The following is a 55,431-nucleotide window of genomic DNA, read 5'->3' as shown; positions in this document are numbered from 1 at the left end:
CCATCGGCATGAAGACGATGCTTTTCGCGATATTGCCCCACCAGATGCGGTCGGTCATGACAGCGATGACGAGACCGAAGAAGGTGCAGGCCGCAGGCACGACGGCGAGCCACAGGATGTTGTTGAAGATCGACTGACGGAATTCGCGATCGGTGAGGGCCCACTGATAGTTCGCAAAGCCTACGAACTGTTCGCCGGAACGATCGTAGAACGAAAGGATCAGCGTCGCGACTACGGGATAAACGAGGTAGACGACAAGAAGGAAAAGGGCTGGCCCGATGAACAGCCACGGCCGGATCATCGCCCGGCGATTCAGGTTGCGCGCTGCGGAATGGATATCGCCATCCTTCACCGGCAGCGACCAATCGAGGATCTTGTTCGAAAAATAGAAGTAGCCCGAGCAGGCGAAAACCGCCACGACCACGACCCCCAAAGCGGAAACTATCTGCGACAGCATTCGTCCCTCCTCCCCTGCTACCCGGTCTATCCCGACGGGTTCGCGTGCACTGATCATCGTCACTTCGCCCATCGCTCTTGACGCGACAGGCGACAGTGGCCGGACACTCCCGGTATCCGGCCACGCATTTGAACCATGCCGTCGTTGCCGACGGCATGAATGTCAGGCGATGTTACTTGATGGCATCCCAGGCGCCCTGGATTTCGTTGGCGGTCTCCTCTGCAGACTTACCACCAACGAAATCGACCATGCCTGTCCAGAATGCACCCGCGCCGATCTTGCCCGGCATCAGGTCGGAACCGTCGAAGCGGAAAGTGGTCGCGGTCGTCAGGATCTCGCCTTCCCTCTTCATCTGGTCATTGGCATAGGCCGCCGTGTTGACGCCCTTGTACGGCGTCAGGAAGCTCGACTGTGCCATCCAGACTTCGTGGGCGATCGGGGTCTTCAGGAACTCGACAAAGGCACGGGCTGCCTTGGAGTCCTTGGTGACGGTCACGAGCGTACCAGCGCCGAGAACCGGCTTGCCGAGGTCGGCGTGCGCTGCGTAGGTCGGCATGTAGAAGAAGTCGGCATCCTGACCGAGCTTCGTGCCTTCAGGGAAGAAAGACGGAATGAACGAAGCCTGATGGTGCAGGTAGCACTTCGGCGGCACGCCGAAGAGACCCTTCGGGCTGTCGCGGAAGTCGGTCGCAGCAACTGCTGCAACGCCACCGCTTACATACTTCTCGTTCTTGGCAAACGAACCGAATTCGTCGATCGCCGCGACGACGGCCGGATCCGTGAACTTGACTTCATTGGTGGTCCACTTGTCGTAAACATCAGGCTTCTGCTGGCGCAGCATGATGTCTTCGATCCAGTCCGTTGCCGGCCAGCCGGTTGCACCACCGGAACCGAGGCCGATGCACCACGGCACGCCGCCGTCCTTGACGATCTGGTCCGTCAGGGCGTGCAGCTCTTCCATGGTCGTCGGGACCTTGTAGCCTGCTTCCTTGAAATTCTCAGGCACATACCAAACAAGCGACTTCACGTCAGCCTTGTACGGGAAGGCGTAGAAGGCTTCCTTGCCGTCCTTGCCCTTGTAGGTGCCATAGCCGACCCAGCTGTCGCCGGCGCCGTAGTTTTCCTTGACCCATTTGGAGTTCTCCTCTCCAAGCGGCGTCAGGAAGCCCTTGCTGGCGAGATCGGCAAGAAGACCCGGCTGCGGCAGAATAGCAATATTCGGCGGAGAACCGGCCTGCGTGTCGATGACGATCTGCTGTTCATAGTTTTCCGAAGAGGAATACTTGGCGTCTACGCCGGTCGCTTCGGTGAAATAGGCGAGAATGCTGCGGAAGAAGGCTTCATCTTCGCCGCGCCACGGTCCGAAGATGGTCATCTGCTCGCCCTTCAGATCGGCGTGAGCAGCCTTGAAATCGTCGTAGCTCTTCCAGTTGAATTTCGAATCTTGCCCTGGGGCAAACTTCAGATCGGCAGCCGATGCGGCACCAGCAGCAAGAAGCGCTGCCGCGGCAGCGCCCATCAAAAACGTCTTTCTCATGTGATCAACCTCCCATCACAATCCCAACCGCACTTTTGAAACCGTTTAGATGTCGTTCCAAAGCGCTTTGACAGATGCACTCATTTCACTTTCGGCAGAAAAGAGTCAAGCAATTTTGCAAAAAGTGCACCAAATGTGCCCCTTATGCACGGGAGCACCCCCGCCATACCTTGGGAATATGGAGCGATTTTTCTTGAGTCAAGCCGAACAACTGTTACATAATTGAAAGCGCTTTGGATGCCATTGGGAGCTGGCGACCAAGGCAAGCGGAGGAAGCATAACACGTGAATTTGAAACAGCTATCGGAATTGCTTGGTCTGTCGCAGACAACGGTAAGCCGTGCATTGAACGGTTATCCCGAAGTCAATGAGGCGACACGCGAGCGCGTGCTCCAAGCCGTGAAGGAGACCGGCTATCGCCCCAACAAGGCGGCACAGCGGCTTGCGACCGGCAAGGCCGGCTCCATTGGCCTCGTTATGCCGACGGCTCCCGATCATTATTCCGACGTGCATTTCGGCGAGTTCCTGACGGGGCTCGGCGAGGAAGCCGTGCGCCACGATTTTCATTTCGTAATCATGCCTGCCGATCCGAACGACGAGGTCGGGGCACTGCGCCGGCTTGCGATCAGCGGCAATGTCGATGCGCTGTTCGTGGCCTATATGCGCGGTCACGATCCGCGGCTGCCAATGTTGAAGTCGCTCTCCATGCCATTCCTTGTGCATGGTCGCTCCATTGGTTCCGAGCCCGACTATCCCTACCTCGATATCGACAACGAAGCCGCTTTCTATGATGCCGCGAGGTTGCTGCTTCAGCTCGGCCATACGCGCTTTGCCCTGCTCAACGGGCCGGGGCATCTCGACTTTGCAATCCGCCGCAAGAACGGACTTGTCGCCGCGCTCTCCGAGCGAGGGCTGTCGCTTCCGGAAGACTGTGTGAGCCATACGTCGATGACGGACGAACTTGGTCAGACTGCCATGGAACGCTTTCTGCAGATGCCGGAGCGCCCGACGGCGATCCTCTGCTCCAGTACGGTGCTGGCGCTCGGGGCCATCCGTGCCGTCAATCAAGCCGGGCTGAAGCTCGGCGAGGACATTTCACTGATCGCGCATGACGACGTCCTGCCTCATCTGAAGCCCGAAAACTTTTCGGTGCCGCTGACGACGACGCGATCCTCGCTGCGGGCCGCGGGCGTGCGTATCGCCCAACGGCTTATCGGGACGGTCAAGCAGGAGGGGCCCTTTCCGGAGCAGGAACTCTGGAAAACCGAACTGATCGTCAGAGCCTCGACAGGCCCGGCGCCACGGGATCAGAATTTGGGCGGCGTCTGACCGGCCACTCGATGGGCGGCGATGACGGTATTGGCCATCAGCATCGCGATTGTCATCGGCCCTACCCCACCGGGAACCGGCGTAATAACGGACGCGACCTTCGCAGCCCCATCGAAGGCAACGTCGCCGACGAGGCGCGTCTTGCCTTCGCCCTTTTCGGGAGCCGGAACGCGGTTGATGCCGACATCGATGACAGTGGCGCCAGGCTTCACCCAATCGCTCTTGACCATCTCCGGACGCCCGACGGCAGCAACCAGAATATCCGCATTGCGGCAGACAGCCGGCAGATCCTTAGTGCGCGAGTGAGCGATGGTCACTGTCGCATTAGCATTGAGCAGCAACTGCGCCATCGGCTTTCCGAACAGGTTCGAGCGGCCGATCACCACAGCATTCAGGCCGGAGAGATCTTCACCATGCGTGCGGCGCACGAAGACCATCGCGCCAGCCGGGGTGCAGGACACAAGGCCGGTTTCGAGATCGCCGGTCGCAAGCTTGCCGGCATTGACGACGTGCAGACCGTCGACATCCTTCTCGGGCAGGATCGATTGAATGATCGGTTCGGATTTCAGATGCTTCGGCAACGGCAATTGCACTAGGATGCCGTGGATTGAGGGGTCGTGGTTCAAGGAAGCGACGAGCGCTGCCAACTCCTCCTGCGTCGTCTCGACCGGCAACGTGTGCTGGACGGATTTGAACCCGCATTCCTTCGCCATCTTGCTTTTGGAATTGACGTAGGCGTGGCTGGCCGGATCGTCGCCGACGATGACGACCGCAAGGCCGGTCTTGACGCCGCTCTGCTTGTCCAGCGCGGATGTCGCGGCCTTCACGGTTTCGATTACGGAAGCTGCAACCAGTTTGCCATCAATCACTGTCGTCAAGACTGTCTCCTGCCCTTGCTTTAGCCCATTGTAGCCGGTGGGGCCCAGCGCGATTTGCCTGTCCACGCCCTATCCTGCCTAAAATGGCAAATGCAAGAACAATCGTGTCGCAGCAAAGTCAGGAGGCTACCGACCGGTGCGCAACCTGTCGCGCATGGCGGCGAGCTCGGCACGGATGATATCCACTTCCTGCGGCACCTCGACTGGTGCCGCCGCTGATGGCGTGGCTACCGTCAGCGCCGGAGCGGGAGTGCGCAGCGACGGCTCCTTCTTTACAGGCGCCGCAAGCGCGGAGCGCACCTTGAAGGAGATGGCCGCCAAGCCAAATGCCAGGCCAGCAAGCACGCCGAGCAGTGGCGATAGCCAGCGCGGATCAGTCGGCATGGCGATTGTCTGTATTGGCTTTTGCAGTTGCACACTGCCACCCGGCGCGACGCCTCCTGTGGTGATCGCATCTTCCAGGCGCGAGCGCGTCGCGCTTGCCTTGTCGCGCAGCTCGGTAAGCTTCGCCAGGTCGACACCCGTATCCTTGCTTTGGGCAACAAGCGCATTGCGGCGATCACTCAGCTGCCGTTTGTCTGAAGTAGCTGACTTCGTCTCGTCATTCGCTTCGCGCAGCATCCGGCCGAGGTCCTCGCCAATCGCATCATTCAAGCCGTCAACCTCAGCCTGCTGCGCCTGCAGCCGCGGATGGCGAGGGCCGAGATTGGCAGACAGCTGCGACAGAGACAGGTGTGCAGCGACATATCTGTCACGGCGGTCGACGAGTGTCGGAGACATGAGGTCAGCATCAAGCGTGCCGGCAAGAACATCCGCGACCTTGGCCACCTTCAGCCTGCTCGCCTTCTCTTGCGCGGTAATGATGTGCTGCTCGGCCGTCTTCAGCTCTGCGTCAATGCTGCCAATCTGTTGTTGCAGCTCAGTCGCGACTTTGACGTTGCCTTCACCGCTCTTCTGCGTGAAGGAGGCGAGCTCGAGCTGGGCCGCATCGTCCGCCTTTTTCAGTGACGCGTCTTCGGTGGCCCCGGTTGCGGCTTCCGGACCCGTTACGACCGATGCGAGGTAACCCGCGATGCGTGCGGATTTCTCCGCGCTGCCGGTGGTGACCTTGAAATCGATCGTGCCTGCGTGGGAATCGGTCGTGGTATGGATCTTGGAGATGAGCGATGCTTCGGCACGCGAGACAGGGTCGACCGCTGCGCCATCGGTCGATAGCAGGTCGACGGCCACCGAGAATGCGTCGGAGGAGACGCCGGAAAACTCCGGATCTCGATCCAGTTTCAACGCCGCAACGGTCGCAGCGATCGTGTGAGACGCCGAAAGCGTCTTTTCGGCCGCTTTTGTGGCCATGGCGCGGACTTGACCAGCGCCTTGGACGGTGAGCATCCCTTCCGCGCTATATCGCGCCGGCTCGGTGGGGATCAGGCAACCGGTCGCTGCGCCCAGCGCGCAGATGAGACCAATCGTAGCGAGAGGTCTCAAACGCCTTATTTTCGGCGCTCTTTCGGAGATAGCGGATGGCGCCTCATTCAGATTTGCGGCTGCTTCCCTTGAACGGCCGGCGGGGACCTGCGCAACCGGGAGCGTCTCGACAATGGCGGCCTCGATATCGTTTGCAGCCTCAAGCCTCTTGCCCAGGATTGTTTCGATGCGACTGACCAGCGCTGGCACTTCAGGTCCAGTGGCGCAGCTGGCAGGCTGCTGCTCAAGCGCGCGCTCGATCACGCCGAGCAGCTTGGCTTCCGCCGCCGGCATCACGGCGGCTTCGGATGGTATCGCGATACGGTCGCGCCGTGTTGTCGGGGACCGGAGAATGGCCTGGCTTCTCGGATTGCTGTCGTACATCGCCACATCTCATGCGTATGAACGGTCGAGCCGCCCGCGACTTGCGGAGGGTTAAGCAACCTTAAATGCTCATAGCAAAGAAATGGTTAACTGACGTAACTACGCTGACCGACGCAGTAGCCGCTTGCGGCGCGTTATGCCGTATTGGAACACCTGATACAAGAAGGCAGCGGAGCCGACGGCGCACTGCAGCATCCCGCGGTAGCCGCGGTCGAGCCCGATCATCCGCAGAAGCTTCGGCGTGTGGCGGATCGTATCAGTCACGACTTCGAACAGGTCGCCAACAGCAAGTACCAGCCGAGCATGATCCGCCCGGATGTTCTGATGGACCCATTTCTCCTCGGATGCGGTGGTCGTTCCGACAATCAACAAATCGAGCCCTTGCTGATCGATGTCTTTGATGATCGCCGATTTGTCTGCCGCCTCGGAAAAGCTGTCGGAAATGATGATGAATTCATGCCACGGAGCATGCCGCCGGAACGTCGCGGCTGTCGTCCTGACCGCCTCGGGCGTATTGCCGATCAGGCCGATGCGCCGCGGCATCTCCATGTATGTCAACAGCGCCGGTAGGAGATCGGCGGCCTTCAAACGGGCGGGGAACGGCGATCCGTGCGCCACTTTCGACGCGATATCGAGGCCCGGGCCATCAGGGAGCAACAGATTCTGCGTGAGAATGCCACGGTATTCTGCGTCGCGCAGCGACATCAGCATATTGCGCGCGGTGACGAACGAGACGGACGTCTGCCCGACCGGTATCGACAGGAGTTCATTGATGAACACCAGCGCGTCATCCCAGCCAAGATCGCAAACCGGTAGGTCGAAGATCGCGCGGCGCGACGACAGGACCGCGAAATTCGCGATCAGGCTCATGCCGGCTTCCTGACGATAGTGTTTCATGCTGCATGCATCCCGGACCAGATCACGTCGCCGCACCGGACGATTCAGCACCGGCCGATAACGTTTGCCTGGGAACGCATGAGAGAATTCCGAGAATCGGAATGCGGTGCACTGTCAGCCCATCGCGGGGATTTATAACAGCGCGATTTCAACTATCTGTTAGAAAAACTGCTTGAATTCCTCGCCGAAACCGAAGGAATCATTAACCATCTGCGGCCGAAAAAAACGGCGCCGATGGCGCCGCTTCGGGCAATGACCAGACCTATTCCGTTGCAGCCTTGTCCGTTACCGGCGCCGGTGCCACGACGTTGACGGGCTTGGCGGTCTTCTTCTGCTGCCCCGAGGCGTTCGCCTTCACCTCTTCCTTGGAAAGGTAGTCGAGCTGCTCCAGCATGACCTGGTCTATATAGTCTCCGCCAAGATGCTGGTTAATGTCTTTCTTGATCATCTCCCGGAACGCATTCGGATCGAAGGCTTTCATGTTGGAGATGTCGATCATCTTGTTGCCGACGAGCAGCGTAAAGAGCTCGTCGGTCGTCATTTCCGTGAGAGGCAAGGACACGTTCTTCACCGCGTCCTTGTTCATCATGAAGGACACCTTGCCGAGGAAGTAGCCGGTGACGACGCCGTCGGCAATGATCGGCACCGTGATCGTCTCGCCCTTTACAAGCTCGAGCTGGCTTTGCTTGGAATCATCGGGAGCCGGCGCGGGCGCCGTGGCCATGTGCACCGAGAAATAGACCGATGCCAGCGTGATCGCGCAAACCCAGACGCCTGTCAGAACGAGCTTAATCATCAAGCGTCACGTGCTACGAATTGCTCTTGGGAATAGGTGCCGTCGGCATCCGCATCCTGGACCGCATTCTTCAGGAGGTCAGCAACTGTGCGGACTGCTTCCAGATGTGCTTCGACGCGCCGTGCATTCAGAACGAGCTTCTTCTTCAGCCCATGCAACTGCTCGAGGTGAGCGGCGGCCAGTTCCTTCGGATCGGTATCGCGGAAGAGCATCGAAAGCTCATAGAGGCAACGGCTCTTGTGCGTGTTCGACACCTTGAGATCGAACTGTGGATCGTTGCCGATACGCGTGTTTTCGTTGTCGATGATCATTTCAAGGCGTCCAAGAACCGATTTGATACGGTAGTCGTTCGAGATTATTTCCATTTTTGTCCTCGATTCTCTCAGGCGTCATTGGCGGACTTGTTGTCCGCAGTTGTTGTACCGAAGGTCTTGCGCTGGAATTCGTCGATCATGCTCATCGCCATGTTGCGATCATCCTGATCGGTGGAAGCGTTGGCGACCTTGCCTTCCTGCTTCTTCAGCGCATCCTGATAGAGCTGCTTGGCAATGCCGATGCCGTTGCCCTTCGAAATCTCGTTGCCGAGCTGTTCGGCCATCATGCCTTTCCAGATGTCACCGGTGGCACCCTTGCCGTACACTTCCTCGCTATCACTCGGCAGCATGTTCTTGATGAAGTTCTGAAGAACCATCGCCTCGAACTTACGGTAGGTTTCGGGCACCTGCTCCGTCTTGCTGCTGCGATTCTTGCTGTCGCTCAAACCGGTCTTGCCGACGGCACGATCGAGAATATCGACGGCCGACGTGAAGCCCTTGCCGGCTTCGGCAAGACTGTTTGCCGCAAACGCCGCCTGGTTTGCTTTCAATTTTTCCTGGGCTGCCTGAACCTCGAGAGGGTCGGCAGCTTTGACAACATCCAGGACCAGATCACTCGGAGGTGAAATAGCCAAGTCACAATCCTCTTGTTTAAGATTGCGACGATTATGATTTTTGAAGCTTGCTGGAGGCTGGCGTACCGAACTTTTGATCGATGAGATCATAGACTGCGTTGTCGTCGGCTTCACGGCGCTCGGACTCCAGCGCCTCGCGCATGCCGTCCTCCAGCCGATCGCCCTTCGCGCGCTCCTGCATGACGCGCATTTCGTGGATCTGCTGCATGCCGGTCAGTTGCTTGTCCTTGATGCCGAGCCGGTTGAAGCGATCTGCATAGCTCTGCGAAAAGGCATGATGGACCGGGTCCATCGAGCCAAGCGCCAGAATGACGCTGTCCATCTGTTCGTTGACCTCCGCGCGCTGACGGCTCGTTTCGGCAAGGTCGAATTCGGCCATCTGCTCCAGATGACGTTGAACTGCCACGAGGCGTTTCAGTTTCTGGGAGCGTGTCTTGTCCGCCATGTCGCTACCTGCCGATGAAGACGCTGGCGAAGGATTGGCCGAACTGGCTGACCAGCGCCGCCACGGAGAAGTAGAAAAGGAAAAGGCCGCCGAGAAGCAGGTAAGGCGTCGATATGAAATACACCGGAATCTGCGGCGCGAGCTTGTTGATGAAGCCGATGGCGATGTTGAACATCAGGCCGTAGATCAGGAACGGGCTCGAGAGCCGCAGCATGATCATGAACGTCGATGACAGCGTGTCGGTGAACGAAATCAGCGTGCTGCGCATCTGCATGATACCGCCGAAGGGCATCGACGTGTAGGAATCGACCAGCGCCCTGAATACGATGTGATGAAAGTCCATCATGAACAGGATCATCATCCCGGCAAAGGTGATGAAACCTGAAAGGCTGCTTTCCGGCGAGTCCTCGAAGACATCCGCCTCAGCCGGCTGGGTGTATCCAACCATCATCGCAATCACGCTGGCCGCGAACTGCAGGCCGAGCGTGTAGACGCGCGCAAGCATGCCGTACATGACGCCAATCAGCGCTTCGCTGAAGATGTAACCGATGTAGGTGGCATTCGATGTGTGGACGATCGGATAGACAGTGTCCCAAAGCACAGGCAGGATCGCCAGCGACAGGGCAGCAGCAATAAAAATTCGCAATTGCGCCGGTACCCTGGCAGACGAAAAGCCGGGCATCGCCAGGACGCAGCCGCCGATCCTGCAGAAAATCAGGAACAGCGCCAGAACGGTCCCTTGCGGGTCAGTTATCATGAAATCGAGCCCAGAATCTTTATCTCGATGCCCTTGGACAGCTCGACATGCGACAGAACCGGGAGCGTTGCGAACAATCGTTCGATGATCATCCGCACATAGGATCGTGTTTCCGGCGAGGTGACAAGGGCGAACGGCAGGCCGCGATCCATGAATTCACGGATAACTTTCGTCGCCTGCTCGCTGAACTCCTCCAGCATGCGCGGGTCGATGTCGAATTCGATGATCTCGCCCTTGTTGTCGCGCTTCAGGGCCTGATGGAAAGCGAGGTCCCACTTGCTGCCGAGTCGCAGCACGCGGAGCACGCCGTTGTCGGCAAGGTCCCCGCATAGCTGCTGCGCCATACGAACGCGGACGTGCTCGACAATCTGCTCGGTCTTGCGGACATGCGGCGCGAGTTCGGCGACGGCTTCCAGGATGAGATGCAGGTTGCGGATGGACACGCGCTCGGCAAGGAGCAGTTTCAGCACCGCCTGCAAGCCGGAATAGGACATATGCGACGAGCAGATCTCGTCGGCCAGCTTCTTGTATTCCGGATCGAGCCTGTCGATCAGGATCTTCACGTCCTTGTAGGACAGGAGCGCCGGCAGATTGTTGCGGATCACTTCGCTCATATGCGTCAGCACGACAGAAACGTTGTCGATCGGCTGGAAACCTTCGCGCTTCAGGTCCTCGGTGAAAGCCTCAAGAATCGAAATCGCCGGCATGCCGAAGGCTGGTTCGCGAATCTCGTCGCCCGGAATGCTCGGCTTGCGGCCGGAGCCGGTGACGACAAGAACTTCACCGACGCGCAGCATGTTGGAAGCTACCGTCGTGCCGTGGATTCGGATCTGGTAGGACTTCTCGGCAATACCGATGTCGTCGGTGACCTTGATTTCCGGAACAACGAAACCGTACTGCGTCGCGAACTTCTTGCGCATCTTGCCGACGCGGAAGGCGAGCTCCTGGTGGGCACCAAGCAGACGCGTCGATACCATCTTGCCGAGCGCGAGTTCGATTTCCGATGTGCGCAGCACCGACTTGACGGAGTCCTTTTCAAGTTCCTTGCTCTGGACGACCTTCTTCTCTTCCTGCTCGCGCCGGGCCTTGTTCTCGGCCTCGACCTGACGAGGAATGAACCAGGCACCGAAGGCCAGAAGACCGGAAAGGAACATGAAGGGGACAAACGGTAGACCCGGCATGAGGCCGAGGATCGCCATCAGAACAGCGGACACGGAAAGCGCACGCGGATAGCCGCTCAGCTGGTTGACGACCGCCTGTTCGGTGGAACCGACAGTGCCGCCGCGCGAGACGAGAAGGCCGGCGGCGAGCGAAACGATAAGCGCCGGCATCTGCGAGACGAGGCCGTCACCGACCGAGAGCTTGACGAAGACATCGGCTGCCTCGCCGATCGGCATACCGTGCCGGAAATAGCCGATGATGATGCCGCCGAAAACATTGATGCAAGTGATCAGCAAACCGGCAATCGCGTCGCCGCGAACGAATTTCGATGCACCGTCCATGGCACCGAAGAAGGAGCTTTCCTCCTCCAGCTCCTTGCGGCGGCGCTGGGCCTCCTTCTCATCAATGATGCCGGCCGAGAGGTCGGCATCGATCGACATCTGCTTGCCGGGGATAGCGTCGAGGGTGAAGCGCGCGCCGACTTCCGCGATACGCGTCGCGCCCTTGGTGATGACGATGAAGTTGATGGTGATCAGGATCAGGAAGACGATCAGACCGATCACGAAGTCGCCTGACATGACAAGGCTTGCAAAGCCGGCGATGACACCGCCGGCGGCATCATGGCCCTCGTTGCCGTGTGAGAGAATGACACGGGTCGTCGCGATGTTCAGCGCCAAGCGCGTCATCGTCGCGATCAGAAGGATGGTCGGGAAGGACGAGAAGTCGAGCGGCTTTTGGATCCACAGCGCCACCATCAGGATCAGTACCGAGAAGGCGATCGAGAAGGCCAGTCCCATATCGATCAGGAACGGCGGGATCGGCAGGAAGAGCACGCAGATAATAACGATGATGCCCATGGCAAAACCGATATCACGTACGCTAAGTCCGGCTTTCGGAAGGGGGAGTGCGGGAGGTTGCGCCATTTCGATTCCGTCTCTTCATGAGAGGTGGGGGCATGATGCCCACCAATTCGGAACGAGAACTAAATGGCGAAGCTTGCGCGAGGGTGGCTCAGAAGCCCGACTGAATGCGCGAAAACACCAGATTGGTGAAAATCGAAATCTGCGACCCCACAAACGGCGCCGAGATGCCGATGGTGACGAGGACGGCCACGATCTTCGGAACGAAGGTGAGCGTTGCTTCCTGAACCTGCGTCAGCGCCTGGAACAACGCGATGATCAGACCGACGATCATGGCCGCCGCCACCGCCGGGCCGGCGGAAACAAGGACGGTCCAGATCGCGGCCTGGAAGAGGTCAAGTGCATCAGCTTCATTCATCAGGCAACCTCATATCGCCTTGCGGTCCTTCCGACGTAACCGAACCGCCTCAAAATTGCGCTTAGCTCGACGACGACGTCGTCGGGGCAGTCTCAGACAGGGTGATTCCCGCCTGCACGAGAATATTACCGCCATCCGTCGTTGTCGCAATGATGCCGTCGGAATAGACCTTGACCGAAGCAACCGTGCCTTTGACGGTGCCGTCGGCGCTGGTCATGTATTTTCCGATGTAGCTGCTGCCCTGCGTCAGGCTCGAGCTTGCCAGCAGGCTGTCCAGCTTGGTGTTCGTCTGGATCGTCTGCTCCACCTGGGAGAAGCTCGCCAGCTGCGACATCTGCTCGCTGGCATCGACCGGATCCGTCGGATCCTGATTCTTCATCTGCGCGATGAGGAGCTGCAGGAAGTTGTCGTAGTTGAGCGTCGCCTTCTGCTGTGCGCTCGAGGTGCTCGACGATGACGAAGTGCTCGACGTGCTTGAAACGCTGCTTACCGCCATGGTGCGATCTCCTTACGAATGTGCTCGACCATCGTCGGCGGCATTTCGTGGTTGTTGAGAATGCTGTCTTCGATCGGGTAGAGACCACGGATCGCCTTCAGCGCGTCGAATGCGCGTCCGGTCGAGACAAGGCCATCAATGCGCTTCAGCTCCGCGAGGACTTCCTCGTTCTTGAAGCAGGTGAGCAACATCGTGATCGACTTGCGGAACATCGCCGTCGATTGTTCTTTGCCCTCAGGATTAATCAGGATCATCTGCGCGATGAAGTAGAGCTGGCGCAGAGGCGTCGTCGCGTCTTCCGGCTGGAGGACATGGTTTTCGAGAAGGAATGTTACATCATTCAGGAATTCCAGCGCGACCTTGCGATCGACGCGCAGGACCGCACCGTTAATGAAGATCTTTTCCCCGGCTTTTAGCGAGATGCGAAGTGTGCTTTTCATTTTAGTCCATCCCTGATGATGGTGGTAACGTCGATAATGCCTTGGTAGTTCGTCGATTGCCGGCGCCTGATCCGATCGCATTCCTTCAAGATCCAGATCGCGATCGAAATGAGGTTGGCCCGCAACTGGATTTCAAGCTGGTTGTCCGGATGCTTGAGATCCTCGATGAAGCTCACCCAAACACGCCGGGTGTAGAACAATGCATCGATGGCTTCCCGGCTGTATTTCTCTTTGTCCCGTGCAATCGACAGCAGGTCGATGGACCGGTCGAGAACCTGACGCTCCCGCTCCTTCGCATCGGCCACCGAGTCCTCCATGATCTCGGAGTAGGAGAACTGATACATTCATGCATCCTTCTTTGTCTTTCGTACCCTTGATCATCAAAGGTAGTTCACGAGACTCAACTGCTGAATTTTCGATACGATCGTATAAGCGGTCTCCAGCTGCGTCTGGAGGGTATTGACCAGCGTCGATGCTTCCGAGGTATCCACGCCTTGGAGATCGACGAGCTTGTTCTGAAGGATGCTCGACTGGGCATCGAGTGCGTCATTGGCTTTCTCGACACGTTCCTGCGAAAGGCCGAGCTGGCTTGCCTGCGTCACGATGCCGGTCGTTGCCTGGGCGGCGTAGCCGATCGCCTTCTTGGTGACCGTGCCCAGTGCGTCTGCGCTGAGACCCTGGCCTGCCAGCGCCGAAACCGTGATCGACGCCAGCGCGAAGTAGCGCATGCCGTCCGAATTGGAATTGGTAGAGGACGTGACGACTTCCGAGTTGCTGATGCGGCTCGTCATATTCTGGCTAGAAGCGCTCGACCAACCGGTGGTCGGATCGGTCCAGCTTGCCTCCGAAAACATCGGCTCGACTGTGCCGGTAATGAAGGTTTCCATCTCGGAACCGGTGAGCTCGCCCACCGTCTTGCCAAGTCCGCTCGCGTAGGTGCCGAGCGCCGCCGTGATATTGGCGGTCACTGTGGCCGATTGGTCCTTCAGCGGCTGAACGTCGGTGTTAATACCGGAGAACAGGTACTCGCCGTTGAGCATCGAGTTGCCCGTATCCATCAACTGCGACAGCGCATCAGTCGCCGACTGTGTCGCGACCGTAATGCTGGTCTGATCCTGACTACCTTGAAGCGCGGTCAGCTTGGAGACCAGTCCGTCGCCTGCCGTCTTCATGCTGTCGAGGCCGAGCTGCGAAGCCTCAAGGCGAGCCGAAACGACGGAATTACTCCCCTTCAAGGCGGCGATGCGGCTGATTTCGGACGTGAAATTCACGCTCTTGGCTGCGCCCGAGCCGATGGAGGCGCCGATATCGGCATAAACGCCTGTCGTTGCTTCGAGAGACGAGCTGACCAATTGCTTCTGCGACTGGCGGATCGTCAATCGCATTGCGTTCTGGATGGCTGAGCTAGAAATAAATGAACTTTTCATGGCTTAACTCGCTATGTCCAGCAATGATTTCAACATTTCGTCGACAGCGTTGAGGATCTTCGTGGCCGCCTTGTAGGACTGCTCGATATCGAGAAGCAGCGTCAATTCCTCGTCGAGATTAACACCGGTCTCGTTCGAATAAGCTTCCGTCGAACGCGAGAGCGCCGCTGACGTGTTCTCGGAGGCTGTCGTCGCATCGCTTCGATACTGCTCGAGCCAGCCGATCGAATTCGAGGCGTAGTCCATGATATTGACATCGGACGAGAGACCGGCATCCGACGAGAAGGTCCGTGCCGTGCCCATCGCCGTGTAGAGAGCGTCGAGATTGTCGGAGAACCCGCTGCTGTTGGTTGTGTTGAGGTTGGTGAGACCGGAGATCGACCCATCGCGCAACCTCATCGGATCGCCGTAGGTACCCGTAGCAGCGTTGAACGCACCGGTTTGAACATTGATGTTTACGCTGATGGTGCCGGCGATGCCGGCGATGACGCCCGTCGTCGTCGGCGTTCCGCCTGTGGCACCAGTCGCCGTCTTCCAGACGAACAGACCCGGCTGGGTCGTGGTGCCGTCAGTTTCCGAGAACATGGTGACGAGCGACTTTGCAATTTCATCGAGTTGCGACTGGAACTTCGGCGCAATGTCGTCGCGTACCTGCAGGAGCGCTTGCAAGCTCCCCTGCGCAGTTGTCGTCGAGCCCTGCGCCTTGGCGAGCAGCACGCCATCGATGTAGACGCCATTGCCTTGCGTCTGTGCGGTGTAGGTGTCCTGCGCAACGAAGGTGACGGTACGCGGGATCGTATCGAAAACGACGGTTCCGTCGGTGGTATAGAGCGCCATGTCGCCGTTATCGCGATCGACAGCATTCACACCAACGATGGAGGAAATCTGCTTCAGCAGCTTGTCGCGTTCATCCAGAGCATCCGCCGGATTGCCGCCAGTCGCGGTGGCGCTCTTGACGGCGTCGTTTGCCGTCTTGAATTGCGAGAGCAGTGTGTTGAGCGTCGAGACCTGTGTGGCGATTTCCTTGTCGGCTCCCTGACGGACAGCCTGCACGGAATTCGTTGCATTGTTGAGGGAAGTGGCGACGTCCTGCGCTGCCGTGACCGCGCTCTGGGCAGCAATGGTGCTGCTCGGCGACGTGCTAAATGCCTGCAACTTTTCTCGAAATGTCGCCAGGTAATTCGCCGGCGACGTTTCGTAGTCGTTGCCACCCATGATCGACTTGAGATCGGTGAGGCCACTGAGCAGAGTTTGCTGGCCGCTGTCCTGCGCACTCGACTTTAGCCATTGACGCAACAGCGCGTCTTCCTGCGCGCGGCTGATTTTCACAACCTGCGCACCATTCAGCGACGTCGTGATCATCGCCTGCCGGCGCACGTAATCGCTGTTACTCGAATTCGAGATATTGTTCGATACGACACTGCTCTGAATGCCGGTATTATTGAATATGCTCTGCGCGGAATTCAGTGCGGAAGTGAGCGACATGGCTTATCCGAACCCTACTTATCTCTTGAGGTTAACGAGGACGTCCATGATGTCGGACCCCGTCTGGAAGACCTTGGAATTGGCGGTGTAGCTGCGCTGCGACTCGATCATCTCGGTCAGTTCGCCGGCGAGGTCGACGTTCGAACTTTCCAATGCGCCCGACTGGATCGAGCCGAAGCCGTTCGTCTGCGGAAAGCCCGTGACCGTAACACCGGACTGCCCGTTGGCACTGTAGACGTTGCCGCTCATCAAGGTCATGTTGTCGGGGCTGGCAACGGTGGCCAGGGGAACACGATAAACCGGCTTGGAAGTGCCGTCGGAATACTTTGCGTAGACCGTGCCGTCCTTGTCGATCGTGACACTCTTGACCGGGCTTGCTGCCTGGCCGTTCGGGGTACCTGTGCCGGAGAAGCCAGAGGCCAGCTGCGTGAAGCCGCTGAGGTCCATCGCGATCGAGCCGCCCGTCACCGGATCGGTGATCGTCAGCGCACCGGGCGTTGTCGTCGTATCTAGCTTGCCGTTTAGGTCGTAGGTCAAATTCGTCGAGCCGACGAGAGCCGACGCTGCCGGAGTGTACGGAAATGATGACGTTCCACCTGTTGCCGCATCGGCGTGGCGGAACACTGCGACCTCCCATGTCCCGGAGGTTGTGGGCGTCGCGCCTGCTGTCTTGGTGAAGTAGAAGTCATACTGAACGGTGTTGCCGAGCTTGTCGTAGCCGACCATCGACATCTGCTTGGTATCGCTGGTGACCGACGCCGGGTTGGAACTCGGCAGGCCGGTTGTTGCGACATTCGCGTTCGAGTTCAGGTTGCCCGAGAATGTGCCGGTCGTCGACGCGATTGCCGTCAGACCGGATTGCATGACATTGATCGGCACAAGGCCGGAGAAGCCGTTGACGACGACAGCCGGCGCGCCGGCGTCATAGGAATAGCCCATCAGAGTGTAGCCGGCGGAATTGACCAGATTACCCTCGTCATCCTTGGTGAAGTCGCCTGCGCGGGTCAGAACCGGAGTGCCATCCGGGCTCTGAACGATGAAGAAGCCGTCGCCCGAGATCGCCAGATCGTAGCTCGACGTGGTGTAGGATATATCGCCCTGCTCGGAAACGGACTGACGAACGGACGTCTGGACGCCGCCCGAATTGTAATTGCCCGAGGTCGACGGCAGCACCAGCGACGAGAAGGCGGTCGAAACAGCCTTGTAGCCCGTCGTGTTTGCGTTCGCGATGTTGTCGGAGACGGTGCTGAGGCGGTTGGCCTGGGCGTTCATGCCGGACACGGCCGTCTTCATGCTGCCAAAAATGCTCATCTGAAAACCTCGATTCCCTTAGTAGGCTTGAGAGTATTTGGCGGGCCTTGCGTGAAGCTGTCTGGGGCTGAACCATCGCCGAGAGAATGATCGACTAGATCCAGGCAACGCGGCCCGGTCTGAAAAAATCAGTTCCAATCAATGCAGTAGCCGAGGAAGCGCTTCGAATCGACCGGATCGAAACCGAGCTTCTTCCGGAGCTTCTTACGCAGCTTGGAAATGTGGCTCTCAACGACGTTTTCTTCGACTTCCTCGTCGAAGATCCCGTAGATCGCGTTGAAGATCTGCGTCTTGGTGACACGGCGTCCGCGGTTTGCGATCAAATACTCGAGGATACGGCGCTCGCGACGTGGAAGCGCGAAGACTTCGCCGTGAATTTCCGGATCACGACCATCAGAGAACACGCGGATCGCGCCAATGTCGGTGTGGCTGGAAATCGCTTTCAATCGACGCCGGATGGCGGCGGCTCGCGCCAGGATTTCGCGCGGGTGAACCGGCTTGCGTACGACGTCGTCGACGCCGCAATCAAAAAGTGCAAGCGTGTTTTCGAGCGACGGCTGGTCACTGACCGCGATAACCGGCGCCATGGTCCGGTCGCGAATTGCGCGCGGCAGCTCGAAATTCTGCTGCCCCTGCCCGATCAGAAATGCCTCGACAGCCGCAATATCGGAATCGGCCGCCGTCTGAACCCATTCACCGAATTCATTTGGATCAAACCCCGTGGAAGGAATGCCTTCCCGCCCGAAAAGTGAAGTGTAACCATCTTTCACGAGCTCACGCTCATCAACCACTACGATCATTCGTCCGCCTCCGAATCACTTGTGGTACCTCGATGCTCTATGGGTACGAATCGCGCGATTCTGGGACAAGCTGTAGGAACTCACTGGCAGAAATTAATAGTTGATTAATAATTGAGGCGCGATTTGATCTAGATGTAGTGGCTCCTCAAAACTATGCACACAAATATTTCGTGGAAAAGTTAACAGGGGCTAAAATGTGACTTGCCTTGCCACATTGAGACAGATTCTCGCCACAATATGACACATTTCTGCTTTGTTCTATTTTCTACCAGTTTTGATTGAATCAATTCAGGCAGAAGTTGCTCGCATTGCGAGTCCATTTGCCGTAGCCGGTGGCGACCAGATTGGCGATGACCCGGCAGACATACTGCTTCTGGGCCGGGTCGTTGTTGGGTCCGGCGTGATAGCGGGCGACCGCCATCGTCCATGTTTCGTGACGGTCATGGAGATTGCGCAGGAACCGCGCCGCGTATTCCACATTGCGGCGGGGGTCGAACATCTCCTCCGCCGACCGGAAATTCTCACCATGGTAGTACTGGTTGATCTGCATGCAGCCGATGTCGATGAGCTTCGCGCCTGACCTGCGCGCAGCATCAATCTGCCTTAGAGCGTCCTGCTCGGAGGGCGGAAAGAAGGCCTTTCCTTCGATGTTCAGCGCGTAGGGATAGAGCGATCCCTTGCGTCCGGTTTCAGTCAGGCCAACCGAATAGAGAATGCCCTCGGGGATACCGTACTTCAGTGCCGCCGCCTGGATCTCCTGCTCACAGGCGCTGTTGGAGGCCTGCGCGCTAGAGGTAGACGTCGCCAGTGCGGCCGCCGCCAGCGGCGCTAGAAGAAGCGCTTTCAACACCGCTTTCGCCCGAGCCATTGAAGCCTCCGCCAGTTCGCTGCCCTGATTGATTTTGGCGTTCTCGCGCCTCGCCGCCTTGACCCTGCTGAGCAAAGGCCTGGCCTTGCTGTTGGCCCTGCGCACCCGTCTGATTGCTGGCGTCCGAACGGTCGACGGGCGCCATGCTGATCGTCACGTTGTCGATCGCGTAGCCCTGGCTGCGCAACGCCTCGATGATCTTGCCGTGATCTTCCTTGAGCTGGCGATAGGCCGCTCCTGTCTCGACCTTCAGGTCGACGTTCAATGCGTCGCCCTGCAGTCGCATTGTGGCGGTGACCAGGCCAAGGTCGATCGGGTTCATCTGGATCTTGAGCGTATTCACCACCTTGCCGGTGCTGGTCCACTCTGCCGCATTCGACAGGGCAGATGTCGGCTGCATGGCGTTGGCCCACTCCGGATCACCTGAAATCGCGGCCGTCACCGCGGCAGAATTGGTGTTCTGCACGAGGCCGATGTAGCGGCGCGAATCCATAACCGAGACGCTTTCGATGTTGACCTTGCCGCCGGACTCGGCGGCATCCTTGTCAATGCCAACGTGCATGTCCATGGACTGACCGCTGCCGTCGGCGCGGCTCAGTCGGAATGTCGTCGGGTCAATATCGCCGGCGACCTCTGTGCCGGGCACCTGAGTGTCGGCGGCCGTATCGATGCCGGCGAGAGTCGCGTCAGCAGACGTTTCGTCCTTGGGTTTGATACTGGCGGCGGACTTTTCTTTCGGATCGGTCGATACCTTGCCATCAGTCTGTTGGCTCGTGGCGGCCATTGCAGCGAACGCTGCCGCCGCAGATCCGTCAGTCGGCGCTTGTTTCAATAGGCTCAGCACGTCCGAGAGGGTGTCATCGCCTTCCGCGCCCTTCTTGACCTCGGTCGCCTCGGCGCCTTCGGCCTTGGCCGGCTTGGTGACCTTGGCCGAATGTGCCGTCGCTTCATCGTCCAGCTTATCGGCAAGATCCTGCGAGTCGGCGGCATCAGCCTGCTTGCCCTTGGCCTTCGGGTCGCGCTCCGCCTTTTTGGTCTCCTTGTCGGCCGACCCAGCCGTCTTTTCTTTCATCTCCGTCTGCGCGGCCAAGGAGGCGCTGCCGAGATCGATCAATGACTTCGTACGCGCGTGAGGTGACGTGGCGGAAGCGCTGCCGTCACCAGCGCGCTGCCCGGCCGTGGGCTGCTCGGCCGAGTTGCCGCTGGTCTTGTTCAGCACATCGAAGAACCCGCCTGCATCCGTATCGCCGCCGCTGCCCGTCTGACGGGCAGTGCCAACCGCGGAGGCAGCCCCTGCTCCAGACGCTCCCCCCGAAACGCTGATGTCCATCATCTCAATTACTTTCTTTGTTCAAGAGGCCGTCGACCTCATCAAGCTGCGATCGGCTTGACGTCACGAATGCGCTGAATGACGGGTCGGCGTCCTGCTGTCCCCCAACATTGGATGGCGGCGTTGCAGCCGCGTCTCCGGCAACAGGACCTGGAGTGGGATTTGGTATCTCTCCCTGCTCCGCCTCTGGTGAGGCCGCTGCCTGTTCAGAAGTAATTTCTTGACTATGAGATTTAGGGGTCGTCGCTTGCGTCAAGCTTGCCGGGTCGGGCGGGCGAAGCACTTGTTCTGCAATGGCTTTCGCTGCCGCCCTGAGAGCCTGATCGCGTGGCGACAGTTCCTGGTCGGGGATGGATGCGATGTTTTTTGCGGCCGTATCAATTTTGTCCGTCGAGATCGCCGCCATTCCGCCGTAGAAATCCGCAAGCGCGCCAAAGGCGTTGTCTGAGTCGCCCGCAAGCGTCTGTGCGCGCGCCGCAGCCATCCGCGCGAGATCACCCTTGCCGGCGATGGCGGCCGCACGGGCGATGCGTAGATAGACCTCACGCTGCCTCGCCTCGTCCATGAAGGAGAGGATATCAACAACGTCGTCGGGCTTTACCTCATGATCATGATTGACCAGCAGCTTGACGAAAAGATCCGCGAACTGGCTGGCATAAGGCGAATGCAGGAAGCGGCGCACATAGCGCTGCGAATAAGCGAGCCCCTTGTCCACCATCCGGGCTTCGACGCAGATCGATACGGAGCGGCGTAGCGCCGCCTCCTCGATGATCGTGCCCGGCGCATTGAGGCGCGCTTGATCATACAGCTTCAACGCTTCCATCGGGCTCTTCGCGATGGTGACATTGCCGCCGACGAGCGCAAGATAAGGACCGATTTTCTTGTCCTTGTACTCGTTTGCGGTCTCGACAAGGCTCTTGGCGACAAGCAAGCCCTTGCCGCTCAGATACTTCCGCAACACATCACTGACGCGATTGTCGAAGTGACCGTTCACATCGCGGGCGACAAGATATTCGAGCGTCTCGGGATTACCGCCACTCATCGCATAGATCAGCGCCGCGTCTACGTTTCTGGCGTCGTCAAAAACCGCCGGATCGATGGTACGCAGACGCTGATCGATCGTACCGAGCATAAAGCGCTGCATCTCGGCGGCGGAGTGATCGCCAAGCACGACGGCATCCTGCACGAACTGCAGTGACCGCAGCATCTTGTAAGGCGCAATGTCCTCCTGATCTTCCGCCTGTGCGACAGCAGTAGAACTTACCGCGAGGCTGAGAATCAGAAGCAGAAGATGACGGTGGTGACGGACCATGGATTATCCCTGATCCGCCTGCAGCAATATTTCGATACGCCTGTTGGTCGCGTTGAACGGATCCGCCCGATCTTTCAACTTGCGATCAGCAAAGCCTGAGACCTGCGATATCCGCTTTTCGTCGAGACCGCCGCGAACGACCATATAGTAGGCGGCCTGGGCGCGATCCATGGACAAGCGCCAGTTCTCGTTCTCGCCCTTATACTGACGGCCGTCCGTATGGCCGCGGATGACGACCGCGCCCGGCTTGCTCTTCAGGATCTCACCGATCTTTTCCATCGCAAGCACCATCTCCTTGCGCGGCACGGCCGACCCAATGTTGAACATGGAATCGTCACTCTGATCGGAAATGCTGACCAGGAGGCCGCCTTCCGACGGTGTTACCGTCAGACCTTCGGCGAGCTTGCCGGCAATGCCGCTGATTTGCTGGGCGATTTCCTTTTGCAGATCCTCGGCCTGCTTCTGCTCGCCGGCCCTTTGCGCCTCAGTCTGCGGCTTTTCCTTGCCCTCGGCATTTTCAGAAGCCGTTTCCACGGACGACGCAGCGTGTTGCGACTTGCTCTTCGCGGCTTCCTTGGCTTGGTCGTCCGGAGCATGGCCGGCGTCGGCAGCCTTCGTCGGATCCGCCGGTGTCTCGGTTTCGGCCTTGGCAACTTCGGTGGCATCTGCCGCGCCATCGGCGGGAGCGTCGCTCGAAGCCGGCTGCTTCTTGTCGGCGTGCGTCACTTCGACCTGCTTGGTCCAGAAGTCCGGATCGAACGGATCACGATAGGCCTGACCACCGTCGGCGCCGGTTGCCGGACCCGAGTCGCTGGCGCCGCCCTCGCCCTTGGCGCTGACGTTTGCCTGCTGGCCGACTTCCTGCGCGATCTCCGCCAGAACCGAATAGGGATTCTCGAAGAAATCAGCTTCCGAGTAATTGGTTTGGTCGCCGGATGTCGAGGTCTGATCGTCGCCGTTTGCGGCCGAAGCGCCCTTGGTTGGCTCGTCTTCTTTTTCCTTCGACTTGTCCTGCTTCTGGTCGCCGTCCGCCTGGTCGACAGGCTTCTTCAAGCCTTTTTCCGTCGGCTTCTCGTCGGCAAGCTTGATCGGATTGAAATAGGTCGCGACCGAGGCCTTGGTCTCCTCGTTTGCGGCGTTGACCAGCCACATGACGAGAAAGAACGCCATCATGGCCGTCATGAAGTCGGCATAGGCGATCTTCCAGGCGCCACCATGAGCACCGTCGTGATCACCGCCGCCATGCCGCTTGACGATGATGATCTCGTTCTTGCCGTGGTGGTGGTTTTCGCTATCACTCATTCCAGAACTTTCTTCAAGCTCGTCGCCCAGGCTGACATGCGCGTGACGAGGACGGCGTCGCCAAATTCAACGGTCAAGTCGACATCGCCGGTTTCATGATGGCGCAGAAGGCCGGCCTTTTCACCGAGTGTGTTCTTCAGCACATCGAACAGCCGGGCCGGGCCCTTGACGGTCACATTGCCCACTTCCCCGTCCAGCACCGCCTGGCTAACGATGCCGGCAAGATCGACGGCAGCCTTCTGTGATAGGGCATCGGTCATCACGGGCGCCAACGCCTTCGCGACCGTCGCGCTGACAAGCGCCGCAATCTCATGCGCCATGGCATCCAACCGGGAGGCGATCAGTTCCGCGGCCTCAACCTCGTACCGATCACGGAGCACTTCGACTTCGCGCTGATGAACGAGCGCGACCGTTTGCGCCTCCAGTTCATACTTTTCCGTCAGCACTGCGGTCGCCTCGGCATAGCCCTCGGCATATGCGCCGCGGCGCTCGGCTTCGACATCCACGACCGCTTCGGTTGCGATATCTACAAAGCCACCGAAATCGTTCGCGAGATCGGCGGCCTCCGCGACGGGAGCGATGACGGCCGGCTCGCCGAAATCCTTGAGGTACCGAGAAAGCAGCGTACTCACCGAAACCACCCCTCTCGCTGCAGAAGACTGCGACATGCCGCGCCCCATCATGAACTGACAACTGATCAGGCACGGTTTCCGCACTGCGCCTTTGTACCGAAAATAGGGTGTCAAACTTGCGCGAGGATGAAGGGCGCAGCCAAGCCGGCCCGACGGCGCCCCGGCCACTATTGCAGCAGGATCAGCACTTTGCTGGCAGCGGTGTTCAGGATCGAAATCGCCTGAACGCCCATCTTCTGTTGCGTCAACAACGCCGTCTGGCGGGTCGATGCTTCGTCCATGTCGGTGTCAACGAGCGCACCGACACCCTTGTCGATTAGATCGGACATATCCGCGGTGTAGGAAATGCGGTCGCTGATGCGCGCGCTCATGGTGCCAAGACCGGCAGCCGTGGTGGTCAACTGTGACAGCATAGAGTCGACCACACTCAGCATGTCCGTGACCTGCTCGCTGGTGGTATTCTCGTCAAGTGCTATCTCCGTTCCGCTTGCAGGGCTCGTCGAGCCGGCGTCCAGCAGATAGTAGTTTCGTGCCGTCGAGGTGCCGTCGGAATTGAACGTATTCGCGTCAATGGTCTTCGTGAGAAGGCCGCGATTGGCATCCGTCGTGTCAATCATGACTGTCTGGTCGGCCGGGTAACTGATCGTCTGCGCCTGGTACTCACCGTTCGTGCCGCGCACAAAACCGCCGATCACGGAACGCGACGTCGGAAGCGCGGTATCGCGATTGAGCAGCCAGTTCTCACCCGCAAAGCTCGTTGTCTGGACCGTCGTCTGCAACTGCCCCTTCAGTTCTGTCAGGGTTGTATTGAGCTTCGTCTTGTCGACACCTGCCTCCTGAGCCGTCACCAGGGTTTTGCGGATCTCGCCCAGCTGGTCAATCAGGCTTTCCATCGAGGTGTAGGCGGTGTCGACCTTCGATGCACTGACGCCGAGCGCGTCGTGAACGTTCTGCAAAGAGCTGCTGTCCGAGCGCATGACGCTCGCAAATGACCAATAAGTCGCGTCATCCGCCGCCGTTTCGACGCGGTAGCCTGACGAAACCTGCTGCTGAACCGTTGCAACGTCCTTGTTGATGATGCGCAGCGCCGCAAGGGCGTTTACCTGTGCCGAGCTGGCGATTTTATAGGTCATTTTTTCTGCTCTGAGTAGGGAAACGGGACAGGCCGGCGACCGGCAGCGACTGACCTGGCGTCATGCCCCCGGCTGGTCCCCCAGGCCGGCTTGTCGCTAAAAGCAAATCAACTGTTAAGCGAAGTTAACCAAGGCCCGGACCTGGCGCAAGAGCGGCAAGATCGGCCGCGCAAGCCTCGCGCAATCTTGATTATCGGTTCAAAAACAAAGAGAAAGCCGCATCGATGACGCGGCTTTCGATCTCGTCCATGCGAGTTGCGGCACTCTTAGCCCTTGAACAGCGTGAGAACGTTCTGCGCGCTGGAGTTTGCGATCGACAGTGACTGGATCGCCAACTGCTGTTGTGTCTGCAGGGCGGTCAGCTTACTCGATTCCTCTTCCATATCGGCGTCGACAAGGCGTCCGACGCCCGAGTCGATCGAGTCACTGAGATTGGAAACGAAGCTTTCCTGCAGGTCAATGCGCGTCGAGATCGAGCCAAGCTGCGACGCCGCCTTGGTGAGCGCACTGAGGCCGGACTCAACGGTCGTCAGGGCGAGATCGATATCGGTAGAACCAAAGCTCGTGATATCCATCGCGTAGATTGAGCCAACGCTGCCTGAGGACGTACCGATAATGCCAGTCGTCGTGTCGATCGATCCTGACGTCGTCATGCCGAAAAGCACGTTGCCGGCGGAGGTGTCGTCGAGAACGTATTGGGTCGTCTGCACGGACACCTGACCATTGGCATCGCGGACGAACGAGGAGACGACGCTCTTCGTCGTATTCCCAGCCACCCAGTTTTCACCGGAAAACGAGGCCGATTGCGCCACACTCAGCAATTGCTGCTGAAGTTGTCCGATCTCGTCTTGGATCTTGGTCTTGTCGACGCCCTTTTCCGTCGCCGCGACGATCTTGGCCTTGATCTCACTTACGATATCAATAGCGCTATCCATGGCTGAGTAGGCGGTGTCGACCTTCGCGGCGCCAAGTCCGAGCGCATCGGACACAGCGGAGAGAGCCTTGTTGTCCGAACGCATGGTCGTTGCAATCGACCAGTAGGCGGCATTGTCCTTGGCCTCTGCGACACGGTAACCAGACGAAACACGGTTCTGCGTGTCCTCCAGGTTGCCGTTGATGCTCCGGAGTGTCTGGAGAGCGGACATTGCCGCCACGTTGGTCAAAATGCTGGTCATGAAATTATCGCCCCTTGCTGGCAAATATTGAAAAGGGACATTCCGGTCCGCCACCGGCAACGGCCATCAGCGTCATGCCCGCTAACCGCTTCTTAAGCTTGGTTAACATACCGTTTCGTTGACGGCAGAAAACACGAGTTTGGTTAACGGTCAGTTAATAAGCATTAAAAAGGCCGCGCTCGGGGAGCGCGGCCTTCCACGATATCCGCCGGTAACACCAGCGGCTCTTCTTTGAAGCGTCCGAAGGCGCCTAATATTAGTTGCGGAACAGCGACATTATGTTCTGCGAAGAGGAGTTCGCGATCGACAGCGACTGGATGGCCAGCTGCTGCTGGGTCTGCAGGGCGCTGAGCTTGGAGGACTCTTCTTCCATGTCGGCGTCAACCAGACGGCCGATACCGGAGTCGATCGAGTCGCTGAGCGAGGAAACGAAGTCGGTCTGGATGTCGACGCGCTGCTGAAGCGAGCCAAGCTGCGAACCGAGCGTCGTCATGCTCGTCAAGGCGGTTTCGACGTCCGTCAGCAGGTTGTCGACGTCGCCCTGGGTCGTGCTGGAGCCGATCGTAAAACCGTAGATCGAGCTGCCCGAGCTCGCTCCGGCTGCGCCGAGGATACCGCCCTGCGTCGTGCCGTCGAACAGCGTGTTGGTGGCGCCGAGCGCATAATCGGTGGTCTTGATGGAGACCGCACCGCCGGTGCCGCGGACGAAGGACGAAACGACGCTGACGGTGCCACCGGCGTTGTTGACCCAGTTTTCGCCGTTGAACGAAGCGGACTGAGCAACGCTGTTGAGCTGTGCCTGCAGCTGCGTGATTTCGTCCTGCAGCTTCGACTTGTCGACGCCGGCTTCGCTGGCTGCAACCAGCTTCGCCTTGATGTCGCCGACGATGTCGATGGCGCTTTTAACGGCCGTGTATGCGGTGTCGAGCTTGGCGGCGCCCATGCCGAGGGCGTCGGATACAGCCGAGAGGGCCTTGTTGTCCGACTTCATCGTCGTGGCGATCGACCAGTAGGCAGCGTTGTCGGAAGCCTTGCCGACGCGCAGACCAGACGAAACGGCATTCTGCGTGTCAGACAGATTGCTGTTGACGTTGCGCAGCGTCTGGAGAGCTGCCATTGCGGAGTTGTTGGTCAGAATGCTGGTCATTTAATTGCCCCTTTGGCAGAATGTGTAGGAAGGGACATTCCGGACTACCGGGAACGGCGGTCAGCATCATGCCTGTTGGCCGCTTTGCTGCGCAGTCAACTCGCCGTTTCGATAGGCACATAAGACAGCAGCATGGTTAAGAAATCTTGAACTCAAAAAAGAAAAAATAGTTAAAAATATCCTTATATTAACTCCACTTGTTAACTTGCGGTTAAAACATTTACGGCCGGGAAAACCCGGCCGTAAATCGCTTCTCAGATGGCTGGTGACGGCGATCAGCCGCGGAACAGCGAGAGGATGTTCTGCGAAGAGGAGTTCGCAATCGACAGCGACTGGATGGCCAGCTGCTGCTGGGTCTGCAGGGCGCTGAGCTTGGAGGACTCTTCTTCCATGTTAGCGTCAACCAGACGGCCGATACCGGAGTCGATCGAGTCGCTGAGCGAGGAAACGAAGTCGGTCTGGATGTCGACGCGCTGCTGAAGCGAGCCAAGCTGCGAACCGAGCGTCGTCATGCTCGTCAAGGCGGTTTCGACGTCCGTCAGCAGGTTGTCGATGCTGCCCTGCGTCGTGCTGGAGCCGATCGTAAAACCGTAGATCGAGCTGCCCGAGCTCGCTCCGGCTGCGCCGAGGATACCGCCCTGCGTCGTGCCGTCGAACAGTGTGTTAGTGGCGCCGAGCGCATAATCGGTGGTCTTGATGGAGACCGCACCGCCGGTGCCACGGACGAAGGACGAAACGACGCTGACGGTGCCGCCGGCGTTGTTGACCCAGTTTTCGCCGTTGAACGAAGCGGACTGAGCAACGCTGTTGAGCTGTGACTGCAGCTGCGTGATTTCGTCCTGCAGCTTCGACTTGTCGACGCCGGCTTCGCTGGCTGCAACCAGCTTCGCCTTGATGTCGCCGACGATGTCGATGGCGCTGTTAACGGCCGTGTATGCGGTATCGAGCTTTGCGGCACCCATGCCGAGGGCGTCGGATACAGCCGAGAGAGCCTTGTTGTCCGACTTCATCGTCGTGGCGATCGACCAGTAGGCAGCGTTGTCGGAAGCCTTGCCGACGCGCAGACCAGACGAAACGGCATTCTGCGTGTCGGACAGATTGCTGTTGACGTTGCGCAGCGTCTGGAGAGCTGCCATTGCGGAGTTATTGGTGTTAATGCTTGTCATAAGTCTGTCCCCAAAAACAAAATACAAAAGGAGGACATACCGGACTTCAATACCGGCGATGACGGACCAGCTTCATGCCACTCGGTGCCGTTTCGTTTGAGCAACCAAACCCGTCATGTCGAGGGGCAATCTCGCAGTCATTCATTGCCAACTCATTAAAACGGCTGACGAAACGGCGTCGGCCCCGTAGGGTGGTTAATAGTCTGCGAACACGCCGCGACGCTCTGGCTCGGTAGCGGGACACCTGCTTCAAGCAAGCTTAATGTGTCTAGGTGTTTCAAACCGAGTGCTCATTTTGCCTGAGAGACCGGCAGCAGCGCTCATTGACGAAGTTCCTGATGGAGTGAGTTCTTGAATACGAACATCTCGTTTGCGGCGGCATCAAAGGACTACCAGAAGGGCCAATATCTGAAATCCCTGGAAGTGCTGAACAGGCTCATCGACACGCAGCGGGACGTCAAGACGTACGTTCTCCTGGCCAAGAACCTTCTCAAACTGGGCTTCAAATCGGAAGCTGCAAGCGCCTATGCGCTTGCCGGTGAACTCGACGGCAAGGAGTCGCCCTACACGCGCGAAGCCGCCCTCCTGTATTTTGCCTGTGGCGACGAACACCAGGCCTTGCTGCAGGCCTTACGTGTCATGACCCTTGCTCGCTCGGACGCCGAACTAGCTTTCGTTCTTACCGCTATCCTTCTCAAGCAAGGCCGAAAGGACCTCGTGAGCCCCTACCGCAAGGTAATCTCCGAGAGCAGCCATCCCGACCATGCCCGTCTGGCAGTGCGGCTCCTCAGCGACGACATTCTGGACGCAACGAACGAGACGCTCGTCTATAATCTGTTCAAGAAGTTTCCGGACATCATGCCGCTCCGGCTGCTCAAGCTCGTCTTCGCCCGTGAAGTCTGCGACTTCGAGCTCGTCACCAAGGAATTCCTTCCGGTGCAGAAAATGCTCGATAAGGGCGACCTAAGCTTCTTGGAACGAGACAATCCCTTCTACAATCTCCACTGGTGCGGTGACGAAGCGCTCAATGCTCTTGCTTCTCACAATCCATCTCTTCTGCTGAAGGAAGCGGCAGCGCGACGAAAGGCCGTCCCCCACGCCTGGAGCAAGAAGATCCGCATCGGATATCTTTCGTCCGACTTCTGGGCCGGACACGCAACCATGAAGCTGCTGCGCCGCATTCTGGAGCTGCACGACCGGGACAAGTTTGAAATAACGCTCTTCTGCCATACCGAAGAGAAGTACCTGGAACATGAGGCCGGCACCGTCGATCGCTCACAATGGGGTGACGTTTGCATCGTGCGTGACATGACAGACGAGGAAGCCGCAAATGCCATCCGGGAGCGGCAAATCGACATTCTGGTCGACCTCAAGGGACACACATTTGGCGGTCGATCCAGAATCCTGAACTACGGCGGCGCTCCGCTGCAAGCAACATGGCTTGGTTTCCCAGGCACCGTGACCGACCTCGACCTTGATTATTCCATCGGCGACCGGTTCGTGTTGCCAGCGAGCAGCGAAGCGAACTACTACGAGAAGCTGGTGCGCATGCCAGATTGCTATCAGCCCAACGACCCCGCCAATCGTCCGAAGCCAAGGCCAACGACACGTGCCCAAGTGGGGCTGCCGGAGGAAGCATTTGTCTTTGCCTCGTTCAACGCAAACCGCAAGATCAACACGGCGATACTCGACGTCTGGTGCAACATTCTGAAACGCGTTCCAAACAGCGTGCTTTGGCTGATGCTTTCCTCGCCACGCACCGAGAAGAACCTGCTCAATTACATGAACAAAAAAGGGCTGGAATCAGATCGAGTGATCTTCTGCCCGCGCGTGTCCTACGAAGAGCACATCGATCGCCAACAAGTGGCCGATCTTGGCGTCGATACCTTCCCGGTCAACGGCCACACAACAACCTCGGAGCAACTCTGGGGTGGCTTGCCGGTTTTGACCGTCAAGGGTACCAATTTTGCCTCTCGCGTCAGCGAAAGCTTGCTCAACGCGATAGGCCTGCCGGAACTAGTAGCCAGCGACATCAAGGCTTATGAAGACATGGCCGTCGAGCTTGCGAACGCACCCGACCGCATCGCTGAATACAAGCGTCGCATCCGGGACAATGCTGTCATCATGCCATTGTTCGACGCCGAGCGTTTCACCCTGCATCTCGAAAGGGCTTACGAGATGATGGTAGAGCGCGCGAAGCTCGGGCAGGAACCGGACCATATCGACGTCCCGGCGCTGCCACCCCGTACGGAACCGTTCTTCAGCTTTGGCTAGGGAGCACTTCGAGCCGTCTAGACTAAAGCCCGCCGGCTTCACCGGCGGGTATTTTTATATCGGGCTGGGCCTAACAGCGGCACGGCTCAGTGGAAGGAGCGGACGAGGCTTCCGACCAACAGGTTCCAGCCGTCGATCAGCACGAAGAAGAGGATCTTGAACGGCAAGGAAATCGATGTCGGCGGCAGCATCATCATGCCCATCGCCATCGTGATCGTGGCGACGATCAGATCGATAACGAGGAAGGGAAGAACGATCAGGAACCCGATCTCGAAACCGCGCCGGATCTCTGAGATCATGAAAGCGGGAATCAGGACACGATAATCGATCTTTTCTTCGGTCTGGACGCTCTGGCCGCGCTCCCGCGCCAAGTCCACGAAAAGCGCCAGGTCCTTGTCACGCGTATTGGCCGCCATGAACGTCCGGAAGGGCTCTGCGATACGTGTGACTGCCTGCTGTTCATCGATCTGATTTGACAGAAGCGGCTGAACACCGGTCTGCCATGCCTGATCGAACGTCGGCTGCATGACGTAGAAGGTCATGAACAGCGCGAGCGACAACAAGATCATATTCGAGGGTGTGGACGACAGGCCCATTCCCGACCGAAGGATCGAGAAGGCGATGATGAAGCGCGGGAAGCTCGTCACCATGATTAGGATGCCAGGCGCGACCGAAAGAACGGTCAACAGGCCGAAGGTTCTGATAATCCATGCCGCGACCGAACCGTCGACCGGCAAGTTCAACAAATTTGTCGGGAGCTGCTGCGCATGCGCCAGCTCCGGTGCCGCCATCATCGCAGCGAACAGCAATAGGAATCGAATCATTCGACGACGAAGGTCCTGAACATGATCTTCGATACGCGTCCTTGCGCGCGAAGGTCAACACGCTCCTGGATGTCATCCTTAAGATATTCGAAGCCGCGTGGCCCCTCGATCTGCTGCAGAGAAACGGTGCGGACATAGGAGAGAATATCCTGGTGGATATCCTCCGCGATTTTCACGTCCGGCGGGCCATTGAACAGCAGGGCCACTTCTAGGCGAACCCAATTTTCGGATGGATAGGCAAGGTTTGACGTGATTGGCTCGAGCTGCACGACATTGTTGGCTTCGGTCGAAATGTGAGGCAGGCCGGCCTCACCTTCCTTCTTCTGTGCGGCCTCGTCCTTAGCCGCTTTGGCCTGCTCGACCTGTTCGGCGCCCTTGATGTTCGGCGCAACCATGCCGCCGACGACCCAGCCGCCGCCGGCGCCGAGTAGCGTCAGGATCGCGAGCCCGGCGATGGCCATCACAGCGGCCGATTTCTTCTTCGGCTGGCCTTCGGCGTCTTCTGTCTCTGCCATGGTATTCAGCCTCAGAGCGGCGAGAAGAGATCGACGGCCTGCTGACCGCGCGGCGGCTGCTGCACTTCCATCAGGCGGCCACGACCGCCGTAGGAGATGCGGGCCTCAGCAATCTTCTCGTAGGAAATCTGGTTGTCGGCGTTGACGTCCTGCGGGCGGACGATACCGGCAACGTTGAGAATACGGATCTCCTGATTGACGCGGACCTCCTGCGAGCCACTGATCACGAGGTTACCGTTCTCGAGGATACCCGTGACGACTGCGGCGACCATGAGCTTCAGCGTTTCGGACCGGTCGATCTTGCCCTTGCCGTCGGTACTGGTGTCGGAACCGTAGGTCACATCGGTCTTCGACTGAGGGTTCCAGCCCATGACGTTGGCGTTGACATCCCAGTTCAGGCCACTCGAGTTGGTCCGGCTCCGGCTGGTGTCGTTCTCGAACTTGGCCTTATCGTTGATCTGGATATCGACGGTCAGGATATCGCCGACGTTGAGAGCGCGGGCATCCTTGAAGAGAGTGGCCTGCGAGTCGCTCCACAGGGAGTAGCCCTGCGCAACCTGGCGCGGCTGCTTCGGATAAAGCGCCATCTGCGGCGTCTGGCCGTAAGCGAGACCGCTGCCGATCGGGCTCATGGACGGGGCGCGGCCGATCTCGTTGACGGCCTGCGGCGATGCGCAGCCTGCAAGGAGGGCGACGGCGACAATCGCGGCGGGGAAACGCTTGTTCATGAGGGGTCCTTCGACGTATTTGGATCGGACGCGCTGGCGATGATGCTGGCAATGTTGCCGGCCTTCTTCGGATCCATCTCGTTGAGGATAAGGCTCGACTGCGAGGGGTTCAGCCGCATGATGACGGCCGCCGCTACTTCTATCCTCATTTGCTCCAGTTGCGATGCAGCCGCGTCCGGCTTCATTTTCTTGTAGATATCGGTCAGGCCCGCCTCGGCCTGCTTGAGAAAATCGTCGCGGCGCTTCAGCCAATCCTGATATTCCTCTTTGCGCCTGTTCATCTCGGCGATGCGGGAATCGACGTCGGCGCGAAGCTTCTCAAGCTCCTGCTTCTGTAGCAGATAGCGCTGATCGCGAGCGGGATCGGCAATGTTCGTGCAGAACTGCTTAATCTCCTCCTGCGAGGTCATTTCACCCTTTAGCGTCGGCTGCTCCTGCGCAAAGGCGCCGGGAATGGACAAAGCAACGACGGCCATCGCCGGCAATGCAAGCCGTCGAACCAGGTCGGATACAGTCAACTTCTCTATCATTGCAGGACGAGCTCCGCTTGCAGCGCACCGGCTGACTTGATGCCCTGAAGGATGGCGATAATGCCGTCCGGCTTCACGCCGATATTGTTGAGACCCGAAACGAGCGTCTTGAGATCAGGTCCCTCGAGCAGAGCCACCTTGCCGCCCGTCTTCTGGGCAGCGATGTCCGTCTGCGGCTGTACGGCCGTTACGCCACGCGAGAACGGCTCAGGCTGAATGATCTGCGGAGTCTCGGTCACCTGGACAGTCAGAGTACCATAACTGACGGCGACCGGCGACACGCGCACGTCCGCGCCGATGACGATCGTTCCGGTGCGCTCGTTCACCACAACCTTCGCCGGGGTGTCCGTCTCGACGACGAGATTTTCCAGATCCGCCATCAAGCGCGTCAGATCCGCGGTCCTCGGCTTCTGGACGATGACTTCCTGCGCATCCTTGGCTTCTGCTACCGGGCCACCGAAGCGAGCCGAAGCATAACCGTTGACAACATCGGCGATGCGGATGGCAGTGGAGAAATCCGGGTTTCGTAGCTGTAGGACGAGATTGACCGAGTCCTTGAAGCGCGACGGCAGCTCCCGTTCGATGATCGCACCGTTCGGCACCCGTCCGGCGGTCGTCACACCCTCGGTGACCGTCGAAGCCTGACCTTGGGCGGTGAAGCCCGAGACGACCACTGAGCCTTGCGCGACAGCGTAGATCTGGCCGTCAGCGCCCGACAACGACGTCATGATCAGTGTACCGCCGCGCAACGAGGTGGCGTCGCCCAGCGAACTGACGTCCACGTCGATGCGGCTGCCCGGGCTGGCAAAGGGCGGCAGGTTGGCCGTAACCATCACCGCCGCCGTATTCTTCGGATTGGACTGACTGCCCTGCGTGGAAATGCCAAGATTCTGCAGCATCGCGCGCATCGACTGTTCCGTGAACGGCGAGGCACGGAAGCCATCGCCGGTGCCCTGGAGGCCGACGATCAAACCATAGCCGATCAGCTGGTTGTCGCGTCCTGCCTGCAGGGATGCGATGTCCTTGATGCGCGATGTCATGGCAGCCGCCGGCGTCACGGCGGCGACGTTCGGAGACAGAAACGCGAGGGCTACGAAAAGGCGGAAAAACATCTTCATTTTGCGGCCACGTGTATGGTGCCGTCGGCGAGCACTGTGCCGCTGACAATCACGCCGGAATCCATGTTGCGAACGCGGATGAGCTGACCTGTCATGCCGTCTTCAAGCGGCGACCCGGCTGCCGAGATCGTCATCGCACCGAGCGTGAAGATCAGCCGGATCGAGGAGCCGCGCGTCACGGTATACGGCTCGCGCAGGGCCGAGACGGAGATCGTGCGTCCCGGCAGGAGCGTGCGCTTTGAGATCATCCCCTCCACCTGGCGGATCGACTTTGCGTAGTCTCCCGTAAGGTTCGGGTTGGTCACTTCCACTTCCTGGAGCTGGGCACCAGAAACCGTTTCGCCCGGGTAAATGGTCGTTGTCGGAACGACCGCATAGCCCATGCCGGCAGCGGCGGCTGCTTGCGGCACGGCAAGTGCGCTGATCGCGATCGCGGCAGCTGCCGCCCATCCGAGAATACCTTTAACCCGGCAAAACATCATGTTTCGGCCCTTCCCGATTACTTCAGGTTCTTGCTGACGATGGAGGCCATTTCGTCGGCGGTGGTGATGACCTTGGAGTTCATTTCATAGGCACGCTGCGCCGATATCAGCTCGGTGATTTCCTTCACCGGATCGACGTTCGACGATTCCAGGTAGCTCTGCTTCATGTAGCCGAAGCCCTCTTCATCGGGCGTGCCCACAACGGGATCACCAGAAGCAGCTGTTTGCGCAAAGAGGTTGTCGCCGAGGGGCTGAAGACCGGCTTCGTTGACGAAGTCGGCGATCTGCAATTGACCAAGCGTCGTGACCGTCGTCGCGCCCGGGAGCTTCGCGGTCACCTGGCCGGAGCGGCTGATCGTCAATTCGGTCGAGCCAGTTGGAATCGTGATGTTCGGGGCGACAGTGTAGCCGTCGACCGTCACGATCTGGCCAGTTTCGTTCTTGTTGAATGCGCCGGCGCGCGTATAGAGCGTCGTGCCGTCCGGTGCCTCGATCTGGAAGAAGCCGCGGCCGACTAGGGCCACATCGAGATCGTTGCCAGTCTGTGCGAGTTCGCCCTGGATATGCAGATTGCGGACAGCAGACGTCTGAACGCCGAGACCGATGTTTGCACCTTCAGGAACGGTAGCTTGATTGGCGCGGTTGGAAACGCCCTTCGCCCGCTCTGTCTGATACAGCAAGTCCGTGAATTCAGCGCGAGCGCGCTTGAAGCCGGTCGTGTTGATGTTCGCGATGTTGTTGGCAATGACTTCAAGATTGGTCTGCTGGGCATCCATACCCGTTGCAGCAATGGCAAGCGCTCTCATGGCTTTGTCCTTAAATCAATTACATCTGCATCCGGGTTACGTCGAGAAACGCTGTCACCACCTTGTCGCGAATGGCGATTGCGGTCTGAAGGGTCTGCTGCGCCTGCATGACGGCATCGACGACCTCACGCGTCGTGGCGGTGCCCTTGATGCCTGCAAAAGACATGCTTTCCGCATTCTTCAGGGTGTTGACCGCTCCTGTCGCAACGTTGCTGAGAACCGCGCCGAAGCCGCCGTCGTTTGCGGCGCTTTCCGCAGCGGAGGAGGCCGTGGAATTGTCTTGGTCGATCGCGGCAAGGCCGCGGGTCATCGACAGGGAGCTGACACTATTGACGTTGTTGATCATTATTGGCTCTTCAGTAGATCGATCGTTGCCGAGATCAGGTCGCGGGATTGTTTGATGGTCTGCAGGTTGGCGTCATAAGAGCGGTTTGCTTCCCGCATGTCGGCCATCTCGACCAGCATGTTGACGTTCGGAAGCTTGACTACACCCTTTTCGTCCGCCGCCGGATTGCTTGGGTCGTATTCGGTGGTGAACTTCGATTCATCTTCGCCGAGCTTCTTGACATTGACCGTGGTGACGCCGTTTGCGCGGTCCACGGCTTCCCCGAAGGTAATCGTCTTGCGGCGATAGGGATCGGCACCGGGGGTATCGCCGGTCGAACGGGCGTTGGCAATGTTTTCGGACACGATGCGCAGGCGCGTCGATTGCGCCTCCAGCCCGGATCCAGCGATTTTGAGTGCTGCTGACAAAGGATCCATGATCTTAGCTCTTCACCGTCATCAGCATCATCCGGTTGAACGAGCTCACCAGCGACGTGTTCAACTCGTATTGACGCTTGATTTCACCAGACTTAGAAAGTTCCTCGGCAAGACCGACCGTGTTGCCGGATTCTTGAACACCGATTTCCTGATCGAGGCTCGCATCCTTGACGTCGATGTCGCTCTTCGTGCCGAGATCGTTGCCGCTCAGATGCGCCGCATTCGTGCGCGCCATCGTGATGTCCGACTTGTCGAGAACGGCCTGGAAGGGCGTGATGTCCTTGGCGTGATATTTCGGCGTGTTCGCATTCGCGATGTTGCCGGCAACAACCTCCTGACGGATCGTCAGCCATTCGGCCTGCCGCGAGGCCAAGTCGAAAAGTTGAATCGGTTGCATGGGAACTCTCCGTTTTTACTGAGGCGAACCTACGGCGGTAATCTTGCGTCAGACTTACGGAGAATGCGGTCCGGAAATCCGGATCTTGTTGGCCGCTGGCTCCAGAATGCGAAGAAGGCTCCTACCGTTTTTCCGGCGGAGCCTTCTGTTGATTCGCTGCTTGGGTATGCACTCAGTTGTGCTGGTAGACATCGCCCTTGGAGGTGATGATGACCCATTTGCCATCGCGTTCCTCCAGTGTCGCCAGCCGGCTTTCGTCCGGCAGAATGGACCCTACACGCACGACGTACATGCCGGAGGCGTCTGCAATCAGAGCGCGGCCGTTTGCGACGTGGAGAAGGCGAAAACCCGATTTGCCAGGAAACGGCTGTTCTTCGGCCGGCAGACCTTTGTCGTCTTCCTTGCCGATGTTGGAGACGGTCGCAGTCGTCAGCGGATCGACCGGAATTTCGGGCTTCTTCTCGTATTGGTTCTTGTTAGCCATCGCTAGCGGCGAGACGCTGAAGACGTTTCGCGCCGGCCAGTTCGGGAGATCGCGCGTGCGGTCGCCTTGCGCGACGTTGATGCCGAACTTGTCTTCATTGAAGAAGACGTACCACGGGAAGAATGCCGACGCTCCCGCCAAGGCGAGGCCGGCAATTGTCAGCGCACGGTCGAGAAAGACTGTTTTGCGCCGCAGAGGCTTCAGCGGGGCGATCTTCTCATCGTCATCGAAATCGTTCACGTCGCGCCCCTCTACCTGCGGATATTCGGCTGGCCACCGATGCCGGCCGCCGCCTTCAGCGCCCCGGCCAGATCGGCAAAGGCGTCCTGCGAATCGACATCGCCCGGCGACTGTTTCAAAACATCGTAAATAATCGGTACCTGCTTGACCGCCATATCGAGATCAGGGTCAGCGCCCTGGCGGTAACCGCCAATCAGGCGAAGGTCGCGTGTCTCCTCAAAACGGTGAATCAGCGTCTTCAGGCGCGATACGAGCTTCTCCTGATCTGGAGTCCATGCCTTGCGCGCCAGGCGCGAGATCGAGGCAAGCGGATCGATCGGTGGGTAGCGCCCCTCCTCCGCCAGACTGCGCTGCAGTACGATGTGGCCGTCGAGAATGCCGCGCGTCGAATCGGCGATCGGGTCATTGTGGTTGTCGCCATCGACCAGGATCGAAATGATCGCGGTAATCGTTCCCGTACCTTCCGGGCCGGGGCCCGCACGCTCCAGCAGACGTGGCAGTTCGGTGAAAACGGAAGCGGGGTAGCCGCGCGCGATCGGCGGTTCGCCGGACGCGGTTGCGACCTCGCGGATGGCGTGGGCAAATCGGGTGACACTATCGACGATCAGGAGCACATTGTCGCCCCGATCGCGGAAATGCTCGGCGATGGTAACTGCTGTCAGCGGCGCCATCTTGCGCAGCATCGGGCTCTCGTCACTCGTCGCGACGACGGCGATCGCCTTCCTCATGTTGGCGCCTAGCGTATCCTCGATGAACTCGCGAACTTCGCGACCACGTTCGCCAACCAGCGCAATCACGACCTTGTCGAAGGCATCAGCGCGCGCCAGCATCGAGAGCAGCGTTGATTTACCGACACCCGAACCGGCGAAGATGCCGAGGCGCTGCCCAAGGCAGAGCGGCGAGAAGATGTCGATGGCGCGAACGCCTGTCTTGAAACCCTTCTCGACACGCTTTCGCGTCATGGACGGCGGAGCGGTGTTCGAAATGGAGCGGCGGCCGAGTCCTTCGACGATGGGACCCAGGCCGTCGATCGGCTCGCACAGCGAGTTGATCGTACGCCCGCACCAGCTGTCGGACGGCGAAATGCGAAAGGCACCCTTGCGGATGACCGTATCATGGATGCCGATCGGCTCGCCGGGCTCGATCGGGCAGACATAGGTCAGTTCGGGCTCGACGCGGACGACCTCACCGAGATGGATGCCGGTGGACGACTTGTGCGCCACGAATTCGCCGAGCCGCACGTGGCGAGACAGGCCGGTCACGGTGTAATGGCCGGCCGCAATTGTCTGGACGTGGCCGCCGGGAGCGACCAGGAACTCGGGATTTGAATAGCGCGATACGAGCCCGGCAAGATGCGCGAGCTTCGGCGAGAGATCGGCTTCGGTGAGCGGCGTGTGGCTCATGCGTCAGACCTCGGCTAGCGGCTGCCGCCGAGCGTCTTGATCGCCTCGCTGAATGAAGCCTCGCTGTCCTTCGAAAGCGATGTCATGCTCTCGAAGGCGCGATTGACTTCGATCAGCTGCGTGATTTCGCGCATGGCGTTGACATTGGAGTTTTCCAGATAACCCTGCTGGACGCCGACATTGAAGCGGTCGGTGACGGCACGCGGCTGCTCGGTCGTCATGATGCCGCTGTTCTCATAGCGCAGGTAACCCTTGCTGATATCGGCCTCGAAGAGACCCAGCGAACCGACCTGCTTGCCGTCCTGGTAGATCAATCCATCGGCGCCGACCTTGGGTTCGCCAGCGGCCGTGTTAAGCGTGATCGGCGAGCCACCGGCGTCGAGAACCGAATAGCCGCGGACGGAGACGAGCTCGCCGTTCCCCTTCATCGTAAAGCGACCATCCTTGGTCAGAACCTTGCCGGCCGGTGTGTCCAGAGAGAACCAGGCATCGCCCTTGATCGCGAAGTCGAGCATGTTTCCGGAATGCTCCAGCTCGCCGCTGTCGCCGGACAAATAGTCGTTGCCCTGTGACACATAGGCGATCTTGGCGTTGATCTTGTTGCCGGTCTCGCCGAGCATCTCGTCGAACTTCACTTCCGTCCCGCGGAAGCCGGTCGTGTTCACGTTCGCCATGTTATCGGCGATGGTGGTGAGGCGACGTTCGAGTGCGATCTGCGACGACAACGAAACATAAAGACCGGATTGCATCCCGATAGGCTCCTGCATTGGCGATGAACGGTACGAAATCCAGGGTGTTTGAGTCGGTTCGACCACGGATTTCGCTGAGGCGGCATCTCAGAAACGGGCACGGATGCCCATTCGTCACCAACAAGCTGACAGCAAATGCTTGCGCGAAGCTGGCATGGAAAAGCTTGATTTGCAGAGGCAATCATCAGCCTCACGCAAGCCAGCAGCCCTATCCCTTCTGTTGAAAATAACGATCAGGTTTGGACTGACGATGAATATCATTATCGGATTTGTGATTACGGTCGGCTGCATCATCGGCAGTTTCATGGCGATGGGCGGCCATATCGACGCCCTCTGGCAACCTTTCGAACTCGTCATCATCGGCGGCGCCGGCCTTGGCAGCTTCGTGATGGGCAACCCGATGAAGGTCGTAAAGGATTCCGGCAAGGCGCTCGGTGAAGCGTTCAAGCACACGGTCCCGAAGGAACGGAATTACCTCGATACGCTCGGTGTCCTCTATTCCCTGATGCGCGACCTGCGTACGAAGTCACGCAACGAGATCGAGGCCCATATCGACAATCCGGCCGAGTCCTCGATCTTCCAGTCCGCTCCGACGATCCTCAAGAACAAGGAACTGACGGCATTCATCTGCGACTACGTCCGTCTGATCATCATCGGTAATGCCCGTTCGCATGAAATCGAAGCGCTGATGGATGAAGAGATCAACACGATCCTTCACGACAAGATGAAGCCATACTACGCCATTCAGATCATGGGCGACGCCTTCCCGGCGATCGGTATCGTCGCCGCCGTTCTCGGTGTCATCAAGGCCATGGCACACATCAATGATTCGCCCGAAGTGCTCGGTCACTTGATCGGGTCGGCACTCGTTGGCACCTTCCTCGGCATTCTCCTGTCTTATTGCGTGTGCCAGCCAATCGTTTCCCAGATCAAGATCGTCCGCAACAAGCAGCATCGCCTGTATGTCATCGTCAAACAGACGCTGCTTGCCTACATGAACGGCTCCGTGCCGCAAGTCGCGCTTGAATACGGCCGCAAGACGATCTCTGCTTACGAACGTCCTTCGATCGACGCCGTCGAGCAGGAAATGATGAACCCCGGCGGCGAGAGCAAGGCGGCGTAAACGGTCATGAACGCTACCCTCAAGAAACCCCTCATGGACGAAGCACTTCTTGCCAAGCTGACCGGAAGGCTCGGCGACAAGGCAACTGTTGCGAAGATCTGCAGTGAATTCGGCGACGTCTATACGGTCTTCCTGCCAGACATCATCAAGAGCGAGACAAACCTCGACGTCGAGGTGGCCTACCTCGGTTGCGACAGCGGGCACAAGAACGACCTTGTTGCCGATCTCGGTGGCAACACGACACTTGTCGACGCGACGCTCCGCAATTGGTCGCAGAACATTACGCTGGCCTGCGGTAACAGCTTCATCATCACGCTGATGGAGCATTTGCTGGGGGCGGCCGCCGACACCGTCGAGCAGCCGGCGGACCGCCTGCTCTCCGTGATCGAGCTCGAGCTTGCGGTCATGGTCTTCGAGAAGATCGCCAACGTCCTTCGCTCCGCAGTGGACGCGCCTGGCGGCTTCGAGCCGACCATGGAGTTTCCCTATGCGTTCGAAACGCGCGTCAAGCCCGCCGAAGACAAGCCTGACGAGTTTGCGGCCGCAATCAACATGTCGATCACGCTTTCCGGCATTACCTCGGACTTCTCGCTGATCGTTCCACAGGTTGCCCTGCTGAAGACGACGGTGGCAGCTCCGAAGGCCAAGGGGCAGTCGGCCAAATCGTCCGAATGGACGGATCAGCTCAGCGAGCAGGTGCGCCGCTCGCAGGTAACGCTCAACGCCAAGATCCGTCTGCAGGACCTGACGCTCAGGACCATTTCGAAGCTTGCAGCTGGCGATGTCATTCCCTTCTACGATCGCGGCGATGTCCGCGTCGAAGTCAGCGCCAACAGCAAGGAATTGTACGTCTGCGAGTTTGGACGTTCGGGCGAGAATTATACCGTCCGGGTGAAGGATACGATTAACTCGGATGACGAACTCATCCGCCACTTGATGAATTAGCCCATTTTCCAACCGGGCTGGCCGCACGGCAGCTTGAGGCAAGTTTCAACTGGAATAGTGATTTCATGGCGACGAAGAAGACACCCAAGAACAGCGACCTTTCATTGGAGCTCCCGGGCAACGAGGCCGAGCTTGATCAGGCCATCGATGACCTGCGCGGCGTCCTGAAAACCGACGCGGAAGGCGGCCTGCCCGATTTCGCCGCGGAGAGCGACGCCTTCAGCGGCAGCACCGATCTGTCCACCTTTGGCGGCGATTTCGAGGATACCGCTGGCGATTCCGGGTTCGGTGGCAGCGATTTCGGCGCAACATCCGACTTTGGCGGCTCCGCTGATTTCGGCGACGGCTCCTTTGGTGCGGTCGCTTCCGAACCGGCGCCGCTTGGCAGCGCCATGCAGTCGAACCTCGACCTGATCATGGACATCCCGATCGACGTTCAGATCATGCTCGGCAGCAGCCGAATGCAGGTCGCCGGGCTGATGAACCTGAACGAAGGCGCAACGATCGCACTCGACAAGAAGATCGGTGAACCGGTCGAAATCATGGTGAATGGCCGCAAGATCGCTCGCGGCGAGATCACTGTTCTGGAAAACGACGACACGCGTTTCGGCGTCAAACTGATAGAAGTTTTGAGTACGAAAAAAGCCTGATCCCGGTGCAGGGACGGAGAGGTTAGACCATGATGGACTTTGACGATTTCGGCGGCGCTCTAGCCGAGAAACCGTTGACCCAGGCTGAAAAGGCGGCGGCTGTTCTCCTCGCTATGGGGAAAGGGGTCGCCGGCAGGCTGCTGAAGTATTTCACGCAGGCCGAGCTGCAGACAATCATCGGCTCGGCGCAGACACTGCGCGCCATCCCGCCGGATGAGCTGCTCGGGCTTGTCGCTGAATTTGAGGATCTGTTCACCGAAGGCGCCGGTCTTATGGACAACGCCAGGGCGATCGAGAGCATCCTTGAAGAAGGCCTGACGCCCGACGAAGTCGATAGCCTTCTCGGCCGTCGTACCACCTTCCAGGCGTACGAAACGTCGATATGGGACCGTCTCGGCGAGGGCGACCCGGCCTTCATCGGCAAGTTCCTCCTGCGCGAGCATCCGCAGACGGTTGCCTATATTCTTTCCATGATGCCCTCTTCGTTCGGCGCCAAGGTCCTGATGCAGATTCCGGACGGCCGCCGCGCGGACATCATGAACCGTACCGTCAACCTCAAATCCGTCAGCCCCAAGGCCGCACAGATCATCGAGAAACAGGTGATGAGCCTGTTGGCGGAGATCGAGGCCGAGAAGAATTCGATCGGCTCGACGAAGGTTGCCGAGCTGATGAACGAGATGGACAAGCCGCAGGTCGATACCCTGCTCACCTCGCTCGAATCGATCAGCCGCGAATCGGTCAACAAGGTCCGCCCGAAGATCTTCCTCTTCGACGACCTCATGCTCATGCCGCAGCGCAGCCGCGTGATGCTGCTCAACGACATCTCGGCCGACATCCTGACCATGGCATTGCGCGGGTCGTCCGCCGATATGCGCGAGGCAGTCCTGGCATCGATCAGCCCGCGCCAGCGCCGCATGATCGAATCGGATCTGCAGAGCGGAACCGTCGGCATCAATCCGCGCGAGATTGCTATCGCACGCCGCGCCATCGCCCAGGAAGCGATCCGCTTGGCAAACTCCGGGCAAATCCAGCTCAAGGAGACCGAGGGCGAAGGCTCTGCAGCGGCTTAACCACGGTTGTTGTGCACGAAGCGTCCCCTCCCCGCTGCCGCGGTTGATCGCGGCGGTAAAAGGGAGATACCCTTCAGGAAAGGCCGCGCCCTGGCGCGGCCGTTTCTTTTGATGGAGGGCCTCGGCCTTGGCCGACGACGACAAGGACAGCAAAACAGAAGACCCGACAGCGAAAAAGAAAAGCGACGCTGCCGAGAAAGGCAACGTGCCGTTTTCGCGCGAAGTGCCGCTCTTTGCGACTGTTCTTGCCACCTTCGTCTACATCATCTTCTTCCTGCCGAGCGGGCTCAGCAAAGTCGGCGGGGCGCTGAAGGACATTTTCGAGCAGCCCGACCAATGGAAGATTGAGACGGGGCCGGACGTCCTCTCCCTGTTCGTTCATTTGGGCTGGGTTTCGGCGGCATTGCTCGCGCCGGCCTTCATCCTGTTCATGGTGTTTGGGGTCGCCGCGTCCATCTCGCAGAACCTGCCAACGCCGGTACTCGAGCGCATACGGCCGCAGTTTTCGCGCATTTCAATCGCCAAGGGATGGTCGCGGCTGTTCAGCCTGCCTGGGCTCATCGAGTTCGGCAAATCGCTGACGAAGATCGTGATCGTTGGCGTCGTCATGTTCTTTGTGCTGAAAAGCGAATACTTCAACGCGATCGACGCGATGTTCTCCGATCCGCAGACGATCTTCGCGCGCATGATGACGTCGATGCAGAAGATCACCATCGTCGTCCTGATCGCTACCGCCGTCGTGGCCATCGCCGACTTCTTCTGGACGCGTTATCACTGGTTCACCGAGCTGAAGATGACGCGGCACGAGATCAAGGAAGAAAACAAGCAGTCGCAGGGTGACCCCTTCGTTAAAAACCGCCAGCGCTCGCTGATGCGCGACCGCGCTCGCCGCCGCATGATTGCCAACGTCGATCGCGCGACGCTTGTCATCGCCAACCCGACGCACTTTGCCGTCGCGCTGCGCTATGTGCGCGAGGAAAATGACGCGCCTGTCGTCGTCGCCAAGGGCCAGGACCTAATTGCGTTGAAAATCAGAGAGATCGCGGAAAAGAATGGAATACCCGTTTTCGAAGACCCGCCTCTCGCGCGCTCCATGTTTGCGCAAGTCTCGGTCGATAGTGTCATACCGTCTGTATTCTATAAGGCAGTCGCGGAACTCATTCATCGGGTTTACGCGACGCAAGCCAAGAACAAACGGGTAAGATAGCCGAATGAAAAAATGCCCCTACTCTGCCCAGCGTGAAAAAATCCTTGCTGAAGCAATCAGCCCCGTTGCCACGGAATTGCGGCTTCTGGACGCTTCGGACCTCATCTCTCTTCTGCGCTTCGAGTACTACGGCAATCTTTCCGATCTGGTATCGTCGGCCGCCGAGCTTTTCTTCCACCCCGGCACGGTCAACTTCGGCCATGGCGGCAGCTACACGCTGGAGTGGGGCGGCAAGCCCGAAGTGGTGATCGACCTCGAGGTCAAACCGCGCGGCATTACGATCTATGCGCAGCTGACGCTTGCCGAGGCGCACGCCGGCATCGAGATCAACCACATCGCGTTCCAGAATCCCTCGGCGGATCCCGACGAAAACACCGCTTTCCTACAGCAAAGCCTGCGCGACGCACGCTTCAACGTAGAACCTTTGCAGGCTCTGGCGAGCTAAACCGCCCGCGCCTTCACATCAGCTGATATATCCAAGGCGGATGGCTTTTGCGATCGCCTGGATTCGGTTGACCGAATCCAGCTTGATCGTTGCCGAGCCGAGATAGGCGTTGACGGTATGCACGGAGAGCCCGAGCTTCTCTGCGATCTCTTCGCTGATGCGACCGTCTCCGGCAAGCTGCAGGCAGGCAATTTCGCGTTCGCTGAGAGCTTCGGCAGCCGCTACGCGGCGCTCGTCGAGCGACAGCAGGTCGATCATGATCTGGCACGATCTCGCGTGCAGTTCGACGATCATATTGCTCGCCGGCTCGAGATCGTCGCCGGTAAAGACAACAAAGCCGTTGCCAACGGCACCGAGGCGCACCGGAAACGCGATGCCGGAAAACGGAACCAAGCCGTCCGTCAGGCGCTTCATGAAAGGAGCGATACTGGCAGGCTGGGGAGCGGCGCGATCGAGCCCTCCGGCCCATACAACAGGAAGAAGCGACTTCTCGATGTGATCGAGCAGCATCTCCCCGTGGGCGTCGATGAACGCCCGGCTGAAGCCGCTGTTGACGGAACCCCAATTTTCCAGTTCGCAGACTAGGCGCTGCTTTGCCGGGACGCCAGCGGCGCTGATACGATAGACCGCGAAATTCTGGGCATCGGCGAGTTTCTGCATACCGATCAGGCGCGGGAACAGGTCAGACCGGCTCGCCACCTTGTTGACCCGCGCACTGCGCATCATTTCCGAAGTTCCCATCGACCGACCGGATGGCTGCCCCATAACGCCGTCCCCCTAGACGAGATTGTTCCTCACCGCGAATGCGATGGCTTCGGAACGAGTCTTCGTAGCCGTCTTTCGCATGACACTGGTGATGTAGTTGTTGATGGTGTTACGGGAGATGCCGAGGATCATTGCAATCTCGTCGCTCGTCTTGCCCTCGGCGATCCAGAAAAGGCACTCCAGTTCCCGATCGGTCAATTCAAAATCCCGGTCAGCCTTCGAAGCGCCGCATTGCAGGAAGCTGGCGAAATAGGCCGTCAGGAGCCCGACGTCACGCAACCGCTCCTGCGACAGGATGAACCCATCATCAAACAGGAACATCAGCACAAGGCGCGAGCGGCCGATGTTGAACATCAGCGAACAGTATTGGCGGCTGGCCCCGTCGGGGGCGTCCGCCGTATCCGGCAGGAGCGCAAAATGCGGCTGGAAGAGCTGCATGCACTTTTCGAGCTCCGTCGCCCGGGCGAAGCCGCCGACGAAGGTGTGCGCCAGATTGGTGACGAGGTCGAACGGCCAGTCCGAGGAGACGACGAAATCGAGGCCCGCCTCCTGCACCAGGTCCGCGCGCGCCAAGAGATAGTGCGACGCGCCTACATAATCCGTCAATGCGCGCAGGCCGGGTTGCAACCGTCCCGTGCTCGAGATCTCGCAGAGTTGTGCGATCAGTTCGTCGCGTGAAGAGAGGTTTGTCGCCGCGATGCCAACGAAGTTTGCCTTGTGCGTGTCGCTCTTGAGAGCCTGCAATATATGCATGTCCATTGGCAAAACCCCGCGGCTGTAAACCACCTACGACAGAAGCTTGATCCGCATGCTCCTGAACAAATTACGACCTCTCCGCGAATCACCCAAGATTACGATAGGTGGCACAATTCACCATCTCCGAGTTCTTGGGATTTACATTTTCTGCATTTCGTGCCCTGATTCGTGCACAAATTCCGCTTGTTAAGGAATTCTTAAATTAAAGTGATTCGGGGAAATCTGACAATACGATTCGCGTAGAACGCGTGGCTATATCAGCCCTCTGTCAAGGTCTATCCTCAGAAATCTTCACGTCCGCATTAGAGCGATGGCAAAATATGGCTGGATCGCCGTGCAGCGTGCGGGCAAAGAAAAAGGCCGGTTGCCCGGCCTTGTTTTATGCGGCTGCGTTGTCGACAGCCCATTTTCTGAGGATTTTCGCGGCGCGCTCCTCGTTGATCTCGACCATCCGCGCCAATTTGCGTTCCGGGCCTTCCTTGACGCGACGGTTGAAGTTGCCGTCGTCGTCGCCAAGGCTGAGCAGGTCCTCGGTACTGTCGAAGCCGAAGTCCGAACCGAAGCCGTCCATGAGTGCACCACCGGCGCCCACACCTCCCGCCGGAGCGAAATCCGGAAGTTCGAGACCGGCGCTTTCCGGCGAGGTGTCGCCGATGACTGCCGTGCCGTTACCCGTCACGCTGCGGATCATCGGGCGGACGCCCATCCAGATCACCAAGAAGGCGACCGCGACGAAGGCGAGCGAGTTGATGATGCCGGCCAGGTTGCGGCTCAGCATATCCATGACACGGACGCCGCCGCCGGCTTCCTCGAGGAGCTGGTTCTCCAGGAAGTCCATTGCCGTGACGGTCACCACGTCGCCGCGGTTGGTGCTGATACCAGCCGCCGATGCCACGATCTTCTGCATTTCGGCAAGGTAAGCATCAACTTTCGCCTGTCCGGCGGGTTCGCCGACCATCTGAGCAATGCGACCCTTGTTGACGACGACGGCGATGGAGAGCTTTTCGATCTTGTAGCTGTTACGCGTCGTTGCGGTCGTCTTGCTGTTGATTTCGTAGTTGGTCTGCTCTTCTTTCTTGTCAGACTTGTCCTGCGATTCCGGCCCGCTGGCGCCACCCGAGTCAGGCGCTGCCTGCGGGATGTTCTGCTCGACCGTGGTCGCGTTGTCGGACTGCTTCTGCTGTGACTGCGAGGCTTCCTTGGTCGTGCGAATCGAGCGCTCGACCTTCGATTCCGGATCGTAGGTCGTTTCCTGGATCTGCTGGCTGTCGGTGTTCAGTTCCGCCGTGACGCTGGAACGGAAGTTGTCCATGCCGAGGAAAGGTGCGAGCGCCTTGTCGATGTTGGTTTCAACTTCGCCCTGGACGTTCTGAACGATGTTCAGCGAACGGTTCAGCGAGCTGTTGCTGGCTTCGTCACCGGAAGCGAGCAGTTGCCCAGCCGAATCAAGGATTGTGACATCACCGACGTCGAGGCCGGGAACGGCTGACGCAACAAGGTGGCGGATCGACGTCGCGGCGTTGCGGCCGGTGGCGGCACTTGCGCGGATCATCACGGAAGCAGTCGGCTTCTGTTCGGCTTTGCGGAAGTTGCCAACCTCGGGCATGACGATGTGGACGCGAGCAGCTGTGATGCCCGAGATCGACTGGATCGTGCGGCCAATTTCGCCTTCAAGCGCGCGAACCCGCGTGACTTCCTGCATGAACGAGGTCAGGCCAAGCGAGCCGACATTGTCGAAAAGTTCATAGCCTGCGTTGGCGCTGTTCGGGAGACCGCGTTCGGCGAGCAGGAGACGGGCCTTGCCCGTCATGCCAGCGGGAACTGTAATGCTGGTCCCGTCGGTTCCTACCTGGAAGCCGATGTTCGCTTCGGCGAGCGCTATGCTGATTTGGTTCAGATCAGGCGTATCAAGCCCGACATAGAGCGTTTCCTGAGCCGGCTTGTTGACCAAAAAGGCCGCCCCGAGGATCAGCGCGACGGAAACGACGCCCACGCCAGCCAGCGCCAGCAGACGATTCCGCCCTAGCGAACTGAAGTTCTTAAAGACTTGAACTAATTGATTTAACAGATTCATTCTGTTCTCGCACGACCGTCACAGACAAAGCGGGCTTATTGCCTCATTTCGACGATAGATGCCGAAACTTGTGCGAGCGTTTCGCGGGGATGTGCGAGTAGAAACGGATCAGAAGAAGTCGAAGTCTCCGGCTGCCTTCGCCAGGGGCTGCACATTACCATAGTGATTGGCACCACCACCCAGCGCTCGTTGCATTTCACTCAGTTTCACCAGGCTCAACGCCGTTGCGACATCGACTGCCCAATCCTGCGGTATTTCTCCGGTGATCGTGTCAATGAACTCGGCAAGACCGCGTGTCTTCTGCACGGCGAGGTCAATCCCCTGCATCACTTTCATGCTTTCCGGCGAGTTCAGCAGTTCGGCACCGCCTCCCACGTCGAGGAGCTGCGGCTCGATCCGCTCGATCAAATAGGCGACGTCATGCAATTCCGAGACGATACGCATCAGGACATCAGGCAGGGCTTCAGCGGGCGACGGCTGCTCTGTCATTGCATTCACGGTCATCAATAAGGTCCTCGCCCTCAGAAGAATTCGATGCTGGTTTCAACGGATTTCTGCGGAGCCGCCGGTCGCTGCTCAAGCGCAACAGTTCTCTGCGTTTCCGCACCGGTCAACGGGTACTGCCGAGCGCGCCCGGAAACCGGCCAGTATTCGAGCTTGCGCCCATGGTCACCACCTGTGCTGGAGCCGACGACCGGAATACCCTCATCCTTCAGGAACTGCACGGCAAAAGCGGCGTTCTGTTCACCGACATTCGAGAATGTCGAGATCGTCTTCGCTCCGCCGAAGATCTTTGCCTCCAGGCGGTCGCGGCGCGCGCCCTGCTTGAGGAGGCCGTTGATCAGCAATTCCATCAGATGGACGCCGTAACGCGTGGCGTCTCCGCCCGTCATCGGTGTGTTTCCAGTCCCCGGCAGGAGGAAGTGATTCATTCCTCCAACGCCCGCCACGGGATCTCGCAGGCATGCAGCCACACACGATCCAAGGATGGTCGTCAGGACCGCGTTCGGATCATTCAGGACCTTCCATTCGCCCTGGATGATATTGACGCGGCGGGCTGCAACGTCGAGATTCATTTCAATGCTCCAAATACGGCTTCGATAGCCGCCTTCATCTTCTCGATAGTGAAGGGCTTGGCGAGAACGTTGTTAGCACCAAGCTGTGCGGCCTTCGTGACCAGCGCACGGTCGCCCTGCGCCGTCAGGATGATGAAAGCCGCCTTCTTCGTCGCCGGGTTGGCGCGAACAGCCTGAAGGAAGCCGAGACCATCCATCTTCGGCATGTTGAAGTCGGAAATCACGAGGTGATGCGGCTGCTGCGTCATGATCTTCAAGCCCTGCTCGCCGTCACCGGCAGCGGTAATCTGCTTGAAGCCGAGCTGGGTCAGCGCATCGCTGAGCAGCAGACGGCTGGTGACCTGATCGTCGACGATCAGAACTTTGATTTTCTCTGCGATAGACATTAATCCGTTCCTTCCTTTCGGGCGGCTGTCATTTTTAGAATTTCTTCGCCGATGGCGTTCAGGGGCAGTTGCTGCTCGACGGCACCGAGTTCGTAGGCGACCCGTGGCATTCCATAGACCACCGAGGTCTTTTCATTCTGACCAAGGGTGCGCGCGCCGGCATGGCGCATCTTCAGGAGACCCGCGGCTCCGTCGCGCCCCATGCCGGTCAGAATCACGCCAACGGCGTTGCGACCGGCCAGCTCGGCCACCGAGTCGAACAGCACATCGACGGATGGCCGGTGACCGTTCACCGGATCGCGTTCGATCAGGCGGCAGCAAGGCGCATGGGCGTTGGTAACCTGCAGGTGGCGCTCGCCGCCTGGCGCGAGGTAGATCTTGCCGATCTCAAGGCGCGCGCCGTCCGTCGCTTCCTGGACGACGGGCGCACAGAGCCGGTTGAGGCGCTCCGCGAAGCTCTTGGTAAAGGTGGGCGGCATATGTTGTGTGATAACAGTCGGCGGGCAGTTTGCCGGGAACTTCTGAAGCACCGCAATCAATGCCTCGACGCCGCCGGTCGACGAACCGATAGCGACAATCTTGCGTCCGACGCGGAAGTCGGCCACCGCCGGTGGCGGAGCGGCCGGCGCCGGCTGCGTGTACTGGCGACGCTGCGAACGGGCGGCCGCCTTCACCTTTTCGGCGAGATCGCCGAAGGGACGAGAATCGCCCGGAAGCGGCTTGCCGACGCAGTCGAATGCGCCAATTTCAAGCGCTGCCAGCGAGGCATCGGCGCCGCGATGGGTCAGTGTCGAGACCATGATGACAGGCATTGGGCGCAGCCGCATGATCTTCTCGAGAAAGTCGAGGCCGTTCATGTTCGGCATCTCGATATCGAGCGTCACGACATCAGGGTTCAGCTTCTTGATCGCCTCGCGTGCCTCGAGCGCGTCGCCTGCCTGACCGATGACGTTGACCTCCGGATCGGCGCTCAGCACAGCCGTGATCAGGCCGCGCATCGTGGCGGAGTCGTCGACGACGAGAACTTTAGCTGGTGCGCTCATGCCTTCCTCCCCACGCCCTTGCTCGTGTAGCGGTAGGTCGTGATTCCGACATTGTCGAAGACATGCTTGGCGTCACCGGAGACGCGCTCGGAATGACCGATGTAGAGATGGCCGCCTTCCGGCATCAGATCCGCAAATCGCGACCAGATCTTCATCTGGGTCGGTTCATCGAAGTAGATCACCACATTCCGACAGAAGATGACGTCGAACTTGCCCTTGAACGGCCACTGCCCCATCAGGTTCAGCTCGTTATAGGTGATCAGACGCTTGACGCGATCATCGACCTGGAACTTACGCCGTCCTTGAACCTCGACCTCACTGAACCATTGCTTGCGCATGGCGGGCGAGACAGTTTCGAGCGCATTTTCGTCGTAGGCGCCCGCACGGGCGATGGCCAGGATCTTCGGATCGATATCGGTCGCCAGAATCTTGAAGTCGTAGTCCGCGACATTAGACATCATCGACAGAACGGTGAGCGCGATCGAATAGGGCTCCTGGCCATCCGAGGAGGCGGCCGACCAGATGCGGACCCGACCGCCCGTCTTCGCGCGGTGCAGCAGTTCCGGCAGCACATGGTCACGCAGATGCTCGAAATGGTGGTTCTCGCGGAAGAAGCGCGTGAAGTTCGTCGTCAGATGCGACAGCATCTCACGGCGAGGCGCGGCACCGGCCGGCGAGGAGACGAGCGCACAATATTCCCGAAATCCGGACAGGCCGAGGTTGCGGATATGCTTCGACAGACGCGAATAGACCAGCGACGCCTTGGTCTCGTTCAGGAAGATGCCTGCATCCGAGTAGATCATCGCAGCGATTTCCGTGAGGTCGCGGCGCGTCAACGGGTACTCTCCGCTCGCCAGCACCTCCTCGGGGCTTCCCTGCCGCATGTCTTTTGCACTCAGGACATTCATGCGGCTTCGCTTTCAGTTTCGGGGAAAATGGCTTCGAGTTCGAGCAGGCAGATCATGCGCTTGTCGATCGCCAGGATACCGCGGGCGAACTGACGCTGCAGTTCGGAGGCTATTTCCGGCGTCGGTTGCACATTGTCTTCGGTGACGGACAGAATGTCAGACACAGCATCGACCAGCAGGCCGACGACCTTTTGGTATACCTGCGCCACGATAATCACGTGACGCTGCGAGGGCACCGCCGGCTTCATGCCGAGACGGGCGGACAGGTCGATAATTGGCAGCACCGCGCCACGCAGGTTGATGACACCCTTCATGTAGGACGGCGAGTGCGGCATCGCCGTTGCTGGCGTCCAGCCACGGATCTCGCGGACCGACATGATATTTACGCAAAACTCCTGATCCCCGACGCGGAACGCGATCAACTCGCGGTCCCTCTCGTTCAGATTTTTCACGGCATACGACATAAGCTTATCCTACCGCTGCCAGCGATACGTCCTGCTTCAGCGCCTGACCGCGCGAAGCGCCGACAACGGCATCGACGTCCAGAATGAGCGCCACGCGGCCATCGCCGAGGATGGTTGCGGCAGCGATACCGGGAACGTGCGTATAGTTCGCCTCAAGGCTCTTGATGACGACCTGGCGTTGGCCCTGGATCGCATCGACCATGAGGGCGCGCTGTCCGCCACCTTCCGATTCCACCAGGAGAGCAACGCCTTCGACGGGGTTCGCCTGGGTTGCGCGGAAGTTCAGGATCCGGCCGACATCCACCAGCGGGCAGAAGCTGTTGCGGATCGAGATCAAGCGGTGGTTCGCACCAAACGAATGGATCGCGGCAGCTTCCGGCTGCAGTGTCTCGACGATCGCCGTCAGCGGCACCACCAGCGTCTGGCCGGCAACCGTGACGACCATGCCGTCGAGGACGGCGAGCGTCAGCGGCAGGCTCATTGTGAAGACGGAGCCCTGGCCGGGCTTCGAGGTGATGTTGATGCGACCGCCGAGCGCCTGGATCGAGCGCTTGACGACGTCCATGCCGACGCCGCGACCGGAGATGTCGGAGATCTTGTCAGCCGTGGAGAAGCCGGGCAGGAAGATCAGGTTGTCGATTTCCTCGTCCGTCAGGTTGGCATCGGCCGGGATCAGCTCGTTGGCGATCGCCTTCTGCTTCACCTTCTCGCGGTTGATACCCGCGCCATCGTCCGCGAGCTCGATGAGGATGCGGCCCGAGCGGTGCTTTGCCGTCAGGCGAACCGTACCCTCGATATTCTTGCCGTTGGCAGCGCGCTTCTCCGGCGTCTCGATGCCGTGGTCGACGGCGTTGCGGATCATGTGCGTCAGCGGCTCGGCCAGCTTGTCGATGACCGTCTTGTCGACTTCCGTGTTTTCACCTTCGGTGATCAGGCGGATCGTCTTGCCGGTCATGTCGGCGATTTCGCGAACGATACGCGACATGCGCTGGAAGACCGGCTTTACCGGCTGCGCGCGGATCGCCATGACAGAGTCCTGGATCTCGCGGGTGAGCTGCTGCAGCTCTTCCAGACCCATGTTGATCGACGACGTGCCGGTCGTATCGTTTTCGATGACGCTCTGCGAGAGCATCGCCTGGTTGATGACGAGCTCGCCGACGAGGTTGATCAGGCGATCAACGCGGTCGAGATCGACGCGAATCGTCTGGCCGGCGGCGGCATTGTTCTGCGCGGCGGCAGCCGCACTCGCAGCAGCGGCGGCAGCAGATTCCTTCTTCTCGACACGGGCAGCGGCGGCAGCCATCTGTGTGACGTTGGAAGCCGTCTCGGCAGCGGCAACGGCAGCGGCAGCATCGGATTTCGGCTGTGCGGCCGGCACTTCGGCAGCGCCCTCATCAAGAATGGAGAGGTCGAAGGGAACCGGGATCATCGGCAATTCTTCGGCCTCGGCGGCGGCTGCCTTTGCCTCGACGGGTGTGATCTGCAGGTCGCAATCCCACTCGGCGAATTCGAAGACGGTACGGATCGCGTCTTCGCCCTTGTCCGTCTTGAGCGTCACGTTCCAGTAGAAATAGGCCGCTTCCGGATCGAGATCATCGAGACCGGGCAGCGCATCCATGTTGCAGTAGCAGCTCATCTCGCCGAGACGGGAGAGGTCGCGCAGCAGCAGGGTCGCATCATTGCCCTTGGAATAGAGGTCCGAACGCGGCTTGAAGGTGATTTCGTAGGCTGGCAGATCGGAGCCGGCTTCTTCCTCGCCGCCGAAGTCATCGAAAGAGAAGGGTATCGGCTGGAAGCCGCTGTCATCGGTCGGCTTCGGCGCCGGGGCGGCGACAACAGGTGCCGGCTTCGCTGCCGGAGCTTCCACGGCTGCGGACGGCGTAGGCAGTTCGCCGTTGGCGAGCGCTTCCAATTCCTTCACCAGACCGCGGCTGCGGCTTTCATCAACGCTGCCGCCGTCGCGAGCGGCGTTGGTCAGATCGGCTAGCACGTCTGCCGACTTCAGCATGACCTTGAGGACATCCTGTGTCGGCTCAAGCTTGTTGGAACGAACGCAATCAAGTGTAGTCTCGAACACATGCGCGAAAGCGACGAGATCATCCAGACCGAAAGCGCCAGCGCCGCCCTTGATCGAATGGACAGCACGGAACACCGCGTTGACGGTTTCCGGATCGCGATCGCCATCATTCATTTTCAGAAGACCGGATTCCAGTTCAGCGAGCTGCTCCTCGCACTCCTGGAAGAAGATCTCTTTGATTTCGTTCATATCCATAGGAGAAAATCCTGGGTTTAAGCGGTTACACGCTCAATGGCATCGATCAGCTTGGCAGGGTCGAACGGCTTGACGATCCAGCCGGTGGCACCGGCCTGGCGCGCGCGGTTCTTCTTTTCCGCATCGCTTTCGGTCGTCAGAACCAGGATCGGGATCGCGCGATACTTGTCGTTGCGGCGAACACCTTCGATGAAGCCGAAACCGTCAAGGCGCGGCATGTTGATGTCGGTGACGATGACATCGGGATTGGACTCTTCCAGAACCTCGAGGCCCTCGACGCCGTCTTCCGCCTGAATCGTCTCGAAGCCCGCATTGTTGAGGGTCACGAGAAGCATGTTCCTGATGGTCCGTGAATCATCCACGGTAAGCACTTTTTTCTTCATTGCCGGATCTCCTTGGCGAGCAGATGGTGGATATCGACACCAATCAGCTGCATGGTTTTCTGAAATGCGTCCGAAACCTTGCTGAAGCTGAATGCGAACTTGTCCTGGTCCCAGGTCTTGGCGGCAGCCATGAGGACCTGGGCGCTCAGCGCACCGATGCGTTCGACGGCAGAGGCGTCGATGGCCAAATCGGCGCCACG

General features: G+C 59.1%; 61 protein-coding genes (2 of these 61 only partly in view). 8 read left to right on the top strand and 53 right to left on the bottom strand.

Annotation, left to right across the window (positions count from 1 at the left end; genetic code table 11):
- Nucleotides 1-457: the 5' end (the start) of a sugar ABC transporter permease gene (locus ATY80_RS05575; protein ID WP_088691412.1), read on the bottom strand. The gene continues 557 nt to the left of window position 1, outside the view; the window shows 457 of its 1,014 coding nt (coding positions 1-457); the start codon lies at nucleotides 455-457; its stop codon lies beyond the left edge, outside the window.
- A gap of 172 nt (nucleotides 458-629) precedes the next feature.
- The gene (locus ATY80_RS05570; RefSeq protein WP_088691411.1) at nucleotides 630-1,994 is read right to left on the bottom strand and encodes an ABC transporter substrate-binding protein; all 1,365 of its coding nucleotides are present in this window, start codon (nucleotides 1,992-1,994) and stop codon (nucleotides 630-632) included.
- 284 nt (nucleotides 1,995-2,278) lie between these two features.
- Between ATY80_RS05570 and ATY80_RS05565 the strand changes: the two genes are divergently transcribed.
- Nucleotides 2,279-3,322 (top strand): substrate-binding domain-containing protein, encoded by a 1,044-nt coding sequence (locus tag ATY80_RS05565; protein WP_088691410.1) that lies wholly within the window; start codon nucleotides 2,279-2,281, stop codon nucleotides 3,320-3,322.
- Here the strand turns inward: ATY80_RS05565 and folD are convergent.
- The 26 genes from folD to ATY80_RS05435 form a co-directional block, all read right to left on the bottom strand.
- The gene (folD, locus tag ATY80_RS05560) at nucleotides 3,301-4,200 is read right to left on the bottom strand and encodes a bifunctional methylenetetrahydrofolate dehydrogenase/methenyltetrahydrofolate cyclohydrolase FolD (protein WP_088691409.1); all 900 of its coding nucleotides are present in this window, start codon (nucleotides 4,198-4,200) and stop codon (nucleotides 3,301-3,303) included. The two genes, ATY80_RS05565 and folD, sit on opposite strands and share 22 nt — an antisense overlap.
- 126 nt (nucleotides 4,201-4,326) lie before the next feature.
- Complete coding sequence (locus tag ATY80_RS05555) at nucleotides 4,327-6,045, bottom strand: succinoglycan biosynthesis protein (protein WP_088691408.1); 1,719 nt, start codon at nucleotides 6,043-6,045, stop codon at nucleotides 4,327-4,329.
- 99 nt (nucleotides 6,046-6,144) lie between these two features.
- Nucleotides 6,145-6,915, bottom strand: coding sequence for a WecB/TagA/CpsF family glycosyltransferase (locus ATY80_RS05550; protein WP_088691407.1), 771 nt, complete (start codon nucleotides 6,913-6,915; stop codon nucleotides 6,145-6,147).
- Between the two features lie 289 nt (nucleotides 6,916-7,204).
- Entirely contained in the window at nucleotides 7,205-7,738 is a 534-nt protein-coding gene (locus ATY80_RS05545) for a hypothetical protein (RefSeq protein ID WP_088691406.1), read from the bottom strand.
- Nucleotides 7,738-8,103 carry a hypothetical protein gene (locus tag ATY80_RS05540; RefSeq protein WP_088691405.1) on the bottom strand — a complete coding sequence of 122 codons (366 nt, stop codon included), beginning with the start codon at nucleotides 8,101-8,103 and terminating at the stop codon, nucleotides 7,738-7,740. The genes ATY80_RS05545 and ATY80_RS05540 overlap by 1 nt, the downstream gene beginning before the upstream one ends.
- 17 nt (nucleotides 8,104-8,120) lie before the next feature.
- Nucleotides 8,121-8,687 carry a rod-binding protein gene (locus ATY80_RS05535; RefSeq protein WP_088691404.1) on the bottom strand — a complete coding sequence of 189 codons (567 nt, stop codon included), beginning with the start codon at nucleotides 8,685-8,687 and terminating at the stop codon, nucleotides 8,121-8,123.
- 31 nt (nucleotides 8,688-8,718) lie between these two features.
- Complete coding sequence (locus ATY80_RS05530) at nucleotides 8,719-9,132, bottom strand: hypothetical protein (RefSeq protein ID WP_088691403.1); 414 nt, start codon at nucleotides 9,130-9,132, stop codon at nucleotides 8,719-8,721.
- 4 nt (nucleotides 9,133-9,136) lie between these two features.
- Nucleotides 9,137-9,889, bottom strand: a complete 753-nt coding sequence (gene fliR, locus ATY80_RS05525) for a flagellar biosynthetic protein FliR (RefSeq protein WP_088691402.1) — start codon at nucleotides 9,887-9,889, stop codon at nucleotides 9,137-9,139.
- A complete protein-coding gene (flhA, locus tag ATY80_RS05520; RefSeq protein ID WP_088691401.1) occupies nucleotides 9,886-11,973 on the bottom strand; it encodes a flagellar biosynthesis protein FlhA in 2,088 nt (695 codons plus the stop codon). The genes fliR and flhA overlap by 4 nt, the downstream gene beginning before the upstream one ends.
- Nucleotides 11,974-12,061: 88 nt before the next feature.
- Nucleotides 12,062-12,328 (bottom strand): flagellar biosynthesis protein FliQ, encoded by a 267-nt coding sequence (gene fliQ, locus ATY80_RS05515; protein ID WP_018856808.1) that lies wholly within the window; start codon nucleotides 12,326-12,328, stop codon nucleotides 12,062-12,064.
- 61 nt (nucleotides 12,329-12,389) lie between these two features.
- A complete protein-coding gene (gene flgD, locus ATY80_RS05510) occupies nucleotides 12,390-12,824 on the bottom strand; it encodes a flagellar hook assembly protein FlgD (RefSeq protein ID WP_088691400.1) in 435 nt (144 codons plus the stop codon).
- Nucleotides 12,815-13,264, bottom strand: coding sequence for a flagellar biosynthesis repressor FlbT (gene flbT, locus ATY80_RS05505; RefSeq protein WP_088691399.1), 450 nt, complete (start codon nucleotides 13,262-13,264; stop codon nucleotides 12,815-12,817). The genes flgD and flbT overlap by 10 nt, the downstream gene beginning before the upstream one ends.
- A complete protein-coding gene (gene flaF, locus ATY80_RS05500; protein WP_088691398.1) occupies nucleotides 13,261-13,608 on the bottom strand; it encodes a flagellar biosynthesis regulator FlaF in 348 nt (115 codons plus the stop codon). The genes flbT and flaF overlap by 4 nt, the downstream gene beginning before the upstream one ends.
- Nucleotides 13,609-13,644: 36 nt before the next feature.
- Entirely contained in the window at nucleotides 13,645-14,691 is a 1,047-nt protein-coding gene (locus ATY80_RS05495) for a flagellar hook-associated family protein (RefSeq protein ID WP_088691397.1), read from the bottom strand.
- A 3-nt stretch (nucleotides 14,692-14,694) separates the two neighbouring features.
- Complete coding sequence (gene flgK / locus ATY80_RS05490; protein WP_088691396.1) at nucleotides 14,695-16,176, bottom strand: flagellar hook-associated protein FlgK; 1,482 nt, start codon at nucleotides 16,174-16,176, stop codon at nucleotides 14,695-14,697.
- An 18-nt stretch (nucleotides 16,177-16,194) separates the two neighbouring features.
- Nucleotides 16,195-17,487 (bottom strand): flagellar hook protein FlgE, encoded by a 1,293-nt coding sequence (locus ATY80_RS05485; protein ID WP_088691395.1) that lies wholly within the window; start codon nucleotides 17,485-17,487, stop codon nucleotides 16,195-16,197.
- Between the two features lie 128 nt (nucleotides 17,488-17,615).
- Nucleotides 17,616-18,287 carry a winged helix-turn-helix domain-containing protein gene (locus tag ATY80_RS05480; RefSeq protein ID WP_088691394.1) on the bottom strand — a complete coding sequence of 224 codons (672 nt, stop codon included), beginning with the start codon at nucleotides 18,285-18,287 and terminating at the stop codon, nucleotides 17,616-17,618.
- 283 nt (nucleotides 18,288-18,570) lie between these two features.
- Complete coding sequence (locus ATY80_RS05475) at nucleotides 18,571-19,134, bottom strand: lytic transglycosylase domain-containing protein (protein WP_088691393.1); 564 nt, start codon at nucleotides 19,132-19,134, stop codon at nucleotides 18,571-18,573.
- On the bottom strand, nucleotides 19,076-20,488 hold the full coding sequence (locus tag ATY80_RS05470) for a flagellar hook-length control protein FliK (protein ID WP_088691392.1): 1,413 nt from the start codon (nucleotides 20,486-20,488) through the stop codon (nucleotides 19,076-19,078). The genes ATY80_RS05475 and ATY80_RS05470 overlap by 59 nt, the downstream gene beginning before the upstream one ends.
- A 1-nt stretch (nucleotide 20,489) precedes the next feature.
- Complete coding sequence (gene motC, locus ATY80_RS05465) at nucleotides 20,490-21,797, bottom strand: chemotaxis protein MotC (protein ID WP_088691391.1); 1,308 nt, start codon at nucleotides 21,795-21,797, stop codon at nucleotides 20,490-20,492.
- Nucleotides 21,798-21,800: 3 nt separating this feature from the next.
- Complete coding sequence (locus ATY80_RS05460; RefSeq protein ID WP_088691390.1) at nucleotides 21,801-23,099, bottom strand: MotB family protein; 1,299 nt, start codon at nucleotides 23,097-23,099, stop codon at nucleotides 21,801-21,803.
- Entirely contained in the window at nucleotides 23,096-23,731 is a 636-nt protein-coding gene (locus ATY80_RS05455) for a hypothetical protein (RefSeq protein ID WP_189637086.1), read from the bottom strand. Before ATY80_RS05455 ends, ATY80_RS05460 begins: the two co-directional genes overlap by 4 nt.
- A 167-nt stretch (nucleotides 23,732-23,898) precedes the next feature.
- Entirely contained in the window at nucleotides 23,899-24,864 is a 966-nt protein-coding gene (locus ATY80_RS05450) for a flagellin (RefSeq protein ID WP_088691389.1), read from the bottom strand.
- Nucleotides 24,865-25,130: 266 nt separating this feature from the next.
- Nucleotides 25,131-26,039, bottom strand: coding sequence for a flagellin (locus tag ATY80_RS05445; protein ID WP_088691388.1), 909 nt, complete (start codon nucleotides 26,037-26,039; stop codon nucleotides 25,131-25,133).
- 256 nt (nucleotides 26,040-26,295) lie between these two features.
- On the bottom strand, nucleotides 26,296-27,186 hold the full coding sequence (locus tag ATY80_RS05440) for a flagellin (protein WP_088691387.1): 891 nt from the start codon (nucleotides 27,184-27,186) through the stop codon (nucleotides 26,296-26,298).
- A gap of 275 nt (nucleotides 27,187-27,461) precedes the next feature.
- Complete coding sequence (locus ATY80_RS05435; RefSeq protein ID WP_088691386.1) at nucleotides 27,462-28,352, bottom strand: flagellin; 891 nt, start codon at nucleotides 28,350-28,352, stop codon at nucleotides 27,462-27,464.
- 351 nt (nucleotides 28,353-28,703) lie between these two features.
- Here ATY80_RS05435 and ATY80_RS05430 point away from each other — a divergent pair, with 351 nt between their 5' ends.
- The gene (locus ATY80_RS05430; protein WP_088691385.1) at nucleotides 28,704-30,626 is read left to right on the top strand and encodes a glycosyl transferase; all 1,923 of its coding nucleotides are present in this window, start codon (nucleotides 28,704-28,706) and stop codon (nucleotides 30,624-30,626) included.
- An 86-nt stretch (nucleotides 30,627-30,712) separates the two neighbouring features.
- On the opposite strand, the gene fliP is transcribed toward ATY80_RS05430, so the two are convergent.
- From fliP to flgF, 13 genes are all read right to left on the bottom strand, one after another.
- Nucleotides 30,713-31,450, bottom strand: a complete 738-nt coding sequence (fliP, locus tag ATY80_RS05425; protein ID WP_088691384.1) for a flagellar type III secretion system pore protein FliP — start codon at nucleotides 31,448-31,450, stop codon at nucleotides 30,713-30,715.
- Complete coding sequence (locus ATY80_RS05420) at nucleotides 31,447-31,965, bottom strand: flagellar basal body-associated FliL family protein (RefSeq protein WP_088691383.1); 519 nt, start codon at nucleotides 31,963-31,965, stop codon at nucleotides 31,447-31,449. Before ATY80_RS05420 ends, fliP begins: the two co-directional genes overlap by 4 nt.
- An 11-nt stretch (nucleotides 31,966-31,976) precedes the next feature.
- Nucleotides 31,977-32,693: a flagellar basal body L-ring protein FlgH gene (flgH, locus tag ATY80_RS05415; RefSeq protein WP_088691382.1), complete on the bottom strand. Its 717-nt coding sequence runs from the start codon at nucleotides 32,691-32,693 to the stop codon at nucleotides 31,977-31,979.
- Nucleotides 32,690-33,223 (bottom strand): MotE family protein, encoded by a 534-nt coding sequence (locus ATY80_RS05410; RefSeq protein WP_088691381.1) that lies wholly within the window; start codon nucleotides 33,221-33,223, stop codon nucleotides 32,690-32,692. The genes flgH and ATY80_RS05410 overlap by 4 nt, the downstream gene beginning before the upstream one ends.
- Nucleotides 33,220-34,341, bottom strand: a complete 1,122-nt coding sequence (locus ATY80_RS05405) for a flagellar basal body P-ring protein FlgI (RefSeq protein WP_088691380.1) — start codon at nucleotides 34,339-34,341, stop codon at nucleotides 33,220-33,222. The genes ATY80_RS05410 and ATY80_RS05405 overlap by 4 nt, the downstream gene beginning before the upstream one ends.
- Entirely contained in the window at nucleotides 34,338-34,823 is a 486-nt protein-coding gene (gene flgA, locus ATY80_RS05400) for a flagellar basal body P-ring formation chaperone FlgA (RefSeq protein WP_088691379.1), read from the bottom strand. Before flgA ends, ATY80_RS05405 begins: the two co-directional genes overlap by 4 nt.
- Nucleotides 34,824-34,840: 17 nt before the next feature.
- Nucleotides 34,841-35,629: a flagellar basal-body rod protein FlgG gene (gene flgG / locus ATY80_RS05395; protein WP_088691378.1), complete on the bottom strand. Its 789-nt coding sequence runs from the start codon at nucleotides 35,627-35,629 to the stop codon at nucleotides 34,841-34,843.
- A 19-nt stretch (nucleotides 35,630-35,648) separates the two neighbouring features.
- Nucleotides 35,649-35,975, bottom strand: coding sequence for a flagellar hook-basal body complex protein FliE (locus tag ATY80_RS05390; RefSeq protein ID WP_088691377.1), 327 nt, complete (start codon nucleotides 35,973-35,975; stop codon nucleotides 35,649-35,651).
- Entirely contained in the window at nucleotides 35,975-36,391 is a 417-nt protein-coding gene (flgC, locus tag ATY80_RS05385; protein ID WP_088691376.1) for a flagellar basal body rod protein FlgC, read from the bottom strand. Before flgC ends, ATY80_RS05390 begins: the two co-directional genes overlap by 1 nt.
- Nucleotides 36,392-36,395: 4 nt before the next feature.
- Nucleotides 36,396-36,788: a flagellar basal body rod protein FlgB gene (flgB, locus tag ATY80_RS05380; protein WP_088691375.1), complete on the bottom strand. Its 393-nt coding sequence runs from the start codon at nucleotides 36,786-36,788 to the stop codon at nucleotides 36,396-36,398.
- 172 nt (nucleotides 36,789-36,960) lie between these two features.
- Complete coding sequence (locus ATY80_RS05375; protein WP_088691374.1) at nucleotides 36,961-37,512, bottom strand: flagellar protein; 552 nt, start codon at nucleotides 37,510-37,512, stop codon at nucleotides 36,961-36,963.
- A gap of 11 nt (nucleotides 37,513-37,523) precedes the next feature.
- Complete coding sequence (fliI, locus tag ATY80_RS05370) at nucleotides 37,524-38,915, bottom strand: flagellar protein export ATPase FliI (RefSeq protein ID WP_088691373.1); 1,392 nt, start codon at nucleotides 38,913-38,915, stop codon at nucleotides 37,524-37,526.
- Between the two features lie 14 nt (nucleotides 38,916-38,929).
- A complete protein-coding gene (gene flgF / locus ATY80_RS05365; protein WP_088691372.1) occupies nucleotides 38,930-39,664 on the bottom strand; it encodes a flagellar basal-body rod protein FlgF in 735 nt (244 codons plus the stop codon).
- Between the two features lie 250 nt (nucleotides 39,665-39,914).
- Here flgF and motA point away from each other — a divergent pair, with 250 nt between their 5' ends.
- The 6 genes from motA (at nucleotide 39,915) to ATY80_RS05335 (ending at nucleotide 45,104) form a co-directional block, all read left to right on the top strand.
- Nucleotides 39,915-40,787, top strand: coding sequence for a flagellar motor stator protein MotA (gene motA / locus ATY80_RS05360; RefSeq protein ID WP_088691371.1), 873 nt, complete (start codon nucleotides 39,915-39,917; stop codon nucleotides 40,785-40,787).
- A gap of 6 nt (nucleotides 40,788-40,793) precedes the next feature.
- The gene (locus ATY80_RS05355) at nucleotides 40,794-41,732 is read left to right on the top strand and encodes a FliM/FliN family flagellar motor switch protein (protein ID WP_088691370.1); all 939 of its coding nucleotides are present in this window, start codon (nucleotides 40,794-40,796) and stop codon (nucleotides 41,730-41,732) included.
- A gap of 65 nt (nucleotides 41,733-41,797) precedes the next feature.
- Nucleotides 41,798-42,382, top strand: a complete 585-nt coding sequence (gene fliN / locus ATY80_RS05350) for a flagellar motor switch protein FliN (RefSeq protein WP_088691369.1) — start codon at nucleotides 41,798-41,800, stop codon at nucleotides 42,380-42,382.
- A 29-nt stretch (nucleotides 42,383-42,411) separates the two neighbouring features.
- On the top strand, nucleotides 42,412-43,452 hold the full coding sequence (gene fliG, locus ATY80_RS05345; RefSeq protein ID WP_088691368.1) for a flagellar motor switch protein FliG: 1,041 nt from the start codon (nucleotides 42,412-42,414) through the stop codon (nucleotides 43,450-43,452).
- A 127-nt stretch (nucleotides 43,453-43,579) separates the two neighbouring features.
- A complete protein-coding gene (gene flhB / locus ATY80_RS05340; RefSeq protein ID WP_088691367.1) occupies nucleotides 43,580-44,659 on the top strand; it encodes a flagellar biosynthesis protein FlhB in 1,080 nt (359 codons plus the stop codon).
- A gap of 4 nt (nucleotides 44,660-44,663) precedes the next feature.
- Nucleotides 44,664-45,104, top strand: a complete 441-nt coding sequence (locus tag ATY80_RS05335) for a hypothetical protein (RefSeq protein ID WP_088691366.1) — start codon at nucleotides 44,664-44,666, stop codon at nucleotides 45,102-45,104.
- 18 nt (nucleotides 45,105-45,122) lie between these two features.
- On the opposite strand, the gene ATY80_RS05330 is transcribed toward ATY80_RS05335, so the two are convergent.
- From ATY80_RS05330 to ATY80_RS05275, 12 genes are all read right to left on the bottom strand, one after another.
- The gene (locus tag ATY80_RS05330) at nucleotides 45,123-45,869 is read right to left on the bottom strand and encodes a helix-turn-helix transcriptional regulator (protein ID WP_088691365.1); all 747 of its coding nucleotides are present in this window, start codon (nucleotides 45,867-45,869) and stop codon (nucleotides 45,123-45,125) included.
- A gap of 12 nt (nucleotides 45,870-45,881) precedes the next feature.
- Entirely contained in the window at nucleotides 45,882-46,628 is a 747-nt protein-coding gene (locus tag ATY80_RS05325) for a helix-turn-helix transcriptional regulator (protein WP_088691364.1), read from the bottom strand.
- A 376-nt stretch (nucleotides 46,629-47,004) separates the two neighbouring features.
- On the bottom strand, nucleotides 47,005-48,699 hold the full coding sequence (fliF, locus tag ATY80_RS05320; RefSeq protein ID WP_088691363.1) for a flagellar basal-body MS-ring/collar protein FliF: 1,695 nt from the start codon (nucleotides 48,697-48,699) through the stop codon (nucleotides 47,005-47,007).
- Nucleotides 48,700-48,807: 108 nt separating this feature from the next.
- Entirely contained in the window at nucleotides 48,808-49,203 is a 396-nt protein-coding gene (locus ATY80_RS05315) for a hypothetical protein (RefSeq protein WP_088691362.1), read from the bottom strand.
- A 17-nt stretch (nucleotides 49,204-49,220) separates the two neighbouring features.
- Complete coding sequence (cheD, locus tag ATY80_RS05310) at nucleotides 49,221-49,775, bottom strand: chemoreceptor glutamine deamidase CheD (RefSeq protein WP_088691361.1); 555 nt, start codon at nucleotides 49,773-49,775, stop codon at nucleotides 49,221-49,223.
- Entirely contained in the window at nucleotides 49,772-50,161 is a 390-nt protein-coding gene (locus ATY80_RS05305) for a response regulator (protein WP_007530058.1), read from the bottom strand. The genes cheD and ATY80_RS05305 overlap by 4 nt, the downstream gene beginning before the upstream one ends.
- Nucleotides 50,161-51,204, bottom strand: a complete 1,044-nt coding sequence (gene cheB / locus ATY80_RS05300; RefSeq protein ID WP_088691360.1) for a protein-glutamate O-methylesterase CheB — start codon at nucleotides 51,202-51,204, stop codon at nucleotides 50,161-50,163. The genes ATY80_RS05305 and cheB overlap by 1 nt, the downstream gene beginning before the upstream one ends.
- Nucleotides 51,201-52,112 (bottom strand): protein-glutamate O-methyltransferase CheR, encoded by a 912-nt coding sequence (cheR, locus tag ATY80_RS05295; protein WP_088691359.1) that lies wholly within the window; start codon nucleotides 52,110-52,112, stop codon nucleotides 51,201-51,203. Before cheR ends, cheB begins: the two co-directional genes overlap by 4 nt.
- Complete coding sequence (locus ATY80_RS05290; protein WP_088691358.1) at nucleotides 52,109-52,576, bottom strand: chemotaxis protein CheW; 468 nt, start codon at nucleotides 52,574-52,576, stop codon at nucleotides 52,109-52,111. The genes cheR and ATY80_RS05290 overlap by 4 nt, the downstream gene beginning before the upstream one ends.
- 4 nt (nucleotides 52,577-52,580) lie before the next feature.
- Nucleotides 52,581-54,848, bottom strand: coding sequence for a chemotaxis protein CheA (locus tag ATY80_RS05285; protein ID WP_088691357.1), 2,268 nt, complete (start codon nucleotides 54,846-54,848; stop codon nucleotides 52,581-52,583).
- Nucleotides 54,849-54,865: 17 nt separating this feature from the next.
- Nucleotides 54,866-55,231, bottom strand: coding sequence for a chemotaxis response regulator CheY1 (cheY1, locus tag ATY80_RS05280; protein WP_007530053.1), 366 nt, complete (start codon nucleotides 55,229-55,231; stop codon nucleotides 54,866-54,868).
- Nucleotides 55,228-55,431, bottom strand: partial view of an STAS domain-containing protein gene (locus tag ATY80_RS05275; RefSeq protein ID WP_088691356.1) — the 3' portion only. It continues 93 nt past the right edge of the window; 204 of the gene's 297 nt are visible here — the last part of the coding sequence; its start codon lies beyond the right edge, outside the window — the gene reads right to left on this strand; it ends in the stop codon at nucleotides 55,228-55,230. Before ATY80_RS05275 ends, cheY1 begins: the two co-directional genes overlap by 4 nt.

This window comes from Rhizobium sp. R711 (assembly GCF_002211365.1).
Classification (GTDB): domain Bacteria; phylum Pseudomonadota; class Alphaproteobacteria; order Rhizobiales; family Rhizobiaceae; genus Rhizobium.
This window is presented reverse-complemented; position numbering and strand designations above follow the sequence as displayed.

Excerpts from the sequence above, each read along its gene's own strand:
- ATY80_RS05555 (WP_088691408.1), bottom strand. The coding sequence starts at position 6,045 with ATGTACGACAGCAATCCGAGAAGCCAGGCCATTCTCCGGTCCCCGACA.
- ATY80_RS05460 (WP_088691390.1), bottom strand. The coding sequence starts at position 23,099 with ATGAGTGATAGCGAAAACCACCACCACGGCAAGAACGAGATCATCATC.
- flgG (WP_088691378.1), bottom strand. The coding sequence starts at position 35,629 with ATGAGAGCGCTTGCCATTGCTGCAACGGGTATGGATGCCCAGCAGACC.
- cheY1 (WP_007530053.1), bottom strand. The coding sequence starts at position 55,231 with ATGAAGAAAAAAGTGCTTACCGTGGATGATTCACGGACCATCAGGAAC.
- ATY80_RS05440 (WP_088691387.1), bottom strand. The coding sequence starts at position 27,186 with ATGACCAGCATTCTGACCAACAACTCCGCAATGGCAGCTCTCCAGACG.
- cheB (WP_088691360.1), bottom strand. The coding sequence starts at position 51,204 with ATGAGCGCACCAGCTAAAGTTCTCGTCGTCGACGACTCCGCCACGATG.
- ATY80_RS05445 (WP_088691388.1), bottom strand. The coding sequence starts at position 26,039 with ATGACCAGCATTTTGACCAACGTGGCGGCAATGTCCGCTCTCCAGACA.
- ATY80_RS05540 (WP_088691405.1), bottom strand. The coding sequence starts at position 8,103 with ATGGAAATAATCTCGAACGACTACCGTATCAAATCGGTTCTTGGACGC.
- ATY80_RS05325 (WP_088691364.1), bottom strand. The coding sequence starts at position 46,628 with ATGGACATGCATATATTGCAGGCTCTCAAGAGCGACACGCACAAGGCA.
- fliI (WP_088691373.1), bottom strand. The coding sequence starts at position 38,915 with ATGAGCCACACGCCGCTCACCGAAGCCGATCTCTCGCCGAAGCTCGCG.
- ATY80_RS05420 (WP_088691383.1), bottom strand. The coding sequence starts at position 31,965 with ATGGCAGAGACAGAAGACGCCGAAGGCCAGCCGAAGAAGAAATCGGCC.
- ATY80_RS05290 (WP_088691358.1), bottom strand. The coding sequence starts at position 52,576 with ATGTCGTATGCCGTGAAAAATCTGAACGAGAGGGACCGCGAGTTGATC.
- fliF (WP_088691363.1), bottom strand. The coding sequence starts at position 48,699 with ATGAATCTGTTAAATCAATTAGTTCAAGTCTTTAAGAACTTCAGTTCG.
- flgF (WP_088691372.1), bottom strand. The coding sequence starts at position 39,664 with ATGCAATCCGGTCTTTATGTTTCGTTGTCGTCGCAGATCGCACTCGAA.
- ATY80_RS05450 (WP_088691389.1), bottom strand. The coding sequence starts at position 24,864 with ATGACCTATAAAATCGCCAGCTCGGCACAGGTAAACGCCCTTGCGGCG.
- fliR (WP_088691402.1), bottom strand. The coding sequence starts at position 9,889 with ATGATAACTGACCCGCAAGGGACCGTTCTGGCGCTGTTCCTGATTTTC.
- flgA (WP_088691379.1), bottom strand. The coding sequence starts at position 34,823 with ATGATGTTTTGCCGGGTTAAAGGTATTCTCGGATGGGCGGCAGCTGCC.
- ATY80_RS05495 (WP_088691397.1), bottom strand. The coding sequence starts at position 14,691 with ATGAAAAGTTCATTTATTTCTAGCTCAGCCATCCAGAACGCAATGCGA.
- ATY80_RS05470 (WP_088691392.1), bottom strand. The coding sequence starts at position 20,488 with ATGATGGACATCAGCGTTTCGGGGGGAGCGTCTGGAGCAGGGGCTGCC.
- ATY80_RS05285 (WP_088691357.1), bottom strand. The coding sequence starts at position 54,848 with ATGGATATGAACGAAATCAAAGAGATCTTCTTCCAGGAGTGCGAGGAG.
- flgH (WP_088691382.1), bottom strand. The coding sequence starts at position 32,693 with ATGAACAAGCGTTTCCCCGCCGCGATTGTCGCCGTCGCCCTCCTTGCA.
- ATY80_RS05305 (WP_007530058.1), bottom strand. The coding sequence starts at position 50,161 with ATGTCTATCGCAGAGAAAATCAAAGTTCTGATCGTCGACGATCAGGTC.
- ATY80_RS05550 (WP_088691407.1), bottom strand. The coding sequence starts at position 6,915 with ATGAGCCTGATCGCGAATTTCGCGGTCCTGTCGTCGCGCCGCGCGATC.
- ATY80_RS05435 (WP_088691386.1), bottom strand. The coding sequence starts at position 28,352 with ATGACAAGCATTAACACCAATAACTCCGCAATGGCAGCTCTCCAGACG.
- flgC (WP_088691376.1), bottom strand. The coding sequence starts at position 36,391 with ATGGATCCTTTGTCAGCAGCACTCAAAATCGCTGGATCCGGGCTGGAG.
- motA (WP_088691371.1), top strand. The coding sequence starts at position 39,915 with ATGAATATCATTATCGGATTTGTGATTACGGTCGGCTGCATCATCGGC.
- motC (WP_088691391.1), bottom strand. The coding sequence starts at position 21,797 with ATGGTCCGTCACCACCGTCATCTTCTGCTTCTGATTCTCAGCCTCGCG.
- ATY80_RS05410 (WP_088691381.1), bottom strand. The coding sequence starts at position 33,223 with ATGATAGAGAAGTTGACTGTATCCGACCTGGTTCGACGGCTTGCATTG.
- cheR (WP_088691359.1), bottom strand. The coding sequence starts at position 52,112 with ATGAATGTCCTGAGTGCAAAAGACATGCGGCAGGGAAGCCCCGAGGAG.
- fliQ (WP_018856808.1), bottom strand. The coding sequence starts at position 12,328 with ATGAATGAAGCTGATGCACTTGACCTCTTCCAGGCCGCGATCTGGACC.
- flgB (WP_088691375.1), bottom strand. The coding sequence starts at position 36,788 with ATGCAACCGATTCAACTTTTCGACTTGGCCTCGCGGCAGGCCGAATGG.
- ATY80_RS05315 (WP_088691362.1), bottom strand. The coding sequence starts at position 49,203 with ATGACCGTGAATGCAATGACAGAGCAGCCGTCGCCCGCTGAAGCCCTG.
- fliN (WP_088691369.1), top strand. The coding sequence starts at position 41,798 with ATGGCGACGAAGAAGACACCCAAGAACAGCGACCTTTCATTGGAGCTC.
- ATY80_RS05480 (WP_088691394.1), bottom strand. The coding sequence starts at position 18,287 with ATGATCGTAGTGGTTGATGAGCGTGAGCTCGTGAAAGATGGTTACACT.
- ATY80_RS05335 (WP_088691366.1), top strand. The coding sequence starts at position 44,664 with ATGAAAAAATGCCCCTACTCTGCCCAGCGTGAAAAAATCCTTGCTGAA.
- ATY80_RS05405 (WP_088691380.1), bottom strand. The coding sequence starts at position 34,341 with ATGAAGATGTTTTTCCGCCTTTTCGTAGCCCTCGCGTTTCTGTCTCCG.
- ATY80_RS05545 (WP_088691406.1), bottom strand. The coding sequence starts at position 7,738 with ATGATTAAGCTCGTTCTGACAGGCGTCTGGGTTTGCGCGATCACGCTG.
- flbT (WP_088691399.1), bottom strand. The coding sequence starts at position 13,264 with ATGAAAAGCACACTTCGCATCTCGCTAAAAGCCGGGGAAAAGATCTTC.
- flaF (WP_088691398.1), bottom strand. The coding sequence starts at position 13,608 with ATGTATCAGTTCTCCTACTCCGAGATCATGGAGGACTCGGTGGCCGAT.
- flhA (WP_088691401.1), bottom strand. The coding sequence starts at position 11,973 with ATGGCGCAACCTCCCGCACTCCCCCTTCCGAAAGCCGGACTTAGCGTA.
- ATY80_RS05530 (WP_088691403.1), bottom strand. The coding sequence starts at position 9,132 with ATGGCGGACAAGACACGCTCCCAGAAACTGAAACGCCTCGTGGCAGTT.
- ATY80_RS05355 (WP_088691370.1), top strand. The coding sequence starts at position 40,794 with ATGAACGCTACCCTCAAGAAACCCCTCATGGACGAAGCACTTCTTGCC.
- ATY80_RS05390 (WP_088691377.1), bottom strand. The coding sequence starts at position 35,975 with ATGATCAACAACGTCAATAGTGTCAGCTCCCTGTCGATGACCCGCGGC.
- fliG (WP_088691368.1), top strand. The coding sequence starts at position 42,412 with ATGATGGACTTTGACGATTTCGGCGGCGCTCTAGCCGAGAAACCGTTG.
- flgD (WP_088691400.1), bottom strand. The coding sequence starts at position 12,824 with ATGGCGGTAAGCAGCGTTTCAAGCACGTCGAGCACTTCGTCATCGTCG.
- cheD (WP_088691361.1), bottom strand. The coding sequence starts at position 49,775 with ATGAATCTCGACGTTGCAGCCCGCCGCGTCAATATCATCCAGGGCGAA.
- fliP (WP_088691384.1), bottom strand. The coding sequence starts at position 31,450 with ATGATTCGATTCCTATTGCTGTTCGCTGCGATGATGGCGGCACCGGAG.
- ATY80_RS05330 (WP_088691365.1), bottom strand. The coding sequence starts at position 45,869 with ATGGGGCAGCCATCCGGTCGGTCGATGGGAACTTCGGAAATGATGCGC.
- flgK (WP_088691396.1), bottom strand. The coding sequence starts at position 16,176 with ATGTCGCTCACTTCCGCACTGAATTCCGCGCAGAGCATATTCAATAAT.
- ATY80_RS05570 (WP_088691411.1), bottom strand. The coding sequence starts at position 1,994 with ATGAGAAAGACGTTTTTGATGGGCGCTGCCGCGGCAGCGCTTCTTGCT.
- ATY80_RS05485 (WP_088691395.1), bottom strand. The coding sequence starts at position 17,487 with ATGAGCATTTTTGGCAGCATGAAGACGGCCGTGTCCGGCATGAACGCC.